The 57671-nt window shown below is 45.2% G+C and carries 55 protein-coding genes (2 of these 55 running past the window's edge); 19 read left to right on the top strand and 36 right to left on the bottom strand.

The window, feature by feature from the left end:
- From treR to gmhB, 4 genes are all read right to left on the bottom strand, one after another.
- On the bottom strand, positions 1-28 hold the start of the coding sequence (gene treR, locus L1D22_RS03395; protein ID WP_019824953.1) for a trehalose operon repressor TreR. 917 nt of this gene lie to the left of the window's left edge; the window shows 28 of its 945 coding nt (coding positions 1-28); it begins with the start codon at positions 26-28; its stop codon lies off the left edge, out of view.
- A 91-nt stretch (positions 29-119) separates the two neighbouring features.
- Positions 120-455, bottom strand: coding sequence for an MliC family protein (locus L1D22_RS03390; protein ID WP_239828713.1), 336 nt, complete (start codon positions 453-455; stop codon positions 120-122).
- Between the two features lie 113 nt (positions 456-568).
- Entirely contained in the window at positions 569-1330 is a 762-nt protein-coding gene (locus L1D22_RS03385) for an IS5 family transposase (RefSeq protein ID WP_239828712.1), read from the bottom strand.
- Between the two features lie 125 nt (positions 1331-1455).
- On the bottom strand, positions 1456-2040 hold the full coding sequence (gene gmhB / locus L1D22_RS03380) for a D-glycero-beta-D-manno-heptose 1,7-bisphosphate 7-phosphatase (protein WP_239828711.1): 585 nt from the start codon (positions 2038-2040) through the stop codon (positions 1456-1458).
- Between the two features lie 207 nt (positions 2041-2247).
- On the opposite strand from gmhB, the gene metN reads away from it, so the two are divergent.
- The 3 genes from metN to L1D22_RS03365 all read left to right on the top strand — a co-directional run bounded on the left by metN (position 2248) and on the right by L1D22_RS03365 (position 4846).
- Positions 2248-3282: a methionine ABC transporter ATP-binding protein MetN gene (metN, locus tag L1D22_RS03375; protein WP_017060763.1), complete on the top strand. Its 1035-nt coding sequence runs from the start codon at positions 2248-2250 to the stop codon at positions 3280-3282.
- Positions 3272-3955 (top strand): methionine ABC transporter permease, encoded by a 684-nt coding sequence (locus tag L1D22_RS03370; protein ID WP_017060764.1) that lies wholly within the window; start codon positions 3272-3274, stop codon positions 3953-3955. The genes metN and L1D22_RS03370 overlap by 11 nt, the downstream gene beginning before the upstream one ends.
- Before the next feature lie 81 nt (positions 3956-4036).
- On the top strand, positions 4037-4846 hold the full coding sequence (locus tag L1D22_RS03365; RefSeq protein ID WP_017630795.1) for a MetQ/NlpA family lipoprotein: 810 nt from the start codon (positions 4037-4039) through the stop codon (positions 4844-4846).
- A 113-nt stretch (positions 4847-4959) separates the two neighbouring features.
- Here the strand turns inward: L1D22_RS03365 and L1D22_RS03360 are convergent, their stop codons facing one another.
- Together L1D22_RS03360 and syd are read right to left on the bottom strand one after the other, a co-directional pair.
- Complete coding sequence (locus L1D22_RS03360) at positions 4960-5736, bottom strand: Zn-ribbon-containing protein (protein ID WP_017630798.1); 777 nt, start codon at positions 5734-5736, stop codon at positions 4960-4962.
- A 4-nt stretch (positions 5737-5740) separates the two neighbouring features.
- Positions 5741-6286, bottom strand: coding sequence for a SecY-interacting protein (gene syd / locus L1D22_RS03355; RefSeq protein ID WP_239828710.1), 546 nt, complete (start codon positions 6284-6286; stop codon positions 5741-5743).
- Between the two features lie 143 nt (positions 6287-6429).
- Here syd and queF point away from each other — a divergent pair, with 143 nt between their 5' ends.
- The 5 genes from queF to xni all read left to right on the top strand — a co-directional run bounded on the left by queF (position 6430) and on the right by xni (position 13882).
- Positions 6430-7275 (top strand): NADPH-dependent 7-cyano-7-deazaguanine reductase QueF, encoded by an 846-nt coding sequence (gene queF / locus L1D22_RS03350; RefSeq protein WP_239828709.1) that lies wholly within the window; start codon positions 6430-6432, stop codon positions 7273-7275.
- Between the two features lie 57 nt (positions 7276-7332).
- Positions 7333-9591, top strand: a complete 2259-nt coding sequence (locus L1D22_RS03345; protein WP_239828708.1) for a tetratricopeptide repeat protein — start codon at positions 7333-7335, stop codon at positions 9589-9591.
- A gap of 118 nt (positions 9592-9709) precedes the next feature.
- Positions 9710-11275, top strand: a complete 1566-nt coding sequence (locus L1D22_RS03340) for a GGDEF domain-containing protein (RefSeq protein ID WP_239828707.1) — start codon at positions 9710-9712, stop codon at positions 11273-11275.
- Between the two features lie 309 nt (positions 11276-11584).
- The gene (gene ppnN / locus L1D22_RS03335) at positions 11585-12949 is read left to right on the top strand and encodes a nucleotide 5'-monophosphate nucleosidase PpnN (protein ID WP_239828706.1); all 1365 of its coding nucleotides are present in this window, start codon (positions 11585-11587) and stop codon (positions 12947-12949) included.
- 159 nt (positions 12950-13108) lie between these two features.
- Positions 13109-13882, top strand: a complete 774-nt coding sequence (gene xni / locus L1D22_RS03330) for a flap endonuclease Xni (RefSeq protein WP_239828705.1) — start codon at positions 13109-13111, stop codon at positions 13880-13882.
- 92 nt (positions 13883-13974) lie between these two features.
- On the opposite strand, the gene rlmM is transcribed toward xni, so the two are convergent.
- The 7 genes from rlmM to pomA form a co-directional block, all read right to left on the bottom strand.
- A complete protein-coding gene (gene rlmM / locus L1D22_RS03325; protein ID WP_086715245.1) occupies positions 13975-15066 on the bottom strand; it encodes a 23S rRNA (cytidine(2498)-2'-O)-methyltransferase RlmM in 1092 nt (363 codons plus the stop codon).
- A complete protein-coding gene (locus L1D22_RS03320) occupies positions 15063-15461 on the bottom strand; it encodes a DUF423 domain-containing protein (protein ID WP_017632369.1) in 399 nt (132 codons plus the stop codon). Before L1D22_RS03320 ends, rlmM begins: the two co-directional genes overlap by 4 nt.
- Positions 15451-16074 (bottom strand): alpha/beta fold hydrolase, encoded by a 624-nt coding sequence (locus tag L1D22_RS03315; RefSeq protein WP_239828704.1) that lies wholly within the window; start codon positions 16072-16074, stop codon positions 15451-15453. The genes L1D22_RS03320 and L1D22_RS03315 overlap by 11 nt, the downstream gene beginning before the upstream one ends.
- Entirely contained in the window at positions 16067-16975 is a 909-nt protein-coding gene (locus L1D22_RS03310) for a transcriptional regulator GcvA (protein ID WP_239828703.1), read from the bottom strand. The genes L1D22_RS03315 and L1D22_RS03310 overlap by 8 nt, the downstream gene beginning before the upstream one ends.
- A gap of 640 nt (positions 16976-17615) precedes the next feature.
- Positions 17616-19064 carry a tRNA uracil 4-sulfurtransferase ThiI gene (gene thiI, locus L1D22_RS03305; protein ID WP_239828702.1) on the bottom strand — a complete coding sequence of 483 codons (1449 nt, stop codon included), beginning with the start codon at positions 19062-19064 and terminating at the stop codon, positions 17616-17618.
- 338 nt (positions 19065-19402) lie between these two features.
- Entirely contained in the window at positions 19403-20350 is a 948-nt protein-coding gene (locus L1D22_RS03300) for a flagellar motor protein MotB (RefSeq protein WP_017633412.1), read from the bottom strand.
- Between the two features lie 12 nt (positions 20351-20362).
- Complete coding sequence (gene pomA, locus L1D22_RS03295; RefSeq protein WP_239828701.1) at positions 20363-21127, bottom strand: flagellar motor protein PomA; 765 nt, start codon at positions 21125-21127, stop codon at positions 20363-20365.
- 297 nt (positions 21128-21424) lie between these two features.
- Here pomA and xseB point away from each other — a divergent pair, with 297 nt between their 5' ends.
- From xseB to dxs, 3 genes are read left to right on the top strand one after another with little or no spacing between them, the layout of a single operon-like run.
- A complete protein-coding gene (gene xseB / locus L1D22_RS03290) occupies positions 21425-21667 on the top strand; it encodes an exodeoxyribonuclease VII small subunit (RefSeq protein ID WP_004734405.1) in 243 nt (80 codons plus the stop codon).
- Between the two features lie 20 nt (positions 21668-21687).
- Positions 21688-22572, top strand: a complete 885-nt coding sequence (ispA, locus tag L1D22_RS03285) for a (2E,6E)-farnesyl diphosphate synthase (RefSeq protein WP_210441544.1) — start codon at positions 21688-21690, stop codon at positions 22570-22572.
- A gap of 21 nt (positions 22573-22593) precedes the next feature.
- Positions 22594-24477, top strand: a complete 1884-nt coding sequence (gene dxs, locus L1D22_RS03280; protein ID WP_239828700.1) for a 1-deoxy-D-xylulose-5-phosphate synthase — start codon at positions 22594-22596, stop codon at positions 24475-24477.
- Positions 24478-24635: 158 nt separating this feature from the next.
- Here dxs and L1D22_RS03275 read toward each other — a convergent pair whose 3' ends face one another.
- The 15 genes from L1D22_RS03275 to L1D22_RS03205 form a co-directional block, all read right to left on the bottom strand.
- Positions 24636-24995, bottom strand: coding sequence for a putative quinol monooxygenase (locus L1D22_RS03275; RefSeq protein WP_102437309.1), 360 nt, complete (start codon positions 24993-24995; stop codon positions 24636-24638).
- Positions 24996-25068: 73 nt separating this feature from the next.
- The gene (pgpA, locus tag L1D22_RS03270; protein ID WP_239828699.1) at positions 25069-25575 is read right to left on the bottom strand and encodes a phosphatidylglycerophosphatase A; all 507 of its coding nucleotides are present in this window, start codon (positions 25573-25575) and stop codon (positions 25069-25071) included.
- On the bottom strand, positions 25575-26549 hold the full coding sequence (gene thiL / locus L1D22_RS03265; RefSeq protein ID WP_239828698.1) for a thiamine-phosphate kinase: 975 nt from the start codon (positions 26547-26549) through the stop codon (positions 25575-25577). The genes pgpA and thiL overlap by 1 nt, the downstream gene beginning before the upstream one ends.
- A 115-nt stretch (positions 26550-26664) precedes the next feature.
- Positions 26665-27132 (bottom strand): transcription antitermination factor NusB, encoded by a 468-nt coding sequence (gene nusB, locus L1D22_RS03260; RefSeq protein WP_239828697.1) that lies wholly within the window; start codon positions 27130-27132, stop codon positions 26665-26667.
- The gene (gene ribE, locus L1D22_RS03255; RefSeq protein ID WP_004741508.1) at positions 27132-27602 is read right to left on the bottom strand and encodes a 6,7-dimethyl-8-ribityllumazine synthase; all 471 of its coding nucleotides are present in this window, start codon (positions 27600-27602) and stop codon (positions 27132-27134) included. Before ribE ends, nusB begins: the two co-directional genes overlap by 1 nt.
- A 279-nt stretch (positions 27603-27881) precedes the next feature.
- On the bottom strand, positions 27882-28991 hold the full coding sequence (ribBA, locus tag L1D22_RS03250) for a bifunctional 3,4-dihydroxy-2-butanone-4-phosphate synthase/GTP cyclohydrolase II (RefSeq protein WP_145575196.1): 1110 nt from the start codon (positions 28989-28991) through the stop codon (positions 27882-27884).
- A 108-nt stretch (positions 28992-29099) separates the two neighbouring features.
- Positions 29100-29756, bottom strand: coding sequence for a riboflavin synthase (locus L1D22_RS03245; RefSeq protein WP_048612249.1), 657 nt, complete (start codon positions 29754-29756; stop codon positions 29100-29102).
- Between the two features lie 69 nt (positions 29757-29825).
- A complete protein-coding gene (gene ribD / locus L1D22_RS03240; protein ID WP_239828696.1) occupies positions 29826-30905 on the bottom strand; it encodes a bifunctional diaminohydroxyphosphoribosylaminopyrimidine deaminase/5-amino-6-(5-phosphoribosylamino)uracil reductase RibD in 1080 nt (359 codons plus the stop codon).
- A 40-nt stretch (positions 30906-30945) separates the two neighbouring features.
- On the bottom strand, positions 30946-31395 hold the full coding sequence (gene nrdR / locus L1D22_RS03235) for a transcriptional regulator NrdR (protein WP_004734394.1): 450 nt from the start codon (positions 31393-31395) through the stop codon (positions 30946-30948).
- A 154-nt stretch (positions 31396-31549) separates the two neighbouring features.
- A complete protein-coding gene (locus L1D22_RS03230) occupies positions 31550-32800 on the bottom strand; it encodes a glutamate-5-semialdehyde dehydrogenase (protein ID WP_239828695.1) in 1251 nt (416 codons plus the stop codon).
- A 66-nt stretch (positions 32801-32866) separates the two neighbouring features.
- The gene (gene proB / locus L1D22_RS03225; protein WP_239828694.1) at positions 32867-34051 is read right to left on the bottom strand and encodes a glutamate 5-kinase; all 1185 of its coding nucleotides are present in this window, start codon (positions 34049-34051) and stop codon (positions 32867-32869) included.
- Between the two features lie 76 nt (positions 34052-34127).
- The gene (gene crl, locus L1D22_RS03220) at positions 34128-34517 is read right to left on the bottom strand and encodes a sigma factor-binding protein Crl (RefSeq protein WP_239828693.1); all 390 of its coding nucleotides are present in this window, start codon (positions 34515-34517) and stop codon (positions 34128-34130) included.
- Positions 34518-34661: 144 nt separating this feature from the next.
- Positions 34662-35915 (bottom strand): esterase FrsA, encoded by a 1254-nt coding sequence (gene frsA, locus L1D22_RS03215; RefSeq protein WP_239828692.1) that lies wholly within the window; start codon positions 35913-35915, stop codon positions 34662-34664.
- 89 nt (positions 35916-36004) lie between these two features.
- Positions 36005-36469, bottom strand: coding sequence for an oxytetracycline resistance phosphoribosyltransferase domain-containing protein Tet(34) (gene tet(34) / locus L1D22_RS03210; RefSeq protein ID WP_004741499.1), 465 nt, complete (start codon positions 36467-36469; stop codon positions 36005-36007).
- An 83-nt stretch (positions 36470-36552) separates the two neighbouring features.
- Positions 36553-37842: an NCS2 family permease gene (locus tag L1D22_RS03205; protein WP_017633422.1), complete on the bottom strand. Its 1290-nt coding sequence runs from the start codon at positions 37840-37842 to the stop codon at positions 36553-36555.
- 1063 nt (positions 37843-38905) lie between these two features.
- On the opposite strand from L1D22_RS03205, the gene L1D22_RS03200 reads away from it, so the two are divergent.
- A complete protein-coding gene (locus L1D22_RS03200; RefSeq protein WP_239828691.1) occupies positions 38906-40378 on the top strand; it encodes an aminoacyl-histidine dipeptidase in 1473 nt (490 codons plus the stop codon).
- Positions 40379-40502: 124 nt separating this feature from the next.
- On the opposite strand, the gene L1D22_RS03195 is transcribed toward L1D22_RS03200, so the two are convergent.
- Positions 40503-41042 carry a DUF3332 domain-containing protein gene (locus L1D22_RS03195; RefSeq protein ID WP_239828690.1) on the bottom strand — a complete coding sequence of 180 codons (540 nt, stop codon included), beginning with the start codon at positions 41040-41042 and terminating at the stop codon, positions 40503-40505.
- 271 nt (positions 41043-41313) lie between these two features.
- Between L1D22_RS03195 and L1D22_RS03190 the strand changes: the two genes are divergently transcribed.
- The gene (locus L1D22_RS03190; RefSeq protein WP_239828689.1) at positions 41314-42360 is read left to right on the top strand and encodes a succinylglutamate desuccinylase/aspartoacylase family protein; all 1047 of its coding nucleotides are present in this window, start codon (positions 41314-41316) and stop codon (positions 42358-42360) included.
- A 341-nt stretch (positions 42361-42701) separates the two neighbouring features.
- Here L1D22_RS03190 and L1D22_RS03185 read toward each other — a convergent pair whose 3' ends face one another.
- Together L1D22_RS03185 and L1D22_RS03180 are read right to left on the bottom strand one after the other, a co-directional pair.
- Positions 42702-43019 (bottom strand): DUF3622 domain-containing protein, encoded by a 318-nt coding sequence (locus tag L1D22_RS03185; protein ID WP_017056240.1) that lies wholly within the window; start codon positions 43017-43019, stop codon positions 42702-42704.
- Positions 43020-43367: 348 nt separating this feature from the next.
- Positions 43368-44552, bottom strand: coding sequence for an NnrS family protein (locus tag L1D22_RS03180; RefSeq protein WP_239828688.1), 1185 nt, complete (start codon positions 44550-44552; stop codon positions 43368-43370).
- Between the two features lie 288 nt (positions 44553-44840).
- Between L1D22_RS03180 and L1D22_RS03175 the strand changes: the two genes are divergently transcribed.
- Positions 44841-45395 carry a gamma-glutamylcyclotransferase family protein gene (locus L1D22_RS03175; RefSeq protein WP_239828687.1) on the top strand — a complete coding sequence of 185 codons (555 nt, stop codon included), beginning with the start codon at positions 44841-44843 and terminating at the stop codon, positions 45393-45395.
- 139 nt (positions 45396-45534) lie between these two features.
- On the opposite strand, the gene L1D22_RS03170 is transcribed toward L1D22_RS03175, so the two are convergent.
- Positions 45535-45867 (bottom strand): tRNA-binding protein, encoded by a 333-nt coding sequence (locus L1D22_RS03170; protein ID WP_102437284.1) that lies wholly within the window; start codon positions 45865-45867, stop codon positions 45535-45537.
- Between the two features lie 197 nt (positions 45868-46064).
- Here L1D22_RS03170 and L1D22_RS03165 point away from each other — a divergent pair, with 197 nt between their 5' ends.
- The gene (locus L1D22_RS03165) at positions 46065-47063 is read left to right on the top strand and encodes a substrate-binding domain-containing protein (RefSeq protein WP_239828686.1); all 999 of its coding nucleotides are present in this window, start codon (positions 46065-46067) and stop codon (positions 47061-47063) included.
- Between the two features lie 224 nt (positions 47064-47287).
- On the opposite strand, the gene galM is transcribed toward L1D22_RS03165, so the two are convergent.
- From galM to galE, 4 genes are all read right to left on the bottom strand, one after another.
- Entirely contained in the window at positions 47288-48367 is a 1080-nt protein-coding gene (gene galM, locus L1D22_RS03160; RefSeq protein WP_239828685.1) for a galactose-1-epimerase, read from the bottom strand.
- A 112-nt stretch (positions 48368-48479) separates the two neighbouring features.
- Entirely contained in the window at positions 48480-49640 is a 1161-nt protein-coding gene (gene galK / locus L1D22_RS03155; RefSeq protein WP_239828684.1) for a galactokinase, read from the bottom strand.
- 201 nt (positions 49641-49841) lie between these two features.
- Positions 49842-50894 (bottom strand): UDP-glucose--hexose-1-phosphate uridylyltransferase, encoded by a 1053-nt coding sequence (locus L1D22_RS03150; RefSeq protein ID WP_239828683.1) that lies wholly within the window; start codon positions 50892-50894, stop codon positions 49842-49844.
- 228 nt (positions 50895-51122) lie between these two features.
- Entirely contained in the window at positions 51123-52133 is a 1011-nt protein-coding gene (gene galE / locus L1D22_RS03145; protein WP_239828846.1) for a UDP-glucose 4-epimerase GalE, read from the bottom strand.
- A 394-nt stretch (positions 52134-52527) separates the two neighbouring features.
- On the opposite strand from galE, the gene ebgR reads away from it, so the two are divergent.
- The 4 genes from ebgR to L1D22_RS03125 all read left to right on the top strand — a co-directional run.
- Complete coding sequence (gene ebgR / locus L1D22_RS03140) at positions 52528-53511, top strand: transcriptional regulator EbgR (protein ID WP_239828682.1); 984 nt, start codon at positions 52528-52530, stop codon at positions 53509-53511.
- Between the two features lie 321 nt (positions 53512-53832).
- Positions 53833-56934 carry a beta-galactosidase subunit alpha gene (gene ebgA, locus L1D22_RS03135; protein WP_239828681.1) on the top strand — a complete coding sequence of 1034 codons (3102 nt, stop codon included), beginning with the start codon at positions 53833-53835 and terminating at the stop codon, positions 56932-56934.
- A gap of 3 nt (positions 56935-56937) precedes the next feature.
- Positions 56938-57390, top strand: a complete 453-nt coding sequence (locus L1D22_RS03130; RefSeq protein ID WP_161748949.1) for a beta-galactosidase subunit beta — start codon at positions 56938-56940, stop codon at positions 57388-57390.
- A gap of 140 nt (positions 57391-57530) precedes the next feature.
- A protein-coding gene (locus L1D22_RS03125; protein ID WP_239828680.1) for an amino acid permease crosses the window boundary here: on the top strand, positions 57531-57671 show its start. 1284 nt of this gene lie beyond the right edge of the window; the window shows 141 of its 1425 coding nt (coding positions 1-141); its start codon is at positions 57531-57533; its stop codon lies off the right edge, out of view.

Raw genomic sequence — 57671 nt, 5'->3', positions numbered from 1 at the left:
TATCGAGAATAGTGAGTTTTTTGCTCATAAAAAGTCTAACGTTAAAGGGAAGGGAAGAAAAAGTGAGGGTAGGTTCCCTCACTTAACTATTTGTAAATCCTAGCAGTTCTTACTATGATTTACTTTTGGCAATTACGATAGACCACACGGCCAAGTTCGAGGCGTGCGTCGTCACCTTTAGTACGCAAAGTGACGCTATTAATCATCTCTGAGGTGCCATCATCTAGGATATATTTGGTTCCTGATCCTGCCGGTACCTGAGTCAATTGGTACTCGTTATCAGGTAAACGCAGTACTGCTTTTTCATTACTAAGGTAAGCCACATCAAACGACACGTCAGACTCACATTGATAAGTCACGAATTGATTATCCGATGCTGTACTGTCAGGGGCTGCTGATTTAGAGCACCCGACCAATGCTACCGCACATAGAGATGCTACCAACATAGCTTTCATACTTCGTTCCTCATCTTTATATAGTCATGACACTTAGTTTCGTCTCAGGTTAGGAGAACCTTATTGATAAGTAAGTGCCTAGGGTGTGTTGATCTTTGCTGTACATTTTACGTTCAACAATACATCGGTAGCCACATTAACATGAATGCCAGCGATAACATGCTGGCATAATTCCTTTCTAGCTTGTCATATCTACTTGAAATAGCTCGATAATGCTTAATCCTCCCAAAGGCATTTTCGACCAAGTGACGATACTTGTATAGACACCAATCCATACTGTCTTTGTCTATATCTTGTCCGTAATTGCGTTGAGCAATTACCGTTTCTCCGCCACGTTCCTTAACAAAGGTACGGAAAGGTTCGCTGTCATACCCTTTATCACAAACGATGGTATTAACTTCATCGAGTTGCTTTACTAAGCTTTCTGCATGCACTATATCGTGGCGTTGTCCTTCTGATAAATCAAAGCAAATCGGAAGGCCACCACTATCCACAGCTAAGTGAATTTTAGTTGAGTTGCCCCCGCGACTTTTTCCTATTTGCTCTGAGCTTTCAGTCGCTGCACCTGTACTATGCTGATGTGCTCGAACTATAGAACCATCAAGAAAGACCCATTCAAAATCAGCCATGCTAGATAAGCTTTTGAAAAGCTTATCTAAAACCCCTTTCTTTGACCAAAGATTAAATCGTCTGTAAACGGTACTCCACTCTCCGAACTCAGAGGGTAGATCTCGCCAAGGAATACCTGTTCTCATTCGATAAAGTATCCCTTCAAATGTCATTCGATGTTCAATTTTATCGTAAATACGACCTGTACTTTTCATAACTTGGAGTAACAGTTCCCAGCGAATATCAGTTAACATTGTTCTTGGCATGGTATTGGTTATGGTTTTACTTTTGGCGAAGCAAATTATAACTCTTTACCATGCTGTTCAAAAAACACTCTCGAAAGATCAACATGCCCTAGTGATAGGTAAATACCTTAGGGACAAATAAACGCTTAGCCTTTTAAGAAAGCAGGTACATCTTTAATGCTATCAAGTACCACACTAGCTAGCGCCTCACCCTTTTCAGTGATTGGCTTACCGGTTCTTACCAATACTTTAGTGCCAACACCTGCGGCTTCTGCAGCCATCATGTCTTCAGCTTTATCGCCAATCATCACAGAGTTAGCCATATCAATCTTCAGAAAGTCACGAGCAGAAATGAACATGCCTGGCTTTGGCTTACGACATTCACAATCTTGCTTGTAGTCACCAATGCCGTGCTCAGCGTGGTGAGGACAGTAATAAATACCATCGAGCTCGACACCATTATCAACAAAGTTCCAATCCATCCACTGTGTTAAAGAAAGAAAACGGTCTTCGCTAAACATGCCACGAGCAATGCCAGACTGGTTAGTCACTAGCACCAATAAATAGCCCATATCTTTAAACGCTTTCGCCGCTTCAAACACACCGTCGATGTATTCAAAGTCATGCTCATCATGTACGTAGCCGTGATCAACGTTAATCACACCATCACGATCTAAAAAAACAGCAGGTTTAGACAAAATTTTGTCCTCTATCAACTCTCTATTAATCATTAATTATTACACGCTTTATTTGCTTCATCACTATCTATTTAGTTTTGCGTTCGTTAACGATTTGTTTCCATCTCAGCAATACAATCGACGTTTAGCCGTCTAGACGTAAAAGTATCTATTGACTTAGATCATAGAACACCATAGCATCGTCTGTAAATCGAGCGAGCTATCGACATATTATTCTGTTCTACCTGCACGGGTTTCTCTATGATTAAAGTGAATCAAGTCAACAAGGTTTTTTATCAAGGCACTAAAGAAATCAATGCCTTAATTGATATCAACCTCCACATTCCTCAAGGTCAAATCTTTGGAGTCATCGGCTCTTCAGGTGCAGGCAAAAGTACCCTAATCCGCTGTGTAAATATGTTGGAAGCGCCAACGTCAGGTGAAGTGATTGTTGACGGTATCGACCTGACAAAACTCAGCAAATCTGAACTTAGCGAAGCACGCCGTAACATTGGCATGATTTTCCAGCACTTCAACCTGCTGTCTTCTCGTACTGTATTTAACAATGTAGCACTGCCTTTAGAACTTGCAGGTAAAGATAAAGCGATTATTGAAGCGAAAGTGAGTGAGTTACTTGAACTCGTTGGCTTGGCGGATAAGCGTGACACTTACCCTGCAAACCTAAGTGGTGGTCAAAAGCAGCGTGTTGCGATTGCTCGTGCACTGGCCTCTGATCCGAAAGTACTGCTGTGTGATGAAGCGACCAGCGCACTGGATCCTGCAACTACTCAATCGATTCTTGAGCTGCTGCGTGAAATCAACCGCAAGCTGAACATCACTATCCTGCTAATTACGCACGAGATGGATGTAGTGAAAAGCATTTGTCACGAAGTGGCGATCATTGGCGGTGGTGAATTGGTAGAGAAAGGCACAGTTGGTGACATCTTTGCTCACCCTAAGACTGAGCTTGCGCATCAATTCATTCGTTCAACGCTCGATCTGACGATTCCTGAAGATTACCAAGCGCGCTTGCAAGAGACTCGCGTAAACAGCAGCTACCCACTGGTACGCCTTGAGTTTACAGGCGCAACGGTTGATGCTCCGCTGATGACTCAGATTGCACGCAAATTCAATATCGATGTCAGCATCCTAAGTTCTGACCTTGATTACGCCGGCGGCGTGAAGTTCGGCATGATGGTGGCTGAGCTATTCGGTAATGAAGCAGATGATAATGCTGCTATCCAATTCCTACGCGACAACAATGTAAAAGTAGAGGTACTTGGTTATGTCCTTTAGTTTCAACGAGATTGCTGACTGGATCAGCCTTAACGGTAACCTTCTATTAGGCGCAACAGGCGAAACGCTTTACATGGTTGCTGTTGCAGGGATTGTTGGCTTTGCTGTCGGTATTCCATTAGGCGTGATTCTACATACGACTAAAAAAGGTGGTCTGTTAGAGAACACCAAAGTAAACAAGATTCTAGGTGCGATTGTGAACGTGGGTCGTTCAGTACCTTTCTTAGTGTTGATGGTTGCGATTATCCCACTGACTAAGATGCTGATTGGTACCTTCATCGGTACAACAGCTGCGATTGTTCCACTAACGATTGGCGCTATTCCATTCGTGGCTCGACTTATCGAGAGTGCACTACTTGAAGTACCAACAGGTCTAGTAGAAGCAGCTCAATCAATGGGCGCAACACCAACACAAATCATCAATAAGGTTCTGCTTCCTGAAGCACTACCGACTATTATCAACTCAGTAACGATTACGCTAGTGACGCTGGTGAGCTACTCAGCAATGGCAGGTACGGTTGGTGGTGGTGGTCTAGGTGATGTCGCGATTCGTTACGGATTCCACCGTTACGATGTGACCATCATGGCTGTAACGGTGGTGATGTTGATTGTGCTTGTACAAATTATTCAATCAATCGGTGATTCATTAGTTCGCCGCGTTGACCACAGATAAAGACTCAGCGTTAAAACGCAAACTATCTAAGACAAGAGTCGTCTGAACCAAATTAAATAGATTTATTAAAAGGAGATTATTATGAAATTTAGCCTTAAAGGTTTACTTACTATCGCAGCAGCGGCATCAGCGCTAGTACTAGCAGGTTGTGGTGATAAAGAAGTGGATACGTCTAAAGTAAAAGTTGGCGTAATGGCGGGTGCAGAAGCTCAAGTTGCTGAAGTTGCAGCTAAAGTAGCAAAAGAGCAGTACGGCCTAGACGTTGAACTGGTTACTTTTACGGATTACGTAACACCAAACGCAGCACTGGATGACGGTTCTATCGACATCAACGCATTCCAACACGCACCGTACCTAGATCAGCAAGTGGCTGACCGTGGTTACAAACTGACTATCGCTGGTAACACGTTTGTTTACCCTATCGCTGGTTACTCTAAAGAAGTGAAATCTGTCGACGAAATCCAAGACGGTGCTCGTATTGCGGTACCAAACGATCCAACAAACCTAGGTCGTTCTCTACTACTTCTTGAGCAACAAGGTCTTCTTGAGCTTCGTGAAGGTGCTGGTCTTCTAGCAACAGTTCGTGACATCGTTAAGAACCCTAAGAACCTAACAATTGTTGAACTAGACGCAGCACAGCTACCACGTTCTCTTGATGATGTAGCGCTTTCTATCATCAACACAACTTACGCAAGTTCTATCAACCTGACCCCACAAAAAGATGGCGTATTCGTTGAAGACAAAGATTCTCCTTACGTAAACCTAATCGTTTCTCGTGAAGACAACCTAAACGCTGAAAACGTACAGAACTTCGTTAAAGCTTACCAAACTGAAGAAGTGTACAACGCAGCTTCTGATATCTTCCAAGGTGGCGTAGTTAAAGGTTGGTAATCACCTAAACTGCAGCATCGTATAGATACCTGAAGGGGCTGACATAACGTCAGCCCCTTTTTAATCGCTTGTAGTTAACGCGTGAGCATACAGTGCCCACCAAACTCAGTCGGTTACTTTAGGTGATCCCAAGAGATGTTTGATACCAAACGACAATCATCACACTTGAAATAGAAAATGTCGTGGATCGGCGCATCTAGCAGCCATTCTCCACCACATTGCGGACATTTACGCTCTTTTTCAGCTTTTAAGCTGATGCCACCCACGCGGTACAAGTAGTAATAAGTCGGGATCTTCGTGAGATATTCAATGCGTCCTCTTAAGCCCCAACCGCGTTTGAACAACACGCTTTTAGTATCACTGATCTCAGTCAGAGTTGCGTGTTCAGCACGACAGCCCCCACCCATCTGAACTTCATCACAAGCTTGCCATTCTGTCTGCCATTTCAACACGGCTTTATGGTCACCATTGAAGGTTGGCGGGTTACGGTACAGAGGGATCGGCAACAAGCTGTCGCCACTGCGTAGCGGTGAACAAGTATGAACAAACGTCGTGTAAAGCACCTGCCAGCTTGGCGCTTCGTCTTCAGCCACTTCTTCAGAGTTCAGATCTCGACCAAGCAAACGCATTTTAGGCGCAAGCAGGCTCGCATTAGACAAGCGATCAAAACACACTTTTACAAAATCTGAGTGGTTACGCGGGTGCAAGCTGTCTTGCTCTGGGCAGACGACGCGAACATAAAACTCACCATCCCCCATCACGATAGGAAACTCGCGACCCAGCACCTGTCCGTTATAACGAAGTGCATCCATTAAGCCATTAACAGCCTTGTCGACAGCGCTTACCGTTGTGTTATCAAAACACTCAAATTGAAGTTCTAGTACGTACATCTATTTATACCGCTGGTTGTAGCTTTTCTAAAAATTCTGCCAAAGTCTCGGCTAGTACATCACGATTTTTGGTGCCTAAACGCTCTAAAATCACGTTGCCCGTTAGGTTACAGATAGAGATAACATCCAGTTCAGCATCAGTCGCTGCGATAAAAACCGTAGGCTTTAGCTTTAAGCGACGCTGAGTCACTAAGTGGCCTAAGATGTTTTCTTGTAGGCATTCGAAGTCTTCATCACTCCAAATCTGTAATAGAGTCAGTTCGTTACCGTCGAAGGTCGCGTTCATGTCTGCGCTGTATTGTGCACCGTAGAAGGTTTTGATGTCTTCGTGCAGCGTCAACTCAATGCCAGTTTCAACGTTAGTGAAATCTGCGAATTGCTCACGTGGATAGTGCTTCCATAACACGGCATCGCCGCTCTTTTCTTCTACACATGGCGATACCACGTCCACCAACTCCTCATTGCGAGGTAAGCTTTGGTGTTGCTGTTGCCACGCGTCAACGTATCGCTGACTAAAAGAAACCAGTGCGTCTTGAGCACGTTGAGTCATGAAAATCTCCTAAACACATAATAATAAATAGAATCTGAGCCTCTCCTTGTCGAATAAGCTTATCTAATAAGCGATGACTTAATGACAGGGTAAAGGGGATTCAGTAAAATCGACCCCATTCTAATCGAATTTGAAACGAAAGTATGAGCAAATATTCTGACGCAAAAGAACTAGCGGGTTTAACGCTGGGCCAAAAAACTGAGTACTCTAACCAATACGATGCAAGTTTGTTGCAACCAGTACCGCGTAGCCTGAATCGTGATGATCTTGCGCTAAGCGATGAACTGCCTTTTGTAGGTCATGATATTTGGACGATGTACGAACTTTCGTGGCTAAACACTAATGGCCTACCACAAGTCGCCGTGGGTGAAGTTTTCATCCCTGCAACGAGCCCAAACTTAATTGAATCAAAATCTTTCAAGCTGTACCTAAACAGCTACAACCAGACTCAATTCGAAAACTGGGAGCAAGTAACTGAGCGACTGACCCAAGATTTGTCAGCATGTGCAGGCGAAACTGTCATTGTGAATGTAAACTCAGTAACCGACTACACCAACCAACCTATCGTAACGATGGAAGGCGAATGTATCGACAACCAAGACATCCAAATCACCAGCTATGACTTTGAAGCATCACTGCTTGAAGGCGCTGCTGGCGAACAGGAAGTGGAAGAAACACTGCACAGCCACCTATTGAAGTCGAACTGTTTGATCACCAATCAACCAGACTGGGGCAGCGTTGAGATCGCATATTCAGGTAAGCAAATTGACCGTGAAGCTCTGCTACGCTATTTAGTTTCTTTCCGTGAGCACAATGAATTCCACGAGCAATGTGTTGAACGTATCTTCACTGACATCATGAAATACTGTGCACCTTCGAAGCTAACTGTGTTCGCACGTTACACGCGTCGTGGTGGTCTGGATATCAACCCATACCGTTCAACAGAGCAAGACAGACCAAGCCACAACAAGCGTATGGCTCGCCAATAATAGGCACACAAACCACACACTTATTGGAACCTACCTCATCTTTAAAGGGACATTGAAATGCGTTGGTTATACGTCGTTAGCCTATTTATTTTAAGCTTAAGCACATCGGTTAATGCGTCGGTCTACTCGTCGGCGCTGCTCAATGAAGCCAATAACTTGGTTGAGATCGAGCCGAGTCAAGCAAAACAAATGGCCAACAGCTACCTAACGCTTCGTGTCCTTTCTGATCAACGCGAGAAAAGCCCTTCAGCTATTTCTCGCGAAGAGACAGACTCTTCGATTCGTACGCCAAACAGCAGCATCGATGCCTACAAGATACTAGCGAAAGCTGAGTACAACCTTGGCAACATTCGCATTGCCATTCAGCACATCCACAAGGCCTCTGAGCTCGCGAAAACCTATAAGCTTGAGTACCTTAAACTGGATCTAGAGATCCTAAAAGTACGCTTACTTTGGCTAAGTGAAAGAAAGTCCGCCAAAGCAAAGGCAGAGCTAGTCAATATTGAAACAAACCTAGAATCGGTGGATAAAACCTTACGTCTGACGGAAGGCATCACCTATCGCTTGATCATGCTGAAAGCCGATATCGCCTCTTACGATAACAAGATCGATGAAGCCGAGAAGTTCTATCAAGAAGCCAAAACCTATCTCGATCAGCGTTACTCTGAAAAAGTCACCATCGACTACCACATCTCGGTCGGTGAATTTTACCTGACCCATAAAGAGTACAATCACGCATTATCTGAGTTGTTGTATGGCTACTGGAAATCGGTAGAAGGCAATCTGAGTTCACGCTTGGCCAAGGTAAACCGCCTACTTGCTCAGCTTTTCTTTGAGCGCCAAGTTTTAGATAAAGCACTAGAACACCTTTCTCAAGCTGCTGATTTTTATGATAATTTTGAAAATTCCCCCATATTAGCTCAAGTACTTAAAAAGATGGGTGATGTGTACTTCTTACAAGGTAAATATAACCTTGCTCTAGTGCATTTTTTCAACGTCCTTGACCACGAAAGTACCGACAGAGATATCCACCAAGTCATCGATATTCGTCTAAGTCTATCGGCAACTTACTTACGCCTCTATAACTACCCTCTTGCAGAGCAGTACCTAACCCGTGCCCTTGAACTGCTGGAGTACACGGACATTCCTAAACTGGAAGGTCGAGCAGCACTGCTATCGGCAGGTTTGGCTTACCACCTACAAGAGAGCGAAGATGTGATCAAGCATGCGACACGTGCACTTGAGATCTCGCGCCAGGTAGAAAATATGCACCTGTCGCAACGCTCATACTATTTACTCGCTTTGGGTTATGAACAGGCAGGTCGTCCACAGCAAGCGTTGGCAAATCTCAAACAATACAACAGCCTTGTCTCTTTAGAGCAGCAAAAACTCAATCGTGTTGGGGAAGACGCATTCCGCCAACAAAAAGAGTTTGCCGAACAAACCCTGCACTATGCAGGCCAAGAGCAAGAGCTAGAAAAATACAAACTGGAGCATCGTAAGTTCCAAAAGATATCGTTCGCCTTATTCCTGTTCAGCATTGTCTTGTTCTTCTTTGTTCTGCGCCGTGGCTACATCATTCAAACCTTAGCCAAAGAAGTGGATTCACTGCGCACTGACCTATTTACGCACTCACGTTCAAAGCTTCCGAACTTAAGAATGCTCAACGCGAAGCTCTCTAACTCGCTGGAAAAAACCAGCCAAACCTTCGAACAATGGCAGCTTGGCGAATTGATTCATGAGCCACTCAACGACCGCTTACGCTTCGTGATGATTGATTTACCGTTCTTACGCAATATGTACACGCAGAACGGTTACAAAGCCGGTCTCGAGCTCGAAGACGCTTTTGGTGAGTTCTTAAAATCAAAGCTGGAAGGCCCTGCTCGTGTTTATCACTTCTCGGATGCCAACCTGCTTTATATCGAACCTAATTCTGATCGTGATTTATCACCTGAGGCGATGTTCAAGAAGATTCAATCTTGGGTGAATAACTTCGAACCTGAACGCAACATCAACCGAACCGTTCGCATGGGCATCGCGGATTACCCATTCTTACCACGCGCTTACACCGCGATTAACGATCAAGAGCTGCTTGACGTATTATTGATGTCGACCAACCTAGCGCGTGAGATAAGTCTCAAAGAGCGCAGCAGCCAGTGGGTATACCTCAAAGCTATTGACAATGCACCAGCGGCAAGCCTTGCAACCGGTAACATAAGAGAAGCGTGTAAACATGCGATTAATCAAGGGTTAATAAAAATACAATCATCGTACCAGAATGAGGACAATATCAAAAAAATGCTAAAAGATGACTGATTTGCGAGCGGTTAAGACTTGCAAGTCGTGACCTTATTTTTAGTTTTGTTATTATCGGTGTAACGGAATTTCATCAAAATGATCGAGATCGGTCTACGCGGCGCTAATTAATACATCTATGGGCATTCTTGAAAAAGACATTCAGGCGCAACTCCACCAGCTGAAATCTCAGTTGGAGCAGGTCCGTTTGACGCAAAGAGACACCTCGTTCAAATTTATTCGAGAACAGAAAGTTCTAAAACGTATCGTCACATCTTTAAGTGATGCATGTGTTGGCAGTAACAGCCATTTAGATGAAAACCTCATTGCCCTTAGGGAAGAGCTAGAAAAGCAAAAAGACATTAGCTCAATGATCCCAAAGCTGGCAGTATTAGAAAGGATGCTTAAGCAGAAAACGTTGGCTATGGATAAACAGAACGGATATCTGGACGATAGCATTAAGCACAGTGGGGAAACGCTGCAACGCATCACTGGTTTACCAGCGCAGTTGAAACGCGACCTACGAAACTTACTTAGCTTCTCCGAATGCAATGGCAGTCAGAAAGTCGACCATGCCATGAAACTTCTCGGTATTTATGAGCGTGCCATAAAAATTATGGCGAACAACTCACGCACCCATTTTGCCGACGCTGCGCAATCTCCAGAGCAAGAACTCCTTTCCGACCTATCAAACGAATTACAACATCTGATCACTGAACTCGACTTCGAGGGTGAATCGGGTGATCTGCTTACCGATATTCGAGCAAAACTGCTACTTGGTGTTTCAACACAAAACCTACTTGAGCTGACACTGCAAATTCTCAAGCTGGTTATTGAAGGCACCAATCTAGAGCGTAAAAAGTCTGAACAGTTTATTGATCAGCTTAACTCTTCGCTCGCGTCTAGCATCAAAACCGCAGACCAAAATGCCGACCAGAGCCAAAGCTACTTTGAGCACCGCCAAGGTCTGAATTCAGAATTGAATGAGTTAGTTTCTAAAAGCCAAAGCTCAGTGGATAAAGCCACAGACATCGATAACTTAAAGATGTCGATTAATCCCCTACTCAGTGAAATCGCCTCGCTTTCAGAAAGACTGAATCACGCGGAGCAGAAAGAACAAGCTCTAATAGAGAGAATGAGTTACGGAAAAACTCAGTTAGACTCGCTCTATGAAGTCACCCAAGACTACCGTAAGCGCTTGGAAGATCAGGCTCAGCGTATGCTGCTTGATCCACTTACTAAGGTGTACAACCGCACAGCCTTTACAGATCGCTTAGAACTTGAATACCGCCGCTGGATTCGCGCGCAACACTCACTGCGTTTAGTTCTGCTAGACATTGATAACTTCAAAGCCATTAACGATAGTTTTGGTTATACGGCAGGCGACAAGGCACTCAAGATCATCGCGAGAACCATCACCAAAGAAACAGGCACCACCGATACTGTGGCTCGCTTTTCAGGTGAAGAGTTTATCTTGTTGCTTCCAGAGCAAACCGATGAATATTGCCATCAAGTGATTCAAAACATTCAGGCTCAAGTCAGCCGCTTGCCGTTTAAGTTCCGTGACCAACAAATCACGATTACCTTATGTGCTGCGAGTACTCAGTTTAAAGAATCAGATACACCTGAAGAAGTGTTAGAGCGACTCAATAAGACGCTAAACAAAGCAAAACAACGTGGTACTAACCAACTGGTTTGGAACTAAACCCACCCTAGATTTAATTTATTTCATTTTTTCAAATACTTATCACATACCATTTCCCTAAATGTTTGCTAAGCTAACGATTAACATTCGCTTAACAAGCATTCTTGGCAAGCAATGCTGCATAGTCGCTCCTAAGCCAATGCATATGAGCTCTTAAGCAAGTTTATATAAGCCATTAAGCAACGCTGTCGTATCCGTTTCGTCTGGTTAACTCTCTCACCCTTAACCAAACACTTTCAACGTTTGCTTCTCACTCTCGAGCCAGGGGGTCACGTCAACGTCCCCTGCTCTTTTCAACAAGGAGGCACTATGATCACTCATATCAGCCCTGCCGGTAGCATGGATTTACTCTCTCAACTTGAGGTTGAGCGCCTTAAGAACACCGCGTCTAGTGATCTGTACCAACTGTATCGTAACTGTACATTGGCAGTACTCAACTCAGGTAGCCACACAGACAACTCCAAAGAGTTACTCGACAAGTATCTGTCGTTCGATGTCGAAGTCGTTCGCCGTGAGCGTGGTATCAAGCTCGAACTGAGCAACCCTCCTGAGCATGCTTTTGTTGATGGTGAAATCATCAAGGGCATCCAAGAACACCTATTCTCAGTGCTGCGTGACATTGTTTACGTCAACATGCACTTGGCCGATAACCAAAGGCTCAACCTCACCAACGCCACTCACATCACCAACCTCGTGTTTGGTATTTTGAGAAACGCAGGTGCGCTGACTCCGGGCATCGAGCCTAACCTGATTGTATGTTGGGGTGGTCATTCTATTAATGCCAGTGAATACCAATACACTCGTGAAGTCGGTAATGAACTTGGCCTGCGTGAACTGAATATCTGTACTGGTTGTGGGCCGGGTGCGATGGAGGGTCCAATGAAAGGGGCTGCCATTGGTCACGCGAAACAGCGTTACACCGATCGCCGTTACCTAGGGCTTACCGAGCCTTCGATCATTGCGGCTGAGCCACCAAACCCAATTGTGAACGAACTGGTGATCATGCCAGATATTGAGAAGCGTCTTGAGGCGTTTGTTCGTATGGCACATGGCATCATCATTTTCCCGGGCGGCCCCGGTACTGCCGAAGAGCTATTGTACATCTTAGGGATCATGATGCATCCGAATAACGCTGAACAACCAATGCCGATTGTGTTAACTGGTTCAAAAGAGAGCGAAGCTTACTTCCGCTCAATCGATAAGTTCATTGGTGAAACTCTAGGGCCTGATGCACAGAAACATTATGAGATCGTGATTGACGATCCAGCACGCGCTGCGAAGATCATGAAACAAGCGATGCCAGATGTGCGCTCTCACCGTAAAGAGACCGGTGATGCGTACAGCTACAACTGGTCACTGCATATTGAGCCAGAGTTCCAACTGCCGTTCGACCCTACTCATGAGTCTATGGCAGCGCTCGACCTGCACATGGACCAAAAAACAGAGAGCCTAGCAGCGAATTTACGTAAAGCGTTCTCAGGCATAGTGGCAGGTAACGTCAAAGCTGAAGGGATTCTAGAGATCGAAAAACATGGCCCATTCATTATCGATGGTGACAAAGAGCTAATGACCAAAATGGACCAACTGCTGAATGACTTTGTTGAACAGCATCGAATGAAACTGCCGGGCGGTACTGACTATGTGCCTTGTTATAAAATTGCGCCGAGCGATTAGTTACACTCACTCATTGCAACCAAGTCACAGATAACCAATTGGCTGGCATAAAGTTAATCAGGTTATGACGTTTACGTTGCTAACGTTTCAACTCACCAAGTGATACGTTACTATAAGGGGCTAGCAGCCCCTTTTTTATTGCCTATTTAGTGGAAACTTATGTCTATCCATCTTGTTATTATCGATGCCTTAAACCTCATCCGACGCGTGCACTCTGTTCAGCCGGATCCAACCGATATAGCAAGAACCATCACCACGACAACTCGTACGCTCAATAAAATTATTTCTGAGTCTAAGCCAACTCACATCATCGCAGTTTTTGATCATCACCTACAAGACCGAGGCTGGCGCGCTGAAGTACTGCCAGCTTATAAACAAAATCGTAAACCGATGCCAGAACCACTGATGAAGGGCCTTGACGCGATCCAACAAGCTTGGTGGGAGTTAGGTATTGATTCACTATTATCAGATGGCGATGAGGCAGATGATTTAGTGGCAACGCTGGCAAAGAAAGTGGCTGACCACGGAGAAACCGTCACCATTATCTCTACAGATAAAGGCTACTGCCAACTGCTATCACCGACATTACAGATCCGTGATTACTTCCAACATCGCTGGTTAGACAAGCCCTTTATCGAAGCGGAGTTTGGCGTTAAACCTGAACAACTTGCAGATTACTGGGGCTTAACCGGTGTCAGCTCTAGTCAAGTGCCGGGGATCCCTGGTGTTGGCCCTAAAGCGGCAAAAGAGATATTAACCACCTACCCAGATATTGAAACCGCCTATCAAGCAGAAGACCTTCCGAAGAAATATCGTAAGAAGTTCGATGAACACATCGAGTCAGCTCGCGTATGTAAGCTGGTTTCGGCTTTGAAAACAGACATCGATTTAGGTTTTAACCTGCAAGATATTCGTTACGAAGCAAACGCTTAGCTATCTATTATGTAGAAACTACAGGTACAAAAAATGCCCCTTAAAGGAGCATTTTCTTTATCTCGATACTGAGGCTGGCACTAACGTAAATATTAGTGCGGTGAGATGTTTGAAAGCGACTGGATATGAACCGTGATCTCTTCGCGATCGTGGTAAAGGTGCTTAGCCTGCATCTTGAACTTAACTTTATTCTCAATAAGGAACACTTTTAGGTTCTCGATATCCTGCAGTACTTCATCGTAACGGCCTTTCATTGGCAGTTTCAGGTTGAATAGTGCTTCTTGTGCCCAACCCTTGATGATCCACTCACCCATAAGGTGTGCAACACGAGCTGGCTTCTCAACCATGTCACAGATAATCCAAGTGACGTTTTTACGGTCTGGTTCGAACTTAAAGCCATCTACCATGTGATGCTTAATCTGGCCCGTTTCCATTAGGCTGTCTGCCATCATGCCATTATCAACACAGTGAACGAACATCGAACGCTTAACCAGCTGGTAAGTCCAACCACCTGGACACGCACCCAAATCAACACCCCACATACCCGGAGCCAGACGCTCATCCCACTCATCACGAGGGATGAATACGTGGAACGCTTCTTCTAGCTTCAATGTAGAACGGCTTGGTGCATCTGATGGGAATTTCAGACGAGGAATGCCCATAAAGAACTGTGAGTTGTTCGATGGGTAAGAGTAACCCACAAAGCAGTGACCCGGAGCGATGAAGCACAAGTGCAGTACTGGCTTCTTAGCATTGTCCTTCGCCGTCATCAAGCCTTTGCCACGCATTGCTTGACGCATTGGCACGGTAAACTTACGGCAGAACTTCAATAGCTCTTTTGCTTCGTTTGTATCTGGCGTTTCGATACGAATATCGCCACAACGTGGGAAGCCTTCTTTTTCAGAAAGCGCCTCAAGAATTGGAGAAATACGGTCATCGGTTGGCAGGTCTTTGATTTCAACCGCTACTGCTAGCATTTGACGAGCAAAGATCAGTGACTGGAAGTCGATCTCTTTGATCAACTTATCTGCTTCACCTGCTTGGTAACATTCAAACAATACAAAGCCTGTATTGTTCTTTAGGCGAGGAAAACCAAACACTTCCAGTTGTGTTGCCTTGTCTTGAATTTCGCCAGCACATTCTTTTTCAAAACCAGAGCGACAATAAAGTAGTACGTGTTTCACTGAGTTACCTCTTTTATATTCAAAGCAGCGAAGGAGAAGACTCCCCAACCAATGATAAATAGTAGACCACCAAACGGTGTTATAGGGCCAAACCATTTTATTCCTGTCAGTGCTAGCCCATAAAGGCTGCCACTAAAACAAAGGATGCCGATGATAAAGCAAATTGCCGCAATGAAAAAATATTTTTGTGATTTAGCGCCAAGTTTCATCTGTAGCAGAGCGCCACACGCCAATATCGCTAGAGTATGGATAAACTGGTACTGAACACCCGTCTCGAACACACCCAAAAGATACTCTGGCAAGATGGCTTTCAAACCGTGTGCAGCAAATGCCCCAAGCATCACAGCAATCGCACCAGAAATGCCTGCGAAAGTGAGTAAATACTTACTTTTCATTCAACACCTCTTTGATAAAAGCGGATAGCTTTTCAACGGTTAACGCGATGTTCTGTTGTTCTGTATAGCCAGAGCTCTTGCGCGGCTTGAAGCTGTGGTCGCCATCAGGAATAAATTCAACACGAATTGAATCCGACAGATTGAAGTCAGCAAACTCTTCACGCTTACCAAAGGTATCGCGCTCGCCTTGCAAAATAAGACACAGCTTAGTTAACTCAGAGAGATGTTCGCCTTTGTACTTCTCTGGTTTGCCCGGTGGATGGAAAGGAAAGCCCAAACACGCCATCGCAGCCACTTTATCCAGTTCAGACAAATGACTCGCCATGCGTCCCCCCATCGATTTACCACCAATCACAATCTTATCAGCATCGCATTGTTCGATGATCTCTTGGTAGGCTTCAAGTAGCTTAGGGGCTCTATCAGGTGGACGACGCTTGCCATCTTCAGCACGCTTGATCATGTAAGGGAAATTGAAACGAATCACTCGTATCCCTTTAAAGGCTAATCCTTTGGCTACCGACTGCATGAACTCATGGTCCATACCTGCACCCGCGCCGTGTGCGAAGATAAAGGTGATTGGGTTGTCTTCACCATCAATAATGATGTTATTCATCCAGCAAGTCCTCTTGTTCACTTTGCGCTTTAGCCAGCATCCAATCACGGAAGGTCGCGATTCGGCCCATGTCGGCTTGTTTCTCGTGACACACTACATAGAAAGCATTCTTACTCACCAACACTTCATCAAACGGCGCGATCAAGCGACCCGCTTCTATTTCAGGTTGGGCGAGAACGTTGTTACCCAATGCAATGCCTTGGCCGTGAGCTGCCGCTTGAAGCACCATGGTTGAGTGACTGAAAATCGGGCCATGGTTCACGTTAACCCCGTCGATACCATTTTGTTTAGCAAACTGTTTCCAATCTTTTCGAGAGGTATCGTGCAAAAGCGTATGGCATGCTAAATCACTTAGATATTCTAATGGTTTTGTTCCTAGCAGCACTGAAGGAGAACAAAGCGGAATCAGATATTCTTGATACAGCTTGTCGGCTCTTAGTCCCGACCAATTGCCTCGACCATAATAGATAGCAACGTCGACATCATCCGTTAGCGAGCCCTCATCCATATCCACGGCTTTTATTCGCACATCGATATCAGGTTCTTGCTGATTAAAGTCGGCAAGCCTTGGTACTAACCACTGAATGGCAAAACTTGGTGGTAAGCTGATGGTCAATGCCCCCTTCTCACTTCGCTCCAGCACTTTGTCAGTGGCTTCTGCGAGTGACGTGAAAATATCTTTGATATCTAAGAAGTAGCTTTGCCCTTCTTCAGTTAGCAACAAAGAACGGTTTCTTCGACGAAAAAGCTTCAAAGATAAGAATTCTTCAAGTGCTTTTATCTGGTGGCTAACCGCAGCTTGAGTAACAAACAACTCTTCTGCAGCACGCGTAAAACTCAAGTGTCGAGCAGCGGCTTCAAACACTCTTAACGAGTTTAATGGGGGTAATCGACGAGACATAGTTACTCTCTAAATAAGCATTAGTTTTTTTTATCTGAAACATTATAATTTGTCCATTGCCTAGCGGCCAGAGAAATTCTATATTTCATTCCGCAGCAGCTAGCCTGAACGGCTTGATTCTCTCTAGAATCAATTGGCTTAGCTCCTGCGATGTTGTGTTTGCAAACTCGTACTTTTCGAGTTGGGTAGAGTTCTACCAAATGTTTTGTTGCAGTTATACCCTGAAACGAGGCATATACTTCCTGTATTTATTTTGACCTGTCTGTCAAATTTGTTTACACCGCCTATACGGCGGTGTTTTTTTATGCCCAGAGAAAAGTAACAACAAGTTTATCAATAGCTGTGCTAATTAATCCTTACTATTTTCTCACTCTAATCACAAAATTTAACGCCTGCTTACGTAAACAATCATACGCATACAAATATAAGCACTTCATTGCGCATTTTGGTAACAACTCTCACCTAAATTCTTTTTATCACACAGCCTTGTATTTACGACAAAAAACCGCACGATTGAGGCTATCAAATCACTTTATCGACAACAGAGTGACAATCAACCGATAAATAAAAAACCGCTTACTTTTCAGTAAGCGGCTTTTCGTATGTGTTCTCAGACCGAAGTCATACCATCAAAGGCTAACTATGGGCGGTAAACCTTAACGTTTTTGAAGCCTTGCTCTTGCAAGTAAAGTGCTTGCAGACGGCTCATTACACCACGGTCACAGTACAGTAGGTACTCTTTACCTTGGTCTAAATCACCAAACTGAGTCGCTAGCTTGTAGAAAGGTAGGTGTTTCACTTCAACACCGTCGATTTCTAGTGGGCTTTCGTCTTCTTCGTCTGGGCTACGGATATCTAGAACGATAGCGTGCTCAGCAACAGCCTGAACTTGTTCAACTTCCGGTGCTTGCTCTTGGCTCTCTTTCTCAATGTCACGAATATCCATAACACGAGCGTTCTCGATCACTTGATCCAGCACTTCAAAGTTAAACTTGGCTTCTTCTGCTTCTAGTTTACCTTTCTTCGCTTTCACTGTTGGCTTCTTAGAGATAACACCACAGTATTCTGGCATTACTTTCGCGAAGTCTTCAGTACCGATGATACGAGAAAGGTCGATGATGTCTTCTTTGTCCCAATTGATAAGAGGACGAAGGATCAACGTATCTGTCACGTTATCGATGTGACGAAGGTTAGTTAGTGTTTGGCTAGAAACCTGACCAAGTGCTTCACCTGTTACTAGCGCTTCAATACCAAAACGCTCTGCAACCATACCACCAGCACGCATGAACATACGCTTAAGAACAACGCCCATTTGGCCGTCTTCTACGTTCTCCAGGATCTCAGCAACAACCGGTTCGAAATCTACAGAGATGAACTTCACTTTTGCTGAAGAACCGTATTTGTTCCATAGGTAGTGAGCCACTTGCTTAACGCCAATCTCATGCGCAGGGCCACCAAGATTGAAGAAACAGTAGTGAACTTTAGAACCACGTTTGATGTGCAGGTAACTTGAAACGCCTGAGTCGAAACCACCAGAGATCAAGCTTAGTAGGTCTTCTTGAGTACCAAGAGGGAAACCACCAAGGCCTTTGTGACGTGCCAGTACTTGGTTAAGTTTGTCGTTAGCCACTTCAACCTTAACCGTTACGTCTGGGTTCTTAAGTCGAACTTTCGCTGACTCAACGGCTTGGTTTAGACCGCCGCCTACGTAGCGCTCTAGTTCGATAGACGTAAAGTCATGCTTACCACGACGTTTAGCACGAACAGAGAAAGTCTTACCTTCAATGTCAGCACGGCTGCGTTCTAGTACTTGCTCGTAAATATCGTGCAAGTCTTTGAATTCAGACTGTTGAACTTCAAGTGAGTGGTGAATACCTGGAGTGTGAGTCAGAGCCTCTAACACTTCTGTGTAGTACTGGTCACTTTCAGACGTCACTTCGATATGGTCACGACGGTTGAATACCGCAACACTTTCACAGCGACGCTGAATAACGTTACGAATGTTGCACTCTAGAATCCTTGTGAAGCGCTTACGCACCGATTCACTTTTTACAAAAATTTCCGGATGGGGCTTAACAATAAATTTCATAGTACTTTCACAACATTAATGTTCAAAATTTTTAAAAGGCTCTTCGCCAAGTAAATTAGAGAATTTACACAGCACTTGAAGCAAGAGTAGATCATATCTAAATCTAAGGGCGCGAATTATACATGAGAAAGTGAAACAAGGAAAAGAGTGCTTGCTTGGGCACCAGTAATAAATACGCGCCTTATTAAAAATAGCACCTCTGTTCACTATCGACAGTTTGATGGATGTACAAAGCAATGATCAGCTAAGTACTAACGGACAAAAGAAAAAGCCCAACCTCATCATAAGGTTGGGCTTTCTGGTTTATTTAATCACTCGATATAACTCAGATCTCGATACTATTGAGAGATAGCTGGGACTTCTTCACTGTATAGCGGCTCGCCCTGCATGATGCTGATCTCTACGCGGCGGTTTAGGCTGCGTTGCCATTCAGTATCGTTCGGTTCTACTGGCTCGGTATCGGCCATGCCACGTACTCTCAAGCGTTGATGAGAGAATCCGCGAACCTTTTCCATCTCTTGAGCAACAGATACGGCTCGCTGAGATGATAGATCCCAATTCGAGCGATACAGCTCAGAATCAAGACGTTGGTTATCGGTGTGCCCTGAGATTCGAACAATACCCGGAACATCTTTCACCAGTTCAGCCACCTGTCTAACCAGAGGTCGGAACTTAGGCTGTAAGAAAGCAGAACCCGATGGAAATGCGCCCTTCTCACGAATTCGAATCACAATCTGCTGACCGAGATTTTCCACCTCAATCGCGCCTTGGTCTATTTCTCTTTCCAACGCCTTCTTGATGCTCTCCATCAAGGTTTCCATCTCTTGTGATTGAGCTTCAGCTTGCTGTTGCTGTTGGTCTGACTCAGAGTTTTGGTTGTCGTGAGTCGAAACCTCTGGCGACTTGCCTCCGGTCATCTTGCCTTGGTCACGCATGGTGCCACCAGCACGCTCAGATTCACCTTCATGAAATTCCAGCGTCTGCTGAGTAATATCAATGGTTTGCTGCATGATCACATCAATCGGTGTCGGCTCTGGACGACCAGGGCGAAACTCTTGTGCAATGATGCTGGTCCCTTTCGGGATGTCTTTTACTTCTAAGCGGTTTTGTACACCAAACGCAAACTTCATCGAACCCGCAATCTGTTTGAACTTCAGTACGTCCATCTCAGAGAATGAGAGCAGCAGTACGAAGAAACACATCAGCAGTGACATCAAGTCAGCAAATGTCCCCATCCATTGAGGTAACCCCGGAGGAGGACATTTACATGGATTCTCTTCATCCATCTTAAACTCCTCTTACGCCGGTTCACCATCAATCGTACGCTTACCTTCGTTCAGGTAGCTCTTGAGGTAACCATCAATAACTCTTGGGTTCTGGCCATCTTGAATCGCTAACACGCCATCCATCACCAAACGACGGTTGAGTGTCTCTTGGTCACGGCGCAGCGCAAGTTTGTCCGCAATTGGGAAGAACACCATGTTCGAAAGAATCGCACCATACAGTGTGGTTAAAAGTGCCACCGCCATCGCAGGACCGATCGCTTTAGGATCATCCATGTTCGAAAGCATGGCTACCAGACCAACTAAGGTACCAATCATACCCATTGCTGGGGCAACATCACCGAATGCAGAAAACACTTTCGCGCCCTGTTCGTGACGTTCTGTTGTTAATGCGATGTCTTTTTGCAGTGCAGCACGCACCACATCACCATCATGGCCATCTACCAATAAGTCGATGCCCTTTTGCATGAAGCTGTTGCTGATCTCCATCTCTTCAAGTGCTAGGAAGCCACCTTTACGAGCAGCGTCTGCCATCTCAACCACTTTCGCGATCAGATCTTCAGGCTCATCGGCTTTAAACATAAATGCTTTGCCGGCAATTTTGGTTGCACCAAAGAACTGCCCCATGGTGAACTTCATTAGAACAACAAATGTTGAACCACCAATCACGATCAAAATGGATGTCGTGTCATAGAACATCCCGAGGCTTCCACCTAGGATCATTGCCATGATTACAAAGGCAAATCCACCAATCAAACCTATTAGGGTTGCTAAATCCACTGAGCACTCCTCATGCTTTTTTGTAGCTCTATGTCGACGATAATCTTTTTATCGGCAAGACGATAAGATCTTTTAGTAAATTCTTGGCCTAAGTATCACACTTTTGGTTTTTGAATCACAACTATTACCCGCTTTGCTCTTATCAGCCAGTCATAAACTCGATAAAGGTGGGGTTATTCGATGAAAGTGGCTTGAAGCCTCTTAAAAACGAACTTTCTAGCAAAATTTATTGGTTACATTTGACCATATCAGCGGCCTAGGGTAACGTTCGTTCATCTTTCCAAACGCAGATTTATTATGGCTACTAAGAAACCTGAAAATATGAGCTTTGAAGCAGCAATCGAAGAGCTTGATGGCTTGGTTGATCAACTAGAAAATGGTGATCTAGCTTTAGATGATGCGCTGAAAAAATTCGAACGAGGTATCTCCCTCGCTCGTGCCGGTCAAAGTAAACTAAACGATGCTGAACAACGTGTTAGCATCCTATTGCAAAATGATGAAAATGCAGAGCTGAGTGACTTTAACCCACAACCTGAATAACGAATTGTATGAGATCCCCTATGATCGAGACTTTATTGTCTTATCAAGCACGTAATAACGAGCAATTGAACCTTTGGCTTGATCGCCTACCACACCAAAATCAGAATCTTATCAACGCAATGCGTTATGGATTACTTTTAGGCGGTAAACGCGCACGTCCATTTCTTGTCTACATTACAGGGGACATGCTCGGTTGTACCGCTGAAGAGCTCGACACTCCAGCCTCTGCAGTCGAATGTATTCATGCCTATTCTCTGATTCACGACGACCTTCCAGCAATGGATGACGACGAACTGCGTCGTGGCCATCAGACTTGTCATATCAAATACGATGAAGCGACAGCAATTTTAACCGGCGATGCACTACAAACTCTCGCGTTTACTATACTTGCGGAAGGCACATTAAGTGCTGACGGGGAAAGCAATCGCGTTCGAATGATTCAACGCCTAGCTGAAGCCTCTGGTGCACAAGGTATGTGTATTGGTCAGGCACTTGATATTGAAGCAGAAAACCGCGCTGTCACACTAGAAGAACTGGAAGAAGTTCACCGCAATAAAACGGGCGCTCTGATGAAGAGTGCGATTCGTTTAGGTGCACTGGCTGCTGGTGAGAAAGCGTTTGAAGTACTACCTCAATTAGACAAGTACGCCGATGCCATCGGGTTAGCCTTCCAAGTTCAAGACGATATCTTAGATATTACTAGCGACACTGAAACGTTGGGTAAACCACAGGGTTCTGACCAAGGTTTGAACAAAAGCACCTACCCTTCTTTGTTAGGTTTAGAGGGCGCTCAAGAAAAAGCGCAATCTCTGCTACAGGAAGCGCTTCAAGCTTTGGCTGCAATCCCATACAATACCCAGTTACTCGAAGAGTTCGCCCGATACGTCATCGAGCGCAAGAACTAAGACAATAAGCGCGCATTACCTATGACTCTTGATATATCAAAGTACCCAACTCTTGCTTTGGCTGATAAGCCAGAGGATTTGCGTCTTCTTCCGAAAGAGACGCTAACACAGCTTTGTGATGAATTACGCACCTATCTTCTTAACTCAGTGAGCCAGTCAAGTGGTCACTTAGCGTCAGGCTTAGGTACGGTAGAGCTAACAGTAGCTCTGCACTACGTGTACAACACACCTTTTGACCAATTGGTTTGGGATGTTGGCCACCAAGCATACCCGCACAAGATTCTTACTGGTCGTCGTGACCGCTTGTCGACCATCCGTCAAAAAGATGGACTGCACCCATTCCCATGGCGTGAAGAAAGCGAATACGACACGCTTTCTGTTGGTCACTCTTCAACATCGATCAGTGCAGCTCTCGGCATGGCAATCAGTGCTAAGAAAGAAGGCAAGAATCGTAAAGTCGTGAGTGTGATTGGTGACGGCGCAATTACCGCAGGTATGGCATTCGAAGCCATGAACCACGCGGGCGATATTCACAATGACATGCTGGTTATCCTGAACGATAACGAGATGTCGATCTCTGAAAACGTAGGTGCTCTGAACAACCACCTAGCTCAAGTTCTTTCTGGCAGTCTTTACACGTCTATTCGTGAGGGCGGCAAGAAAGTGCTATCTGGCGTTCCGCCGATTAAAGAGCTCGTTCGTCGTACAGAGGAACACCTAAAAGGCATGGTTGTCCCTGGCACCATGTTTGAAGAGTTAGGCTTTAACTACATTGGCCCGGTTGACGGTCACGATGTGAATGAGCTGATTAAAACGCTGAAGAACATGAGAGACCTTAAAGGCCCTCAGTTCCTGCATATCATGACGAAGAAAGGTAAAGGCTACGAGCCAGCAGAGAAAGATCCAATTGGCTACCACGGTGTACCTAAGTTCGATCCTGCACACTCAAGTCTGCCTAAGAGCACCAGCTCTAAACCAACTTTCTCTAAGATTTTTGGTGACTTCCTGTGTGATATGGCCGCGCAAGATCCTAAGCTAATGGCGATCACGCCAGCAATGCGTGAAGGTTCTGGCATGGTCCGTTTCTCGAAAGAATACCCAGAGCAATACTTCGATGTTGCGATTGCTGAACAGCACGCTGTGACGCTAGCAACCGGTATGGCGATTGCGGGTGATAAGCCGATTGTGGCTATCTACTCGACGTTCTTACAACGTGGCTACGATCAACTGATCCACGATGTGGCTATCATGGATCTACCGGTGATGTTCGCAATTGACCGTGCAGGTCTTGTTGGCGCCGATGGTCAAACTCACCAAGGTGCGTTCGACTTAAGCTTCATGCGTTGTATTCCAAATATGGTGATCATGGCACCAAGCGATGAAAACGAATGTCGCCAAATGCTATACACAGGCCACCAACACACAGGTCCAAGTGCGGTTCGTTACCCTCGTGGTAATGGCATGGGTACTGAGATCCAAAGTGAGTTTACTGCGCTTGAGATTGGTAAAGGTCGTATCGTTCGAGAAAGTGCGAAAGCAAAAGATGGCTCGAAAGTCGCTATCCTAAGCTTCGGTACTTTTCTTGAGAGCGCACTTCAAACCGCTGACGCTATCGATGCGACGGTTGCAGACATGCGTTTTGTGAAGCCGCTAGACGAAGCTCTAATCAAACAACTTGCTGCTAACCACGATGTACTGGTGACTATCGAAGAAAACGCAATCGCAGGTGGTGCGGGTGCGGGTGTGATTGAATTCTTGATGCAAGAGAAGCTGCTAATGCCAGTGTTGAACCTTGGTCTGCCAGACAAGTTTATTGCTCAAGGTACTCAAGGCGAGCTGCATGAAGAGCTTGGCTTAGATGCGAAAGGTATTGAGAAGTCTATCTCTGACTACCTTGCTAAATAGCTTTCACAAGCAAACAGCATAAGCTACAAAACAAAAAAGGTTGGCCCTAGGGTCAACCTTTTTAGTATCTGCTAACTGATAAACTATTCGTTGTTTAGCTGTTTAGCTGTTTAGCTGTTTAGCTGTTTAGCTTAGTAATTAATAGCAATTAAGCCTACTTAGCAACAAGGCTTAAGCACTGGTGCGTCATAGTTTTCTGGTTCATCAGAGTAGATAGCCACATTGAAGTTCTCAACCAAGCCTGTCTCTTCAACACACTGCTCTTGGAAAAACTGTTGAATCTCACGACGTTGGCAATGCGCTTCAAACGCTTCGTTATCCGCCCAGATTTCGTTGAAAGCAATCGGGAAACTCTGACCTTCAGCAAACGGGCTCTGGATGTGACGAGTTACTGTGTATTGAATACAACCATCTTCACGCAGAGTGTTTGGCTCTAGTGATTTTAAAACCTCGAACAGCTCGTTCAGTTTTCCTTCTTTTGGCTGAAATTGAGCGATGCAGTAAACCTTCTTAGACATTGTAATTCCTTGTTTTTTTACTTTAAGCTTAAGCCGTGATATCTCAATCTTTATAGCAAATACAGCCCAGTTCTTAAACTAGCCAACCTGCAAAATGCGCCACAGCATACAGCGAAATCGCCGCCATAATACCCGCCACGATATCATCAATCATGATACCTAAACCGCCATGAACTCGAGCGTCTAACCAACCAATTGGCCAAGGCTTAACCATGTCGAAGAAACGGAATAGCACAAAGCCCGTCAACAGCCATTTCCAATCATCAGCAGGGATGTTCAACATTGGCACTAAGGCCATGGTGATCCAAAAGCCTGCGAACTCATCCCACACGATAGAACCGTGGTCGTGTACACCCATATCATCAGACGTCACTTGACAGATCTTGATACCAATAATGCAGCTGACCACCACGATGGCAACATAAGCCGGGAAAGGTAATTGAACCAACAATAAGTACAACGGAATAGACGCAAGCGTGCCCATGGTTCCGGGAATAATAGGCGATAAGCCACTGCCAAAACCCGTTGCTAATAAGTGCCAAGGGTTTTTAAGAGAGATTGCAGATAGTGGGTTTGTCATCAATTAACCTTAAAGTGATCGTAACCAGTTAAGCTCCAACTTAATGGTTCACCATTATTGTGTAATTCAAAATATTCTACAGGTCTTATCTGGCCAATGCAGGTGACTTTTGTTCCAGTGTGTGACAAAGCACTTTCCAATGAACCTTTATTTTCTTCCGGCACCGTAAAGCAAAGTTCGTACTCTTCGCCGCTGGTAAGCGCGTACTGCTGCGCTGCGGTAATATCAGGTGCAAACTGGCGTAACTCTTGAGAGATAGGCAGAGTGCTCACATCAATGCTTGCACCGACTTCTGAACGCTTCAGAATATGCTTTAGGTCAGCAATCACGCCGTCAGAGATATCAATTGCAGACGAAGCAAGGTTCACCAACGCCTGCCCTGCTAGCACTCGTGGAGAGCTGATGTAGTGCCTCTCTTCAAGTTCAAGTGCGTAAGGCTTGGCTTTGTTCTGTTCAGGGTTCAATAACACTTCTAGCCCTGCCTTGCTGTCGCCCAGATTACCGGTAACGTAAATCCAATCACCAACCTTCGCACCATCTCTGCGTAATGCTCGACCTTCTGGAACAAAACCTTGCACAGTAAGCGTCAAGATCAACGGCCCTTTGGTTGTGTCGCCACCAATCAGTTGGATACCAAAGTAGTCAGCCAATTTGAAAAATGAATCACAAAATGGGGCAAGCCACGCTTCATCGACTTCAGGCATAGTTAACGCAAAAGAAACCCATGCAGGTGTCGCACCCATAGCCGCGAGGTCGCTAATGTTAGACGCCAAGGCTTTATGTGCAACCCAGGCCGGGTTCGCTTCCGCTAAGAAGTGAGTGCCCGCGACTAAGGTGTCGGTGCTGATCGCTATCTCAACATTGCTTGGCGCTTTGACCAAAGCACAATCATCGCCAGCTGCCAGATGTACGTCTTTACGTTGTGGTTGTCGATTTACAAAATATTTTTCAATCAGGTTAAATTCGCCAGACATCACATGCCCTATCTTTAGTCTTCATACAAATTACCGTAATCATTGATATTACAGAAATTTAGTTACAAAAAAGGCCAGCATGATAGCTGACCTTTAGATTCAATATACGAACGTCTTATTTCTTACGAACGTGCGGTGCAGCTTTATCAAGCACACCGTTAACAAACTTATGGCTGTCTTCTGCTGCGAATACTTTCGCAAGCTCGATAGCTTCGTTGATAACCACTTTGTATGGTACATCTTCGCGACGAGTCATCTCGTACATAGCTAAACGTAGAAGCGCTAGTTCCATCAGATCCAGATCTTGCATAGGGCGAGATACGAATGGACGAAGCTTGCTATCAAGTTCCATGTGGCTAAGAGCAACACCCGTTAGCAGGTCGCGGAAGTATGCAACGTCTGTTTCTGGCATAGCAAGTGCAGGTTCTGCAGCATGATGCTCTTCTTCATCATACTTACCACCAGATAAGAACTGATCTTCAACGGTAGCAATATTTTCTTTAGTAATTTGCCAAGAATAAATTGCTTGTAGAGCAAATTGACGTGCGTTACGACGTGCGGCTGGTTTCACACTGGCCCCCATTAGGAATCGATTTCAGAAAGAACGTTGATCATCTCAAGTGCGCTAAGTGCAGCTTCTGCACCCTTATTACCAGCCTTGGTCCCTGCGCGTTCAATAGCTTGATCGATCGTATCAACAGTTAGCACACCGAATGCTACTGGAAGAGAGTATTCCAGAGACACTTGTGCCAAACCTTTATTACATTCACTACAAACATAGTCAAAATGAGGCGTACCGCCACGAATTACTGTACCAAGAGATACAATCGCATCGAACTTACCTGTTTTTGCAACGCGCTGCGCTACAAGTGGAAGTTCAACTGCACCAGGGCAACGAACAACAGTGATGTTGTCTTCGCTTACTTGTCCGTGACGCTTTAAAGTATCGATTGCACCAGAAAGTAAACTTTCGTTAATAAAACTGTTGAAACGAGCAATAACGATAGCAATTTTTGCATTTGGCGCTGGGAAGCCACCCTCGATCACTTTCATAAGCCTTCCTTTAACTATTTTCATCAAGTGAGAATCGCCGGATTCTAGCACAAAACTGTGAGCAATATCTAATGCTAATTTAGCAGAACAGACACCGGAGATGTAAAGATGATAACGCAGTGCTGCTCCCAACCGTATAGGAACAACAAGTCGACAAGCATCTGCATTTAACGCACGAAAAATTGAGCTTAGCGACTGTGCTCTTTTGGTCTAATACTTCACCAAAAGAGCAATCAGAGTCATCATTGATTGTGTTGCTACAAATTAATCTGTGAGTGGTTACTCACAAACGTATTCAACCACGTTCAGACCGAAACCACCTAGTGCGTGGTAACGCTTAGTGCTTGAAGACAATAGACGCATGTCATGAACGCCTAAGTCTTGTAGGATTTGAGAGCCTACGCCAACACGACGCGAAGTACCTTGTTTCTTCGCCATAGTTGGTTGTTCGTTCTTATCTTGAGCTTCGAACGTCTTCACTTTGTGAATCAAAGAATCAGACGACTCTTCGTTGCCAAGAATCACCAACACACCGCCTTCGTCGCCAATACGCTTCATCGCTTTATCTAGCGACCAGCTACGCTCAGTACCACGATCAGAATGAAGCAGATCGGTGAACGTATCATGTAGATGAACACGCACTAAAGGAGCGCCATCAGACAGGTCGCCTTTTTGCATCGCGTAGTGGATCTGGTTATCAATCGTGTCGCGGTAAGTCACCAACTCAAAATCACCAAATTCAGTCGGTAGGTGACATTGTGCAACACGCTCGATCGTTGTTTCTGTGTTGTTGCGGTATTCAATCAGGTCAGCGATGGTACCTAGCTTGATATCATGCTTTTCAGCGAACACTTCAAGATCAGGGCGACGCGCCATAGTGCCGTCGTCATTTAGGATCTCAACGATAACCGATGCTGGCTCGCAACCTGCTAGACGAGCTAAATCACAACCTGCCTCTGTGTGACCAGCGCGAGTCAGAACACCGCCGTCTTGCGCTGTTAGCGGGAAGATATGGCCTGGTTGTACAAGGTCAGCCGCTTTCGCATCTTTCGCGACAGCAGCTTGAACCGTCACTGCGCGATCTGATGCAGAAATACCGGTCGTTACACCCTCTGCCGCTTCAATCGAAACCGTAAAGTTCGTGGTGTACTGAGCGTTGTTGTCTTGAACCATAGGCGCAAGACCCATGCGGCTTGAGCGCTCTTTGGTCAGCGTTAGACAGATTAAACCACGGCCGTACATCGCCATGAAGTTAATCGCTTCTGGCGTAACATGTTCTGCTGCCATGATCAGATCGCCTTCATTTTCGCGATCTTCATCATCCATCAGGATAACCATTTTTCCTAGGCGAATGTCTTCAATAATTTCTTGAGGAGTACTAATTGGCATTGTTCTATATCCTTTGAAATGGTTCTGCTTCCTAGAACCGACACTATTTAAACCTGATGATATTGCTTCGCTTTACAAAGTGATGCTTAACGCACTTTGTCTCAACGATTAGGCAAAACCATTCTGCTGTAAGAATTCCATCGTCAATCGAGATTCAGGCTCAGACTCTTGCTGTTGGCCTTGAAGTAGACGCTCCATGTAGCGTGCTAACACATCGACTTCTAGATTCACTTTGCGACCGACATTGAATTGGTCGATGGTAGTTTCTGACGAGGTGTGAGGAACGATCGTTAGCTTGAATGCATTCTTACGTAAATCGTTCACGGTAAGACTAATACCATCCACCGTCACCGAACCTTTTTGAGCGACGTACTTTGAGATTTCAGCCGGCATTTCTACCCAGAACTCAATCGCACGGCCAACTTGGTTGCGCTCAACAATCTCGCCCACGCCATCGACGTGACCCGATACGATGTGACCACCGAAACGAGTCGTCGGTAGCATCGCTTTCTCTAGGTTCACCTTGTCGCCGGCTTGGTAATCGACAAAACCCGTTTTTTTCAGGGTTTCAAGCGAAAGGTCTGCACTGTAGCTGTGGTCGTTAAATTCGACGACCGTCAAACACACACCGTTGGTTGCGATGCTATCGCCTAACTGAACGTCAGCCATATCAAGCTTACCCACGTTAACCGTTACGGTGATGTCTTCTCCGCGGGGAGTGATTGCACTCAATGTACCTACGGCTTCTACAATTCCTGTAAACATTTTAAAACTCTTTTTGTTGTCAACGACATGTATGTAGTGAGCGGATTTATTCCCACTATCGTTTCGTTACTATCGGTTTCGAAATACGGGTTTCGCTACGATTCGAATATCCACACCAACCTGTCGAACATCTTTAATTTCTAGGTCAATCACATCAGACATTGAGGTGAGCCCTAATGCGCCCATCAAACCTCTTCCGTCACTGCCCATAAGTTTAGGAGCTAAATAGAGGATTAGCTCATCCACCAGCTGCGCTTCAATCAAGCTTTTTGCCAACGTGGCGCCCGCTTCGACCCAAATATGGTCAATATGATTCGCAGGTAACTGACGCATCAAATCGTGTAAGTCCAGTTGACCTGCATCCGTTGTTCCGACTGTAATATCGGCAGCGGCTTCAGCGACTCTCAACACCGATGTTGGCGTCTGGTATAACTTGAGCTCAGGGCGCAGTTGATTTTGGCGATCAAGAATTACGCGAATCGGTTGACGTAGCTCGTCTTCAGCGTAATGAGCTTGAGCGCTGCTTGGTAATTCAGCCCAACGAACATTCAGCGATGCGTTGTCTTCAATCACTGTTTGGCTGGTTGATAATACTGCGCCCACCTTTGCTCGATAATTTTGAACATCACGACGCGCTGCTGGCGATGTGATCCATTGGCTCTGACCATTTGCTAGTGCCGTTTGCCCATCGAGACTGGCTGCCATCTTAAGCTGAACAAAAGGCATGCCTGTTTGCATGCGTTTAATAAATGCAGGGTTCAAGTCTAAAGCATCTTGTTCCAGTAAGCCGATTTCGACCTCAATACCTGCATCACGCAACATTTTGATGCCACGGCCAGCGACTTTCGGGTTTGGATCCTGCATCGCGCAAATAACTTTAGCCACTTGAGCCTTAATCAAGCCTTCGGCACACGGTGGTGTACGCCCGTAATGAGAACAAGGTTCCAGTGTGACATAAGCCGTCGCACCTTTTGCCTTATCACCCGCCATTCGCATGGCATGTACTTCAGCGTGAGGTTCGCCCGCTTTAGCATGAAAACCTTCACCAACGATCTGACCATCGGTTTGTACGATGACACAGCCCACATTTGGATTTGGCGCAGTGGTGTAAATGCCGCGTTTCGCTAATTGAATAGCACGCGACATCATTTGAAAATCTAGGGGAGTAAAATTAGACATGATTGAGGGGTTAGTCCTCTAATTTAGCGATTTCTTCGCCAAACTCTCGGATGTCTTCAAAGCTGCGGTAAACAGAGGCAAAACGGATGTACGCCACTTTATCCAATTCTTTCAATTGGCCCATCACAAGATTACCGATCATCTCGCTTGGTACTTCACGCTCACCAGTTGCACGGAGTTGTGACTTAATCGTACTGATCGCAAGTTCAATTGCATCAGCACTCACTGGGCGTTTCTCTAGGGCGCGCTGAACACCACCGACCATTTTATCTTCATTAAATGGTTCGCGGTTTCCATTCGACTTAATTACTTTAGGCATCACAAGTTCTGCCGATTCGAACGTAGTAAAACGCTCGCTACATGCAAGGCATTGACGGCGACGACGAACCTGATGGCCATCGGCTACCAGTCTTGAATCGATTACTTTAGTGTCGTTCTCTGAACAAAAAGGACAATGCATATCACCTCCAAATAATTGAATATCAGTGTAACGGAATTGCCAAACGTTAGGAAAGAAAAAGGGCCAATTAAGGCCCTTTTGTGTGGTGATTCATTGATTATTGCTACGCGATAGCAATTTCTAAATGAGCTGAGGAGGAAAATTAACGAGAACGTTAACCTCGAACTAAATAGTTCGCTTTACCCACCCATTTGTAGCTTGTCAGTTCTTCTAAGCCCATTGGGCCGCGAGCATGCAGTTTCTGAGTAGAGACTGCCACTTCTGCGCCTAAACCAAACTGTGCGCCATCAGTAAAACGAGTGGATGCATTCACGTAAACCGCAGCAGAACCTACCGAGTTAATAAAGCGCTCAGAGCTTTCTAGGCTGTTAGTCATGATTGCGTCGGAGTGACTCGCGTTGTGTACGCGCATGTGGTCAATCGCTTCTGCAACGTTAGCAACCACTTTCACGCCTAGCGTATAGCTTAGCCATTCAGTGTCAAAGTCGCCTTCAACTGCATCACGTTGGTCTTCAAAACCCGCTATCAGTGATTTTGCGCTAGTGTCAGCAACCAAGGTAACCTTGCCCGCTAAGCGCTGTGTTAGCTTAGCTAAAAAGGCTTCAGCAACCGCTTCGTGCACTAATAATGTATCTAGCGAGTTACACGCAGATGGGCGTTGAACTTTTGAGTTTTCAACAACATCAACAGACTTCTCAAGGTCAGCGCTTTCATCAACAAAAATATGGCTGATACCAAAACCACCAATAATCACTGGAATGGTGCTGTTCTCTTTACACATCTTGTGCAGACCAGCGCCACCACGAGGAATGATCATATCCACGTAGTCGTCCAGTTTAAGCAGTTGAGAGACAAGTTCGCGATCCGGTTTCTCGATGTACTGAACAGAAGCCGCAGGAAGTTCCGCTTTCTCTAGTGCCGACTGGATGACTTTAACCAGTTCCATGTTCGAGAAGAACGTCTCTTTACCGCCACGTAGGATGCTTGCGTTACCAGTTTTCAAACACAGTGCCGCAATATCGATGGTTACGTTCGGACGCGCTTCATAGATAACACCAACCACACCAAGTGGTACACGACGACGAGACAGTGACATACCGTTTTCCAGTACCTTGCTGTCAATCTCGCTGCCAACTGGGTCATTCAAGCTAATCACGTTACGAACATCGTTAGCAATGCCTGTTAAGCGCTCTTCGTTAAGAAGTAGACGATCAAGCAGTGCGTCAGTTAAACCCGATTCACGGCCTAATTCGATGTCTTTCGCGTTCGCTTCTAAAATCGTTGCTGCGTTTGCTTCTAGCTCATCAGCGATGATCGCCAATGCTTTATTCTTTTGCGCCGTAGATGCGGTCGCTAGGTGGAAAGCAGCCTCTTTTGCTGCGATACCCATGTTAGTTAAATCCACGTTTAACTCTCCCTAAATTCTGTCTGTCTTTGGATGCAAAAAGGCGATTCGCCTTCTCATCACGAGCTACTCTTGAATCACAACTAGGTCGTCACGGTGAATGACTTCTGACCCATAATCGTATCCAAGAATGTCGCCAATATCTTTACTGTGCTTGCCTGCTATTTTTGCTAGGTCTTGGCTTGAGTAGCTTGCGATACCACGCGCTACTACCTTACCTCTACTGTCTGTGACTTGGGTGACTTCACCACGAGAAAACTCGCCTTGAACTCGAATAACCCCTTTCGCCAACAAGCTGCTGCCTTTGGTGTTAACGGCGTTTACAGCGCCATCGTCTACCACGATGTCACCTGCAGAAGCAGGGCCCGCTAAAATCCAACGCTTACGGTTTTCAAGCGCTTCAGCTAACGGTAGGAAACGTGTGCCTTGTGGGTTGTCGCTCAAAGAGTCGAACACCACGTTTTCAGCACTGCCTGCTGCAATAATAACTTCAATACCGGCACGACGAGCAATATCCGCCGCCTGCAGTTTTGTTGCCATGCCGCCAGTGCCCAACGTAGTACCGCTGCCACCTGCGATCTTACGCAGTGTGTCATCAATTGTTTTTACTTCTTTGATGAGCTCAGCATTTGGGTCTTTACGCGGGTCAGCCGTAAACAGGCCTTTTTGGTCGGTTAGCAGCAAAAGCTTATCCGCACCGCATAAAATACCAACCAGTGCCGACAAGTTATCGTTATCGCCCACTTTAATTTCGTTGGTCGCTACTGCATCGTTTTCATTTACGACAGGAATAATGTCGTGTTCAACGAGTGCATTGATCGTGTCACGTGCATTCAGAAAACGCTCGCGATCATCAAGATCCGCACGAGTCAGTAGCATCTGGCCAATTTTAAGGCCATAGATAGCAAACAAAGACTCCCAAACTTGAATCAACTGGCTTTGCCCAACTGCCGCAAGCAACTGTTTGCTCGCCATTGAGTTGGGAAGCGCGGGGTAACCAAGGTGCTCACGTCCTGCTGCAATTGCGCCAGACGAAACCATAACCACAGAGTGGCCTTGTTTTTTTAATTCAGCACATTGACGAACCAGCTCAACCATGTGAGCACGATCTAATGCCAATGTTCCACCAGTTAAGACACTGGTACCCAGTTTAACAACGACAGTTTTACGCTGTGTTGTTGTCCCGCTTTGATGATTTGTTGTCATGAAGTCTTTTATGGATAAAACAAATAAGAGGTGATGTTTTAGCAATCAACAGGGGAATTCACAAGTAGAAAAGGTGCGAAATCGCACCTTTTTGCTTTATAGAGAAGAGTAACCTTTAAAATCAGACGAATTCGACAGACTCTTCGTCTAATTGGATACTGATTTCAAACTTACTTTGAAGTTCATCAACCAGTTTTTGGTGGAAGGCTTCTTGAGTTCGAGACACCTCAGCGACCGCCTTTTTAGGCAGTGGTAAAGAATCCCAGTTGCCTTCAATGTTGTATTTACCGATGTTGTACTTCGCCGAATATCCCTCTTCCGACTTATCCAATTCCAACCACCAGCCCCAGAACTCACGTTTTTCTGGTGATTTTTTATCGTTCACACACACAGACAAGCAATCAAAAAGATAATGGCCTTCTTCTGATTGCGGCTCCCTCAAATAAGGACCAATGGCCTTTAAAACGTTTAACAAGCGATAATGCGTTGGTTCTTGTGTCACTTCTGACATATTGAATCTCCGTTTTCAATGTTAAGAATGACGTTACTCAGACTGCAATACGTAGAAAGTACGCAGTTGGATTTTATAAATTATTCCTGAGTATCAGGTACTTAATCTGTACACTTTTCATGCTTAACTAATTTCGGAGAAATGTCATCTAAATAATTCATCCTCAAGCCACTTTATCGCCAATTCGAGGGATTGCTCATAACCTTGTGTAATTGATTTAGCTTTGATTTTCTTCGCTTTACCGTAATCACTGTAAATAGCAACCAGTTGATTATCCATTGGTGGTGATACTGGGTCCCCTTCTAAGGCTAATGCTAAGATAGGAACACGGGTTTTGCTGTTCGACAGCAGCCCTTGTACCTTAAGTGACCAGGCCATCAACTGCCCAGAAAGGCTATTGATATCCACCGCACCTTTACCCAGGCGAGAAGCCAGCACATCTAAGTGCATCTTTGGCATCTGCTTAAGTTTATCGGCATGAACAAAGATATCGTGGATAGGCGCACCAAGAGAGATACACGCTTTGATCTTCTGTTGCTCAACGAACGACAATCTCACCATGGCATTACCGCCAAAGCGGAAGCCGAATAAGCCCACCTTGTGATGATCAACCCAAGGAATGTTTGGCAGTTCGTTCAATACCGCTTGGTGTAAGCACGAAGAATCTTCGGTTAACGGCCAATGAGAACTGTGGCCTATCGATGGCATGTCTACCGTTAGCATCGCGATGTTCTTAGGTGCTAAGTAATCCCTAAACAAACGCCACATGTCTGTTTGTAAGCTATCCAAACCCGCACTCACGATAACAACCGGTTGAGGCTTATCTGTTTTCGCTAGGTGCAAATTCGCTTTGATCTTCTTATTTTGGTAAGGCACTTCAATCTGCTTAACGATCAGCTTGGTGTGCTTAATCGCCTCCGAATAGGCCGCGTTTGCCAATACCTGAGCCTGAGCCGCCAGGTTATCGTTCTTCAGATGTGGGTAGCCCGCAATGCTGAAACACAAAGACGCCGAGAACAGCTCTTCCGCCATCTCTTCACCGCTCTTTTCATTAGAACGGTTCTGATGTTGCATACCTAGTTTTGTCCACTCGTATGCCCAGTTGCCGCTGCGGTAGCCCATCACGGTATCCAACCACTCATCGGTTGTGCGTGAGTTGTTTGAAGACGCGATTCGAGCCAGTACCGCCTCTTGCTCAATAGGATTCACGCCTTGCCATACCCACTGAAGACGTCTTAGGTTTCGATACCAAGATAAGTTTTGCTGTTCACGCTTCTCATCCAATAACGCTTCAGAGCTTGGCATGTATTGCGTCAACATTGAGGTCTCTTTGGCCTGCTTGTGCTTTACAAACAAGGTTTCCGAAAGGTTCGAGCTCGTTTCTTCTGATTCAGACATTGGGATACTTAATAAGAAATGGTTGTCACTAATCATATAAAAAAAAATGACCCTATAAAGGGTCATTTCTCAAAAAACTAAGTTTACGCTTATTTTGACTTGCGATTTACTGGCTCAACGTAGCTTAGGCTAGTATCCCAAGGTTGCTCAATCCATGTGTCTTGAGCGATATCTACGATGTACTCGTCTAGTAGATGTGCGCCAGATGGCTTTGCACATACTGCGATTAGTTTCGCTTTCGGGTACATTTCGCGAAGCTTACGTGCAGTGTCACCACTGTCCACTAGGTCTTCAACGATTAGGAAGCCTTCGCCGTCACCTTCAGGTGCTTTAACTACTGTCATATCACGTTGGTGATCGTGGTCGTAGCTAGAAATACAAATCGTATCTACGTGACGAATACCTAGCTCACGAGCCAAGATTGCACCAGGAACCAAACCACCACGGCTTACCGCCCAGATGCCTTTCCACTGCTCTGCTGGCATTTGCTTTTCAGCTAGTTGACGGCAGTAAGTCTGCATGTTGTCCCAAGTGATAACGAATTTGTTGCTCATAGTATAAAACCTAATAATTTTTCATGTTATTAGAGGCTATGTCGTGCATAGCCCCTTCAGCGATTAAGCAGAAATCTAGACGATTAAGCGAAAATGTATTTAAGAATAAAGATAGCCGACATGACCCACACAGCAGGTGAAACGTCGCGACCTTTACCACTTAGCAGCTTAATTGCAGCGTAAGCGATGAAACCTAGTGAGATACCCTCAGCGATAGAGTACGTCAGCGGCATTAGCAGACATGTTACCACGACTGGTGCAGCTTCCGTAAGATCACGCCAGTCAATGCCAACTAGGCCAGACATCATCAGAATTGCTACATAGAAAAGCGCGCCTGATGTTGCGTAAGCCGGAATCATACCTGCAAGTGGCGAGAAGAAAAGAGCCAGTAGGAATAAGATACCAACAACAACGGCTGTTAAACCTGTACGACCACCTTCAGCGACACCCGCAACACTCTCAACATAAGAAGTCGTGTTTGATGTACCTAGCAATGCACCAATAGACGTTGCTGTAGAGTCAGCAAGCAGTGCTTTGTTTAGACGAGGTAGTTTACCGTCTTCTTTGATTAGGTTTGCTTTCGTTGCAACACCCACTAGCGTACCCGCTGTATCGAACAAATCGACAAACAAGAATGCGAATACCACTGAAATCATACCGATTTCAAATACAGCAGAGAAATCAAGCTGCATGAACGTAGGAGCTAGGCTTGGTGGTGTAGACATGATGCCGCCGTATTGAACGTCACCAATAATAATACCAAGAGCCGTGATTGCTAGAATCGCAATCATTACTGCGCCTTTCACACCACGGTGAACAAGAGCAATCGTAAGGAAGAAGCCTAGTGAACCTAGGATAGGAGCAATCGCAGTAATATCGCCCAGAGAGACTTTAGTTGCTGGGTTAGAAACAACGATGCCAGCATTGCTCAGTGCAATAAACGCTAGGAAAAGACCGATACCCGCAGAGATACCAACACGCAGAGACATAGGAATCGAGTTGATAATCCATTCACGGATCTTAAAGATACTTAAGAAAATGAAGATCACACCCGAAACAAACACTGCCGCTAGAGCAACTTGCCACGTGTAACCCATGCCCATCACAACCGCGTAGGTAAAGAAGGCATTCAAACCCATACCTGGTGCTTGAGCGATTGGGTAGTTAGCAACAAAGCCCATGATGAAACAGCCAATAGCAGCCGCTAAACAGGTTGCTACAAATACAGCGCCGTGGTCCATACCAGCATCAGCTAGGATCATTGGGTTTACAAAAATGATGTAAGCCATTGTTAGGAAGGTTGTTAGACCTGCGATGATTTCAGTGCGCACATTGGTGCCGTTTTCACTGAGTTTGAATAGCTTTTCGAACATTATCGAATCCTATAAGGGTAAAAAGTAAACGGTTGCGTAATCGATTGGCTGTGGATTATAAAGTTATCAAATAACAAATTCCAGATAGAATTAAGGCTCTAATCGATATTTATCAGAATGCCGTATGAAACAAAGCGATTAAAAACGAAGTAATCCTCAAGAAATGACCATAATAAACAGTCAATTAAAGCCATTCAGCCCAATAAAAAATCTTGGTTACTTTTTCGACCATCGGTTATTTTGATAGATAATCTAGCCATTAAATTCTGAATTCAAACCCACAAGAGTTGTGTATTTTTCAACAGGATCAGTAATAAGGCGCAAATTGATATTTTGGCGTTTAAAAAACAACCACGCAGAACAGCAGGGAAAGTGACAAGATTAAGCGGTTTGGAAAAGTAGCAGGCAAAAAAAACGCCACTCAAAACTGAGTGGCGGTAGAATCTGTCAACCAAAAGGGCTGTAAAAGAATTCCAATATATAGGGGTGAACAAAACTGTTCGAGTTACATGCTTACGGTATTAGTAACCGAAGCTTGTAGGGTATGCAAAGTTGCTAGTGTAAACAGAGCTGTTAAGCCAGAACATTGCAGATGGTAAACCTTTCATAACTATCACCTTAATAAATCAATAAAAAACGAATTTGATTTCTCGGTTCCTTGGAGGCGATAAAACGGACTCATCCTTTGAGCATTTACTCTTCACTTCAGAAGTTGGTTATTAATATACCTCAAAGAAAAAAAATTACAAGTATTTTTTGCTACAGGTCACACTTTTTCCAATTATGGTTATTTTGCAAACTTAGTTTCGTAATTAAATTACAAAACAGACTTAAACAAACGTTTGCTTGCACCATTTATAAGCATCAATACACTTATTCAAGATCAAATGAACAAGATGGCGTTCAAAATTTGAGGCATTTCAGGTTTAGAAGCGCTACTCGCCAAAACACTCTAGTGGTATGCTGTTGCCATCAAAACAGACCCATATTTTAGATTTTTGTTCTAAGTTTTTACCTATAAAAACCCTAAATATATGGTTATCAAATAAAAAAGGAGTCATCCGTGTCTGAATTCCATTCTGAGATCAGTAAATTATCCCCTGCCCCTATTTGGCAGTTCTTCGATAAGATTTGCTCAATCCCACACCCTTCAAAGCATGAAGAAGAGCTTGCTCAATACATTATTGCTTGGGCAACAGAGCAAGGCCTAGATGTACGTCGTGACCCAACGGGAAACGTATTCATCAAGAAGCCAGCAACGCCGGGTATGGAAAACAAAAAAGGTGTGGTGCTACAAGCTCACATCGATATGGTTCCACAAAAGAACGAAGACACCGTTCATGACTTCGCTAAAGATCCAATCCAACCATACATCGATGGTGAGTGGGTTACAGCAAAAGGCACAACGCTTGGCGCTGATAACGGCATGGGCATGGCTTCTTGTTTGGCAGTTCTTGCTTCAAACGAAATCAAACACGGCCCTATCGAAGTTCTACTAACAGTAGACGAAGAAGCAGGCATGACAGGTGCTTTTGGTCTTCAAGCAGGTTGGTTAGAAGGTGACATCCTTCTTAACACCGATTCTGAGCAAGAAGGCGAAGTGTACATGGGTTGTGCTGGCGGTATCGACGGCGCAATGACATTTGACATTGCTCGTACTGCAATCCCAGTAGATTTCGTGACTCGTAAACTAACGCTTAAAGGTCTTAAAGGCGGTCACTCAGGTTGTGACATCCACACTGGCCGTGCGAATGCGAACAAACTGCTTGCACGCTTCCTGGCTGGTCACGCAAAAGAGCTAGACCTACGCATCGTAGAATTCAAAGGTGGTAGCCTACGTAACGCGATTCCTCGTGAAGGTTTCGTTACTGTTGCTGTTCCAGCGGCAAACCAAGAAAAACTGGCTTCGCTATACAACTACTACACAGAGCTACTTTCAACAGAGCTAGGTAAAGTAGAAGACAGCATCGTGACTTTCAACGAAGAAGCTTCAGTTGAAATGGGCGCACTTGCAGCTGCAGACCAAGCTCGCTTCATCGCAGCACTTAACGCGGCGCCAAACGGCGTGATTCGTATGAGTGATGAGATTGAAGGTGTTGTTGAGACATCTCTAAACGTGGGTGTTATCACGACAGAAGAGAACTCAATCACTGTACTTTGCCTAATCCGCTCTCTGATCGACTCTGGCCGTAGCCAAGTTGAAAGCATGCTTCAATCTGTAGCAGAGCTTGCTGGTGCGAGCATCGAATTCTCTGGCGCTTACCCAGGTTGGAAGCCAGACGCAGATTCAGAAATCATGCACATCTTCCGCGACATGTACGAAGGTATCTACGGTCACAAGCCAAACATCATGGTTATCCATGCTGGTCTTGAGTGTGGTCTATTCAAAGAACCTTACCCGAACATGGACATGGTTTCTTTCGGCCCGACTATCAAGTTCCCTCACTCTCCAGATGAGAAAGTGAAGATTGATACGGTTGAGCTATTCTGGAACCAAATGGTTGCGCTGCTAGAAGCAATCCCAGAAAAAGCTTAATTCGATAAGCTATATTTGCTCAGTAAAAGGTGCTTTTCAGTAAGCTCCTTTTATTCGAGACAAAATAAACAGGTATTCAATGAGTACCTGTTTTTGTATCTAATCTTTGTGACTAAAGGAGCAATTAAGCGCGTGAAGCCGCGTAGCTTTCTAGCTCATCAATTGAAGTTTGTGCAACCACTTCGCCATCGATGAAGTACGTCACCATCTCGCCATCACGAACACCGACTAGTGTCGCTCGCTCACCAGATTGGTAAGTGATGTCCATTTGGATAGTGTTTTCATCAATCTGCTGCATCTGACCTTTTTCGATCATATTTACATTAGTGATTGGGCCTACAGGCGCTTCCGTTAGAGACGGATCCAACTGATGGTTAATGTCTAGGTAAGTGTCAGTCTTTGTGTCAAAGATATGCGGCGCACCCGTCAGTGGGTTGCTACCAGTCCAGAACTCTAGTGAGTTGAATACCAGGTAATCAGCAGCAACCGTTAGGCCGTAAGCAGGTGCAAGTAGCATGTTCAAGCCACCACGTGCGTAACGGTTATCAACAGCCTTAACGTTGAACTTCATTAGGTAACCCGTTACTGCGTTACTACCAACACAGCCAGATAAAGCGACAGAAACCACCGTCAGTGCAACGACTTTTGAAATTGTTTTTTTCATTTTTATCTCGATATTTGAATTTGGCCGCCAAAAAATGGCGATGGATAATACCAAGCAAGCAGACAACAAATATCAGAGCTAAATCAATGTATTGTCAGGAAATTCACAATTAGAAACACCCTCTAATTGACCAAATCAAAAACGGAAACCAATTCTGAAGCTCCTTCATAAAAAACTTTTGTCGTGACCGTAAAGTGATTGATTCGTACTAAAAATCAACGATTGATACATTCCGTGTTAACGAATTATCACCATGTTGAGAACAACCTAAATGGCAAGACTAAAACCTAATCAACCATTCGAATTACTTGGTTATACTGTTCAGCCAGGACAACGAATGGAGATTGAACTGCAAGCAGCTCAGCTTTACACGCACTCTCCACTTTCGATCCCGATTGAAATCATTCACGGTCGCCAAGCGGGCCCAACACTGATGGTAAACGCAGCGATCCACGGCGATGAGCTAAACGGTGTTGAGATTGCTCGACAACTGACGAACGCTATCGATCCAAAGAAACTGAAAGGTACTTTAATTGTCGTGCCTATCGTTAACGTGTTCGGCTTCATCCATAAGTCTCGTTACCTACCAGACCGTCGCGACCTAAACCGTTGCTTCCCAGGTAGTGAGAAAGGATCGCTAACATCACGTATCGCTTACACTTTCTTCGAAAACGTGGCGAAGCACTGTGATTACATCTTGGATCTTCACACGGGCGCGATTCACCGTACCAATCTGCCACAGATTCGTGCAAACCTATCGAACCCAGAAACAATGCGCATCGCGAAAGCATTCGCAACACCAGTGATTATTGACTCTCCACTGCGTGACGGTTCACTGCGTAGCGAAGCAGAAAAACTTGGTATTCCTGTATTAACTTACGAAGGTGGTGAAGCGCTGCGTTTTGATCCTTTAGCGATTCGTGCAGGCTATCTAGGCGTTCACCAAGTAATGAAAGAAATCGGCATGTTGCGCCCGAACCGTAAGAAGTTGCCAGAGCCAGTATTGAGTAAATCAACCAGCTGGATCCGTGCGGAATCAGACGGCATCTTGCGTAATATGGTAAGACTGGGCGAACAAGTTGAAGCAGGACAAACTCTGGCTTACATCAGTTCTCCGCTAGGTCACCAAGAAGGCCAAGTGATCACGACCAAAGGCGGTATCGTGATTGGTCAGCAGACTCTGCCTTTGGTAAACGAAGGTGATGCTGTGTTCCACATCGCTTACTTCAAACAAGACGATGAAGAAGTGGGACAATCGGTAGAGAGCTACATTGAAGAAGTCGCAGAAGACGATTCGCTAACGGCTCTGAATAACTGATTAAAGCTTAGGAGATCGACGTCAAAAGCGACAAGCTAAAGCTAAAACCGTCGGTCTTAGGTAAAATAGGAACGAACTCCACAAACGAAAAAGCCCCAATATAGGTGACTATATTGGGGCTTTATACCAATCAAAGTAACTAAGTGATCATAAATAGCGCAGAGAAAAGGCTTGAGAGCAAGGCAGAAATTTTCGATAAGTAGTGATTCTACAATCAAAATTTATAACGATGTTATCGAGCGTTTTAACAAGCTAGGATGACCAGTTATTTACTAGGATTGATATGATTATAAGTCCCTTATCTTAAAATTAAGGAACCTATAAGTTAATCGTGCACCGAATTACTCAGCGTCTTCTTGCTCTTCTGCACGAGCTTTAGCGCGTGCTTCACGTGCTTGCTCAGCTTTAAGCTCTTTAGTGTGACGCAGTTCGTCACGCTCTTTACGCTGCTCTGATTTACGCTCGTTACGTTCAGCTTGGTTTGCGATGAAAGATGCTAGCTCTTTCTCTGCCCACTCTTGTGCAAGAGCTTCAGTTTCGAAACCAGATTCACGCTTAGATACTGTTGTGCTGCGAGACGTTACTTGACGAGTAATCTCTGCACACCAACCGTTGCGTTTTTCTGTAAGGCGGATATCAAATTTTTTGTTCTTAGACATGTTCTATTTTTTCCTAAGGGAGATCATTAAGGGATCGGTCAACTTTGATAACTCCATCTAAGTGAGCATCTTTTAACACCATCCCTTGGTAAGCGCGGTATTAGAGCACAAATCAATGAATATTGCTGCAAATATTTGCAGCGGATCACACTGCTATGCAGCAAATCGTTTGCGGCTCATTTCAATTCCCTAGCAACCCTCTGTTCACCACCAATTTCAGCACTGTTTTATCGACAATAACGAAATGAACTACGCTCAAATAAGGGGAGATTAAAGCGATAACTTGCTGTGATGTTTAACGGGAAACTCAGTGTTTCCGTTTCAAGATGGGTTCGCAAATCAATGAACTTAGCCAGGATGACCATCTACTCTTGGGGTTAGTAGCATCATGCCGAATTTCCAGATAAACAGACCAAACGCCAACGTCCATAAGCCCGCACTGATGTTAACCATCTCAAACAGATAAGCAGGGAAGAAAGTCACGCCTAAGCTACGAACCAGCGCGGCAATAAATATCGCTGAGAAGGCTAGCGCCATGCTTGGTCCTTTGTAAATCGCACGACCTGTGTGTCCCATGGTCACGCGCGTAATCATCGCAAGAATCAAACCGCTCAAGCCACCAATCGCAAACAGGTGTAGCATGTTATGACTCGCAAATGGGTTATCTAACAAACCACGTAGCAGTAAGCTTAGAGGGATACACAAGTAAGCCGCATGCAGTGACCACACCAAAGGCTCAGATAACGTCGTCCAAGGCTTCCAACGGATAAAGCGGACTAACTGAGTCATGCCAGCAAACACCATTAGCTCATTACCTACCTGAGCAAAGGTGAGTGGGAAGAAGCTTAGAACAAACAGCCCAACCAAAGGCAGGTTTGCCAGCCATTCCAACCAAACCAATGGCTGCGCTTTCTCAAAGTCAAAGCGACGAGCGGTGAAGAATGGGATCACTCGTCCGCCCATTACAGACAACAACAACGTAAACCACCACAACATCGCTTGCCATACCGCTGATGAAGGAAATGGTGGCATACCTTTAATGGTCGCGTAGCTCGCAAAGTTCGCCACGATAGCCAATATAAACAGCGGTACGAAGAATAGATTCTTCCAACCTTTCGACTTCACGACACGGAAACCAATCTCGTAAGCCGCGAAGATTAAGAACAACGCTTCAATCGAAGAGATCAGCCACAGCGGAGCCGGAGTCCAAAACAAAATACGAGGCGCCAGCCACAATCCGACGAGCACAGCTAATCGATAATGCTTGGTGCCATTGACGCCCGTCCAGGTTTGTACCGCAGTGAGCACAAAGCCGACAACAATCGCCATCGAAAAACCAAACAGCATCTCATGCACGTGCCACCACAATGCGGGAACGTTTAAAATCTCTGGCTGACCGTTTTGGAACATGATGACCCAAGCCACAATCGCGATCACGGCATAGAGACTGCCCAAAAAGAAGAAAGGTCGAAAGCCTAAACGCAGGTAGGCTGGAATCGCGTCTTCTACACTTTTATCTGTGATATTTAACAAACTCGCTCCTAATTCTCAGATAAGCGGCCAAGGTATTACCTAAACCAAATTTGGTGTGCATCAAATTCGATGCAATATGCAGATCATATTGCATGAAACGCGCCAATTAGATAAAGCCAGTAAAAACAGCCACTCACGAGATTCACTAGCCAATAAACAAGTCAAAAAAACATAACAAAAAGAGTCATAAAGACATACAGATGTGTAAATAGAAACTTACTGACTTTTGCCATCTCGCCACATATAGTAAGACTAGTCTCAAATACAAAAGAACAGACAAGGAACGCGATGTATATTTTTGGTTATGGCAGCTTGATCAACTCATCTTCACGTCAACTTACCGGTCAAACGGGTCAAGCAATCCCAGCGATTGTTCATGGCTTAGTGCGCCACTGGAGTAAGATCGATGACAGTTACGTGTTATCCCCTTTGATCGTCAACCTTGGTGAAGGGCAAGTGAACGGTGTTTTGCTTGAAGTGGATGATGTGGCATTGGCTGAATTTGATCGTCGTGAACGCGGTTATCACCGAATCGAATTGAAAGCTGATCAGATAGAGAGCCAAACTGACTTTAAAACGGATCAATCGATCTGGGTATACATCAAAGACGAGATTCAAGCGCCTTGTGAAAACAGCCCTATCGTTCAAACCTATGTCGATACCGTTATGGCAGGATGTTTAGAGGTATCTGAAAGCTTTGCCGCGCACTTTGTGGAACACACACAAGGCTGGCACCACCCATTAGAAAATGATCGCCACCAGCCCAAATACGGCAACCTTGCTGGCGTTTCGGATCACCACCACAGTGTGATTGATGGTTTGATATTGAGTGTTCGCAGCTAGTCTTTGAGGGCTTTGGTAGTTTTGGAACTGTGATAATTTTGGAGCTTCGGTATTTTGGATTTTTGATAAGTTTGTAGCTTTGAGAACAGAGAAGTCGATGAGCTTATAACGAATAGGCTCACCGACTAAAATAGACCACTTAAACCACTCGAATACCCGCTGGCATTGCACGTTCTGGTGTCAGCAATACACTTTCAGATTCATCATCCGTCTCCGCACACAGCAGCATACATTCAGAAGTGTGACCTCTCATCTTAGCCTTCGCTAAATTACACAGCACAACAACCTGCTTGCCCATCAACTCTTCTTCTGTGTAATAAGGGACTAGGCTGGTCACTGTTTGTAGCGTCTTCTCACCCACATCTACTTGCACGATGTAAAGCTTGTCTGCGTTTTCATGACGCACAACCTCGATAATCTTACCCACACGCATTTCTAACTTAGCAAAGTCGCCATAAGAGACAGTATCCATTTCTCACTTCCTATATTGATTGATTTTCACTCATTAAATCTTTTACTAAAATCAATTGAAATGTAAATGTTTACACTAGCATTAAGCCTAATAATTACAAGCGGTAAAGATCTCATTACCGGAAGTAAAATAAGAGTTTGATTGCCTTGCACTCATTGTCGGTGTTAAATAGATACAGCAATATATAGAGGTTAAATATGGCAACAATCAAGGATGTCGCAAAAGAATCAGGTGTATCAGTCGCAACCGTATCTCGGGTGATCAACAAATCTCCGAAGGCCAGTGCTAGCTCTATCGAGTCAGTCACTAAAGCGATGGCTAAACTCGGCTATCGCCCGAATGCCAATGCCCGCGCGCTCGTAAGCCAAAGCACCAATACCGTCGGTGTGTTGGTGGGTGATATTTCCGATCCTTTCTTCGGCACGCTAGTTAAATCGGTCGACAACGTTGCAAGAGAGAACGGCAAACACATCTTGGTGGGTAATGGTTCTCACAATCGTGAAGAAGAACAACAAGCGATTGAGTTGCTGATCAACAGTCGCTGTGACGCCCTAATCATTCACTCAAAAGGCCTGACTGACGAAGAGCTGATTGCTTACTCTAAAGAAGTAAAAGGCTTAGTGCTGATCAACCGTTACATCGAAGAAATTGCCAATCGCTGTATCTTCCTAGATAACAAGAAAGGCGCCTTCCTCGCGACTGAATACTTAATCCGTCATGGTCATAAAAATATTGCGTGTATCGCCTCCTCTTCAAGCATTGAAGATGCCAACGAACGTGTTGAAGGCTACCAAGCCGCGCTGAAAGAGTATGGGATTGAGTTGTCTGAAAGCTATGTTGAGCAGGCTCTACCAACCAGTGACGGTGGCGAATATGCGATGACGAACCTGCTGACTAAATCACTGCCAATCACTGGTATTGTGGCTTACAATGATTACATGGCGGCGGGTGCTTTGTCGGTACTCGATGAAAACGGAATCCAAGCGCCAGAGAAGATGTCGATCATCGGATTCGATGATGGCTTAATTGCTCGCTATGTTCATCCGAAGCTGACTACGATTCGTTACCCAATTCAAATGATGGCAGAGAAAGCAACACGACTTGCCTTGAACCTAGCCAAAGGTGAAGACACCTCGGCAGAACCAATGATGTTCTCGCCAACTTTGGTGCGCCGTAATTCGGTAGAGAAACTCTAAGTTCTGTTCTCAGACCAAACAGCAAACGAAAAAAAGCCCTAACAGAATCGCTTCTGTTAGGGCTTTCCTACCTTACTCTCGTACCCAACAATCGCTCCCTTATTAGGTCGTAGATTGCTAAGTGCCACTTTTGTTCATCCCCCTAAGAGCAGCGGAATAAATCACACCGCTCCATTCATAAATCAACAAAAGAACTTGGCATCACCGCTTTGAGCTAGAGTGTACTAGTTTGAAGAATCCCCCGAAAATTCAAACTGGTAGCAGGTACGGTAGTGGTATTCTTGTTCAGGCTGGAGAATACAACTGTCCTGCTTCCACTCTGGGTGGTTAGGAGAGTCAGGTAAGAACTGGGTTTCTAATGCCAAACCTGCGTAATCTTCATAGCTGCCACCACTTCGGTTTGGTGTGCCACCAAGCCAGTTTCCGGTGTATAACTGCATCGCAGGTTTGGTCGAAAATACTTTTAAGGTGACCAGCGCATCTGGCGAAGTCACGGTCGCGGCACATTGAGTGCGTTTACAGCCGTCAGCCAATAAGAAAGAGTGATCGTAACCCTTGGCGGCTTTCTGTTGTTCATCACCTAATAAACGCTCTGAGATCATCATAGGCTGAGTGAAGTCGAAGCTGGTCGATTTCACCGATTTCAAGTTGCCTAATGGAATGCCGACAGAGTTGGTTGGTAAGAACTGAGACGCGTTGATACTCACAATGTGAGACAAGCAATCATGCCCTGCTTCGGCACCGAGCAGGTTGAAGTAGGCGTGATTGGTCAGGTTCACTACGGTTGGTTTATCGGTGTTGGCTGTGTAATTGATAGAGACTCGATTATCTTCGGTGATTTCATAACGAACCGACACGTTCAAATTACCCGGAAAACCTTGGTCGCCATCCGCTGATACCAAGCTAAACACAACCGATGTTTCAGTTTGCTCAGCAATATTCCAGCGACGTTTATCAAAGCCATTCGGACCACCATGTAAGGTGTTGCCCGCTTGGTTGGTTTCCAGTTTGTAATTCTTGCCGTCAATCTTGAAACGACCATTGGCAATGCGGTTAGCATAACGACCAACTGTCGCCCCCATATAACTGGCTTGCTTCTCGAAGTTATCCATTGAATTCACACCCAATAGCACTTCTCGTCTGTTCCCTTTTACTGGCAAGATACAGCTCAACCACGTTGCGCCAATATCCATGAATGTCACTTCCATGCCGTGTGCATTTGACAACGTGACAAGCTGAGCAGGTTGGCCATCATAGGCTGCAGTTTCTGTCATGGATTGATGCAGGTTCTGCGCTTGTGTCATTCTAAATTCCTTCTACTGCCAGTAAAAAGCCTCTACGTTGAGGTAAAGGCTTTAGTATTTGGCCTACCATGAACTTTTTACTCGGTAAGCGCTATCTTAAGTCTCGAAGCAGTTAGATTACTTCAATTAGGCCGGCGCCGTCTTTCGCTTGGCACACATAAATAGATTCTTTTAGACCCGTCGCTGCTTGATATTTCTGCTCAACGGTTGTTTTAATTTCATCAACTAAAGCTGGCGGAACCAATGCCACGATACAACCACCAAAGCCACCGCCCGTCATACGCACGCCGCCTTGATCGCCAATCACTTCTTTAACCATATCCACTAGCGTATCGATCTCTTTAACTGTGATTTCAAAATCATCACGCATTGATGCATGTGATTCTGCCATCAACTCACCCATGCGCTTCATGTCATGAGTACGCAGAGCTTGAGCCGCTTCTACTGTACGGTCATTTTCGGTAATCACGTGGCGAGCGCGCTTAGCAACCATCTCATCCAGTTCAGACTCTTTCGCTTTGAATTGCTCAATCGTTACATCACGTAGTGCTGGGACACCGAACAAGCGAGCCGCTTCTTCACACTGCTCACGGCGTGTGTTGTATTCACTGTCGACTAAGCCACGTTTCTTGTTTGAATTGATGATCACCACCGCCATGTCTTCTGGCATTGAAACTGCTTGAGTTTCTAGGCTACGGCAATCCAAAAGCATCGCGTGGTTTGCTAGGCCTTCAGCCGAGATCATTTGATCCATGATGCCGCAGTTACAGCCCACAAATTCGTTCTCTGCTTGCTGACCATTCAGCGCCACTTCCGCTTGAGTAATCTCTAAGTTGTAAAGCACCTTGAATGTCTGACCAATCACCACTTCTAGTGCCGCCGATGAACTCAAACCCGCACCTTGAGGTACGTTGCCTGATACAGAAATATCCGCACCTTTGAACTGGTAACCACGACCAATTAAACACTTCACCACGCCACGAATGTAGTTCGCCCACATTTTGTCTTGTTGGAAGGTAATCTCTTGCGTGATGTCGAATTCGTCTACCGCATTATCGTAGTCAACAGACACCACACGCACCATGTTGTCGTCGCGCTTTGCTGCCGCAACAACGGTTTGGTAGTTAATGGCACACGGCAGAACAAAACCATCATTGTAGTCAGTGTGCTCACCAATCAGGTTCACACGACCTGGCGCTTGAACGATGTGAGTCGCTTGGTAACCAAGGACTTGCTCAAAAGATGCTTTCACGTTTTGGATTAGATCAGACATAAGTAAACTCTCTGCTTAAACTCTTTGTTCAATTGGTTGTGGCCCCTTCATGGCACCACTTTAATTCTTGAGATTCCCTATCTCGTTCGTCCCTCACTGTAGGGAATGACAACATCAGCGGCTAAGTTTCTCAGCTGTCGTCATTCCAGAATCGAGGGACGAGATATCAGGAATCTCGCTTACTATCTAAGAAGCTGCGTATTACTGCTCTTTGTAGTGAACGTCACTCAAATCACGAAGACGTTGCGCCGCTTGTTCTGCGGTCAAATCACGCTGCGATTCCGCCAGCATTTCGTAGCCCACCATGAACTTACGAACCGATGCGCTGCGTAGTAGCGGCGGGTAGAAAAGCGCGTGCAATTGCCAGTGGTCAATGTCTGTGCCCTCTTCAAAGAACGGCGCATAGTGCCAGCCCATCGAGTATGGGAATGAACACTGGAACAAATTGTCGTAGCGGCTTGTTAGCTTCTTAATTGCAAGTGCCAAGTCATCACGTTGTTCGTCAGTCAGCTCACTCATTCGGCGAATGTGTGTTTTTGGCAGTAACATGGTTTCGAATGGCCATGCCGCCCAGTAAGGCACTACAGCAATCCAATGTTCGGTTTCAACCACAGTGCGTGAGCCGTCTTTAACTTCAGCTTCAACGTAATCCACTAATAGGTTTGAACCTTGTTGTTCGAAGTATTCTTTTAGCAGTTTTTCTTTACGTTCAATCTCGTTTGGCAGAAAGCTGTTCGCCCAAATTTGACCGTGTGGGTGAGGCTGAGAACAGCCCATTGTCTCGCCCTTGTTTTCAAACGCTTGAACCCATAGGTAATCTTTACCTAGCTCTTCAACCTGCTCGTTCCAGGTATCAATCACGCCGCGGATTTTATTCACCGGTAACTCTGGCAGCGTTTTGCTGTGGTCTGGAGAGAAACAGATAACGCGGCTCAACCCACGAACACCTTGAGTCTTAAATAGAGGGTTGTCAGACTCGGGAGCGTCAGGCGAATCAGGCATCAACGCCGCGAAATCATTACTGAACACATAAGTACCGTCGTAATCTGGGTTTTCGTCACCCGAGATACGTGTGTTGGTCGGGCACAAGAAACACTCTTTCTCATACTCAGGAAGTTGTTCAGTCGATGGCTTCTCGTCTTGACCGCTCCACGGGCGTTTAGCACGGTGCGGTGATACTAAGATCCACTGACCCGTTAGTGGGTTATAACGACGATGCGGGTGGTCTACTGGGTTAAATTCAACTTTTGACATACTTACATTGCTCTTAATTTTTGTGTCTTGGTCAATTCACCAAGACGAATAATTTTTCTACAAGGAGATTCCCTATCACGCTCGTCCCTCGCTGTAGAGAATGACGTGTGATCTCGTTGTGCTATTTGTGCAAATGCAACCGCTTCATAGCCTTATGCTTATCCGTCATTCCAGAATCGAGGTACGAGATATCTGGAATCTCTCTTTTCTCAATAACCTAAAAGTTTATTAGTAACCCTGTGGGTTGTTCGACTGCCAATTCCACGTATCCGCCGTCATTTCCATCACGCTGCGTGTCGCTTTCCAGCCCAGTTCGCGTTCTGCCTTTTCAGTGCTTGCCCAACATTCGGCAATATCACCAGCACGGCGCGGACATAATTCGTAAGGAACTGGCTTGCCCGATGCTTGTGCAAAGGCTTCAACCATCTCAAGTACACTCGAGCCTTTACCTGTACCTAGGTTGTAAATGTGCAAACCCGCTTTCTCGCCCACGGCTTTTAATGCTGCTACGTGGCCATCAGCCAGATCCATTACGTGAATGTAGTCACGAACACCTGTTCCATCCGGTGTTGGGTAATCGTTTCCAAAGATAGAAAGCTTCTCTCTACGACCAACGGCAACCTGTGCGATGAACGGCATTAGGTTGTTTGGAATGCCTTGCGGGTCTTCGCCCATGGTGCCTGATGGGTGTGCGCCAACAGGGTTAAAGTAGCGCAGTAAAGTGACGCTCCAGTCGTTTTCAGCGTTGAACAAATCACTCAAGCACTCTTCGACCATGTACTTACTACGACCATAAGGGTTCGTAGTATCGCCCGTTGGTGAGCTTTCGGTGATCGGCACAATCTCAGGGTCGCCGTATACGGTTGCTGAAGAGCTGAACACGATGCTTTTCACGCCAGCTTTCTTCATGCTGCGCGCTAGAACCAGAGAACCATTGACGTTGTTATCGTAGTATTCAAGAGGCTTAGCGACTGATTCGCCCACCGCTTTTAGGCCAGCGAAATGAATGACGGCTTGAATGTCATGCTTGGCAAAAACACCATCTAAGAAGGATTCATCACGAATATCGCCAAGGTAAAATGTTGGCGTTTGACCGGTTAGCGCATTGATTCGCTCCAGCACTAGCTCTTTGCTGTTGCAAAGGTTGTCTACAATGATGGGCTCCATACCTGCCTGCATCATTTGAATACATGTGTGACTTCCGATGTAACCCATTCCGCCCGTTACCAGTACTTTCACAATCAACCTCTCTTCACTGTCATTCATGATGAAATCTGAACCGATACTCTGTGTATTAGTTCGTTGTTACAGAAATAGTAGCAGTCAATCTGACTATAATTCTGTGATCAGAACCACGAAGTGTAAACGTTTACACAAAGTTCCACGAGACATATTCATATCAACATAGAATTGGCGAATCGATAGATAGTGCTAATTCATTGAAATTAAATGAGATCTTTATAGATAGTTAGATTTGCGACATCACAGAGGAGTTGAGCATTTATTTTACTAAAAGTTAATGCATTGGCTTTCAGTTTGATTACAATAGGTCAGTAGAATAAAGAGGTGCATTGCTTTTTTTACTAAAGACAAATTTCAAAGCAGCGCAATGTTCCAAGAACAGGAAGTGAGTATGGCAACGTTAAAAGATATCGCGACGGAAGCAAATGTTTCATTAGCTACCGTTTCTCGGGTTCTCAATGAAGATCCTACATTAAGCGTCAAGGAAGAGACCAAAAGGCGTATCTTTGAAATTGCCGAGAAGTTGGAATACAAAACCAGCAGCTCACGTAAATCGGTTAGCGGTAAAAAGCAGAACCACCACTTCCTTGCTCTGTACAACTACAAGCAAGAAGCGGAAGTTAACGACCCTTATTATCTATCGATTCGCCACGGTATTGAGACACAGTGCGAGAAGATGGAAGTTAACCTAACCAAATGTTACGAAAGTAAAATACAGACAAACTCTAGCCAGATAACCGGTATTTTACTGGTTGGTAGAATGACGCAAGAAGTTATCGCACAAGCGAAAAAGCTCACCGATAATATCTGTTATGTCGACTTTACCGATCACTCTGAACCTTATGACTCAGTTGATATTGACCTGGCTCGCATCAGCAAAGAGATCACCAACTTCTTCATTAACCAAGGCTACGAACGCATTGGTTTCATCGGTGGCCAAGACGACATTAACACCTCAGATATTCGCGAAGTCGCTTTTGCAGAATACGGTGGTTTGAAGAACGTAGTCAGCGAACAAGATATCTACCGCGGTGACTTCTCTAGTTCATCTGGCTACAAGCTGGCGAAGAAGATGCTAGAGAGCGGCGATTACCCGAAAGCGATGTTTATTGCATCAGATTCGATTGCAATTGGTGTTTTACGCGCCGTTCATGAACACGGATTAAGCATTCCAGAAGACATTGCGCTTATCAGTGTCAATGACATCCCAACCGCTAAATTTACCTTCCCAAGTTTATCAACCGTTCGTATTCACTCTGAACTGATGGGAATTCAAGGTGTTAACCTTCTGATTGAGAAGGTACGCGATGGCCGTACTATCCCACTAAGAGTTTACGTACCAAGTAAACTCAAGCTGCGCGACACAACAAAATAACATTATATTTCAAATAGATAACGAAAGGTCACCTCTACTATAGGTGGCCTTTTTTGTACCTGTTATCTCCCTCTCCAATCACATATCGTCTCTTCCAATCTGCTGTATAAAACACCAAATAGCATTCTTTTAAGTGGATCACACAGCACTGTAAAAAGCCCACAAAAAACGTGATGGAGTTAAAGTAAAACGTTTTCACCAATTTCATTTAGTAAAATTTTTACTAATAATTACCTCAGTCCGAAAATACTCGTATTCACTACGACCCAATTACGCATAAGAACGTCGGTCAGCATTCAAACAGGCCGAGAGAGAGGCAACGTGAACAACTGGGAAAACTTCCTGAACTTACATGAGAACCGTATGGCACCACGTGCTTACTTCTTCTCATACGCATCAGAAAAAACAGCTAAGACATTTCAACGTGAATTAAGCAGCCACTTTCAACTGTTAAGTGGTCAATGGAATTTCAGCTACTTCACTAACCCGCTCTTGGTTCCTGAAGAGTTTTACTCTCAAGAGATGAGCGACTGGGGCCACATTACGGTTCCAAACATGTGGCAAATGGAAGGCCACGGCGATCTTCAATACACAGATGAAGGTTTCCCATTCCCAATTGATGTACCTTTCGTACCATCAGACAACCCAACAGGCGCATACCAACGCTCTTTCTTCCTTGGCGAAAGCTGGGACGAGAAACAAACCATCATCAAGTTTGATGGCGTAGAGACCTACTTCGAAGTTTACGTAAACGGTGAGTACGTAGGTTTCAGCAAAGGCAGCCGCCTAACCGCTGAGTTCGATATCTCTAGCCACGTAAAAGCGGGCAACAACCTACTTTCTATTCGCGTGATGCAGTGGGCCGATTCCACTTACATTGAAGACCAAGACATGTGGTGGACGGGCGGTATCTTCCGTGATGTTTACCTTGTAGGTAAAGAACAACTGCACGTTCAAGATCTAACGGTTCGCACTGATTTTGACGATGCTTACCAAAGCGCAACCCTTTCGTGCAATGTTGCTCTAGAAAACTTAGCAGCAGCGACCAACGCAACCCTTGAGTACGCATTGCTTGATGGCAGCCAAGTTATCTCGCAAGGCTCACTAGATAACTTAAATGTCGATGGCAATGCGAGTACTCAATTCTCTATTGATGTGGTTAACCCAGTTCAATGGAATGCTGAAAACCCATACCTTTACCAACTGCTGCTGACGCTGAAAGACGCTGACGGCAAAGTGTTAGAAGTGATCCCACAACGCGTTGGTTTCCGTGACATTAAAGTTCGCGATGGTCTGTTCTACATCAACAACAAATACGTGATGCTGCACGGTGTGAACCGCCACGACAACGACCACCTAAAAGGTCGCGCTGTTGGCATGGATCGCGTAGAGAAAGACTTAGTGTTGATGAAGCAACACAACATCAACTCAGTACGTACTGCTCACTACCCGAACGACCCACGTTTCTACGAACTGTGTGACATCTACGGTCTATTCGTAATGGGTGAAACCGATGTTGAAACACACGGCTTTGCTAACGTTGGCGACCTAAGCCGCATCACTAACGATGCAGCATGGGAAGCGGTGTTTGTTGAGCGTATCGAACGTCATATTCATGCTCAAAAGAACCACCCTTCTATCATCATGTGGTCTTTAGGTAACGAATCTGGCTACGGCTGCAACATTCGTTCTATGTACGATGCAGCTAAAGCGATTGATGACACACGTTTGGTTCACTATGAAGAAGACCGTGATGCTGAGGTAGTCGACATCATTTCAACCATGTACTCACGTGCTCAATTGATGAATGCCTTCGGTGAATTCCCACACGAAAAACCACGCATCATCTGTGAATACGCACACGCAATGGGTAACGGCCCGGGCGGTTTAACCGAGTACCAGAACGTGTTCTACAAGCACAATTCGATTCAAGGTCACTATGTTTGGGAATGGTGTGACCACGGTATTCTGGCACGTGATGAAGCAGGTACTGAGTTCTACAAGTACGGTGGCGACTACGGTGACTACCCGAACAACTACAACTTCTGCATGGACGGTTTGATCTACCCAGACCAAACACCAGGTCCAGGTTTGAAAGAGTACAAACAAGTGATTGCCCCAGTGAAGCTTCGCGATTTCGATGCACAAACTGGCACCTTCACCGTTGATAACAAACTGTGGTTCTCAAACATTGATGACTACACCATCACTGCAGAAATTCGTGCTGAAGGTGAAACCATTGCTGTGCAACACATCAAGGTTGAAGAGCTGGCAGAAAACTCTAGCCGTGAACTAACACTTAACTTGCCACAACTTGATGAGCGCGAAGTGTTTGTGAACTTTACTGTTCGCAAGGATTCCCGCACGCCTTACAGCGAAGCGAACCACGATATTGCGATTTACCAATTCCAAGTGAAAGAGAACACGGCGCAGCTAGAAGCCTTCACCAACAACAATGCGACAGCACTGAATGTTGAAGAATCTCGTCTTGCTTACCTAATCAAAGGCCACAACTTTGCACTGAACTTCTCGAAAGTAAACGGCAAGCTGACGTCATGGTTGGTCAATGGCGAAGAGCTAATTAAGTCAGAACCAAGACTCAACTTCTTCAAGCCAATGATCGATAACCACAAGCAAGAGCATGATGGTTACTGGGAGCCAGCACATCTGCAGATCATGCAGGAACACTTCCGCACCCTTAACGTTGAACAGGTAAACGGTAAGGTCGAGATCACCACCACCAGCATCATTGCTCCACCAGTATTCGATTTCGGCATGCGTTGTGAGTATCGATACCAAGTCAGTGCAGAAGGTCAACTGAACGTTGAACTAAGCGGTGAACGCTACGGTGATTACCCACATGTGATTCCAGTGATTGGTTTCGATATGGGCATCAACGGCGACTTCGATCAAGTTCAATACTACGGCCGCGGCCCTGAAGAGAACTACCAAGACAGCAAGCAAGCCAACATGATTGATGTGTACCAATCAACGGTGGCTGACATGTTCGAGAACTACCCGTTCCCACAAAACAATGGCAACCGCCAGCATGTTCGTTGGGCTGCGCTTTCAAGCCGCGCAGGTAATGGTATTGCAGTGAAACCACAGCAAGAAATCAACTTCAGCGCATGGTTCTACACCAATCAAAACCTGCACCAAGCACAACACACTATTGAGCTAGAGAAGAGCGGTTACATCACGCTAAACCTAGACCACCAAGTGATGGGCTTAGGCTCGAACTCTTGGGGCAGCGAAGTGCTCGACTCTTACCGCGTGTACATGGATGAGTTCCGTTACGGCTTAACTCTGCTTCCATTCCAAGCAGGCGATTGCGACGCGCAGCACCTAATCAATCACAACTTTGGCGATGAGTTTTTTACGGCGAAAACACCGAAAGCTCAACCACAACAGAACGAGGCATAAGCGATGATCGTTTTAGAGAACTTAGAACAATTTAAAGTCGTTTACCGCGATGGTCGTAAATGGCAACGCTGTGTAGAGGCAATTGAAAACATCGGCAACATCAAAGATGGCGTGATGTATTCGATTGGTGACTCACTGGCTTACATGATTGAAGACGGCGTGGCTCGTAACACTGAAAACTTCACCGGTAATCGTCGTTATTTCGATGTGCACTACTACCTAGAAGGTCGTGAAACTGTCGAGTTCGCAGCGAAATCAGAGCTAGAACAAATCCAAGCTTACAGCGATGAAACTGACCGTGAACACCTATTGGGTAACGGTGAAACTCGTGAGTTAGCTGAAGGCCAAGTGGCGATCTTTGATAACAGCAAAGCTTACCGTTTTCACGGTGATAACCGAGTTCGCAAGGTGGTGCTGAAAGTGACTATTGAAGACGGTTACTTCCTTAATAAGTAAGTAAAACCCTATTAATTCACAGTGCGTTTGAGCCTTGCCGTTCAAGGCTCAAATAGACTGAACAAACCCTCTATACTTCTTCCCTACAAAGAAGCACAGAGAAATAACGACTATAATTATGTGATTCCCCGGAGGACACTATGTCTGAATCTGTACGCGGTAAGTTGGGCAAATTTGCCTTGCTCTCCATGACATTTGCAGCGGTATTTAACGTTCGCAACATCGTAAATAACAACATCGAATTGGGATTGAGTTCTGCTCCTATCTTTTTGCTTGCGACC

It is taken from the genome of Vibrio sp. Isolate34 (assembly GCF_022397915.1).
Taxonomy (GTDB): Bacteria; Pseudomonadota; Gammaproteobacteria; order Enterobacterales; family Vibrionaceae; genus Vibrio.
This window is presented reverse-complemented; position numbering and strand designations above follow the sequence as displayed.

What these genes read in the sequence shown, in the direction of transcription:
- L1D22_RS03390 (WP_239828713.1), bottom strand. Translation starts at nt 455, where the DNA reads ATGAAAGCTATGTTGGTAGCATCTCTATGTGCGGTAGCATTGGTCGGG.
- L1D22_RS03385 (WP_239828712.1), bottom strand. Translation starts at nt 1,330, where the DNA reads ATGCCAAGAACAATGTTAACTGATATTCGCTGGGAACTGTTACTCCAA.
- gmhB (WP_239828711.1), bottom strand. Translation starts at nt 2,040, where the DNA reads ATGATTAATAGAGAGTTGATAGAGGACAAAATTTTGTCTAAACCTGCT.
- metN (WP_017060763.1), top strand. Translation starts at nt 2,248, where the DNA reads ATGATTAAAGTGAATCAAGTCAACAAGGTTTTTTATCAAGGCACTAAA.
- L1D22_RS03370 (WP_017060764.1), top strand. Translation starts at nt 3,272, where the DNA reads ATGTCCTTTAGTTTCAACGAGATTGCTGACTGGATCAGCCTTAACGGT.
- L1D22_RS03365 (WP_017630795.1), top strand. Translation starts at nt 4,037, where the DNA reads ATGAAATTTAGCCTTAAAGGTTTACTTACTATCGCAGCAGCGGCATCA.
- L1D22_RS03360 (WP_017630798.1), bottom strand. Translation starts at nt 5,736, where the DNA reads ATGTACGTACTAGAACTTCAATTTGAGTGTTTTGATAACACAACGGTA.
- syd (WP_239828710.1), bottom strand. Translation starts at nt 6,286, where the DNA reads ATGACTCAACGTGCTCAAGACGCACTGGTTTCTTTTAGTCAGCGATAC.
- queF (WP_239828709.1), top strand. Translation starts at nt 6,430, where the DNA reads ATGAGCAAATATTCTGACGCAAAAGAACTAGCGGGTTTAACGCTGGGC.
- L1D22_RS03345 (WP_239828708.1), top strand. Translation starts at nt 7,333, where the DNA reads ATGCGTTGGTTATACGTCGTTAGCCTATTTATTTTAAGCTTAAGCACA.
- L1D22_RS03340 (WP_239828707.1), top strand. Translation starts at nt 9,710, where the DNA reads ATGGGCATTCTTGAAAAAGACATTCAGGCGCAACTCCACCAGCTGAAA.
- ppnN (WP_239828706.1), top strand. Translation starts at nt 11,585, where the DNA reads ATGATCACTCATATCAGCCCTGCCGGTAGCATGGATTTACTCTCTCAA.
- xni (WP_239828705.1), top strand. Translation starts at nt 13,109, where the DNA reads ATGTCTATCCATCTTGTTATTATCGATGCCTTAAACCTCATCCGACGC.
- L1D22_RS03320 (WP_017632369.1), bottom strand. Translation starts at nt 15,461, where the DNA reads ATGAAAAGTAAGTATTTACTCACTTTCGCAGGCATTTCTGGTGCGATT.
- L1D22_RS03315 (WP_239828704.1), bottom strand. Translation starts at nt 16,074, where the DNA reads ATGAATAACATCATTATTGATGGTGAAGACAACCCAATCACCTTTATC.
- L1D22_RS03310 (WP_239828703.1), bottom strand. Translation starts at nt 16,975, where the DNA reads ATGTCTCGTCGATTACCCCCATTAAACTCGTTAAGAGTGTTTGAAGCC.
- thiI (WP_239828702.1), bottom strand. Translation starts at nt 19,064, where the DNA reads ATGAAATTTATTGTTAAGCCCCATCCGGAAATTTTTGTAAAAAGTGAA.
- L1D22_RS03300 (WP_017633412.1), bottom strand. Translation starts at nt 20,350, where the DNA reads ATGGATGAAGAGAATCCATGTAAATGTCCTCCTCCGGGGTTACCTCAA.
- xseB (WP_004734405.1), top strand. Translation starts at nt 21,425, where the DNA reads ATGGCTACTAAGAAACCTGAAAATATGAGCTTTGAAGCAGCAATCGAA.
- ispA (WP_210441544.1), top strand. Translation starts at nt 21,688, where the DNA reads ATGATCGAGACTTTATTGTCTTATCAAGCACGTAATAACGAGCAATTG.
- dxs (WP_239828700.1), top strand. Translation starts at nt 22,594, where the DNA reads ATGACTCTTGATATATCAAAGTACCCAACTCTTGCTTTGGCTGATAAG.
- L1D22_RS03275 (WP_102437309.1), bottom strand. Translation starts at nt 24,995, where the DNA reads ATGTCTAAGAAGGTTTACTGCATCGCTCAATTTCAGCCAAAAGAAGGA.
- pgpA (WP_239828699.1), bottom strand. Translation starts at nt 25,575, where the DNA reads ATGACAAACCCACTATCTGCAATCTCTCTTAAAAACCCTTGGCACTTA.
- thiL (WP_239828698.1), bottom strand. Translation starts at nt 26,549, where the DNA reads ATGTCTGGCGAATTTAACCTGATTGAAAAATATTTTGTAAATCGACAA.
- nusB (WP_239828697.1), bottom strand. Translation starts at nt 27,132, where the DNA reads ATGGGGGCCAGTGTGAAACCAGCCGCACGTCGTAACGCACGTCAATTT.
- ribE (WP_004741508.1), bottom strand. Translation starts at nt 27,602, where the DNA reads ATGAAAGTGATCGAGGGTGGCTTCCCAGCGCCAAATGCAAAAATTGCT.
- ribBA (WP_145575196.1), bottom strand. Translation starts at nt 28,991, where the DNA reads ATGCCAATTAGTACTCCTCAAGAAATTATTGAAGACATTCGCCTAGGA.
- L1D22_RS03245 (WP_048612249.1), bottom strand. Translation starts at nt 29,756, where the DNA reads ATGTTTACAGGAATTGTAGAAGCCGTAGGTACATTGAGTGCAATCACT.
- ribD (WP_239828696.1), bottom strand. Translation starts at nt 30,905, where the DNA reads ATGATGTCGCGTGCTATTCAATTAGCGAAACGCGGCATTTACACCACT.
- nrdR (WP_004734394.1), bottom strand. Translation starts at nt 31,395, where the DNA reads ATGCATTGTCCTTTTTGTTCAGAGAACGACACTAAAGTAATCGATTCA.
- crl (WP_239828693.1), bottom strand. Translation starts at nt 34,517, where the DNA reads ATGTCAGAAGTGACACAAGAACCAACGCATTATCGCTTGTTAAACGTT.
- frsA (WP_239828692.1), bottom strand. Translation starts at nt 35,915, where the DNA reads ATGTCTGAATCAGAAGAAACGAGCTCGAACCTTTCGGAAACCTTGTTT.
- L1D22_RS03205 (WP_017633422.1), bottom strand. Translation starts at nt 37,842, where the DNA reads ATGTTCGAAAAGCTATTCAAACTCAGTGAAAACGGCACCAATGTGCGC.
- L1D22_RS03195 (WP_239828690.1), bottom strand. Translation starts at nt 41,042, where the DNA reads ATGAAAAAAACAATTTCAAAAGTCGTTGCACTGACGGTGGTTTCTGTC.
- L1D22_RS03190 (WP_239828689.1), top strand. Translation starts at nt 41,314, where the DNA reads ATGGCAAGACTAAAACCTAATCAACCATTCGAATTACTTGGTTATACT.
- L1D22_RS03185 (WP_017056240.1), bottom strand. Translation starts at nt 43,019, where the DNA reads ATGTCTAAGAACAAAAAATTTGATATCCGCCTTACAGAAAAACGCAAC.
- L1D22_RS03175 (WP_239828687.1), top strand. Translation starts at nt 44,841, where the DNA reads ATGTATATTTTTGGTTATGGCAGCTTGATCAACTCATCTTCACGTCAA.
- L1D22_RS03170 (WP_102437284.1), bottom strand. Translation starts at nt 45,867, where the DNA reads ATGGATACTGTCTCTTATGGCGACTTTGCTAAGTTAGAAATGCGTGTG.
- L1D22_RS03165 (WP_239828686.1), top strand. Translation starts at nt 46,065, where the DNA reads ATGGCAACAATCAAGGATGTCGCAAAAGAATCAGGTGTATCAGTCGCA.
- galM (WP_239828685.1), bottom strand. Translation starts at nt 48,367, where the DNA reads ATGACACAAGCGCAGAACCTGCATCAATCCATGACAGAAACTGCAGCC.
- galK (WP_239828684.1), bottom strand. Translation starts at nt 49,640, where the DNA reads ATGTCTGATCTAATCCAAAACGTGAAAGCATCTTTTGAGCAAGTCCTT.
- L1D22_RS03150 (WP_239828683.1), bottom strand. Translation starts at nt 50,894, where the DNA reads ATGTCAAAAGTTGAATTTAACCCAGTAGACCACCCGCATCGTCGTTAT.
- ebgR (WP_239828682.1), top strand. Translation starts at nt 52,528, where the DNA reads ATGGCAACGTTAAAAGATATCGCGACGGAAGCAAATGTTTCATTAGCT.
- L1D22_RS03130 (WP_161748949.1), top strand. Translation starts at nt 56,938, where the DNA reads ATGATCGTTTTAGAGAACTTAGAACAATTTAAAGTCGTTTACCGCGAT.